The organism is Sandarakinorhabdus limnophila DSM 17366 (assembly GCF_945882885.1).
Classification (GTDB): domain Bacteria; phylum Pseudomonadota; class Alphaproteobacteria; order Sphingomonadales; family Sphingomonadaceae; genus Sandarakinorhabdus; species Sandarakinorhabdus limnophila_A.
This window is the reverse complement of the sequence record NZ_CAMCWT010000014.1, coordinates 1-49,411: the sequence shown is the minus strand read 5'-3', so window position 1 is coordinate 49,411 and position 49,411 is coordinate 1. Positions and strand designations below refer to the sequence as shown.

Sequence of the window (49,411 nt, the reverse complement as noted above, 5' to 3'; positions counted from 1 at the left end):
GGAGCGGCCGAAGCCCGAACGGATGGACAGGTTGGCATCAGACGCCACCACGCCACCAACAACGGTGCCGTTGGTATAGTTGAGCGGGAAATCAACAACCGCCGTGATGTAGATGCCGGTGGTCGAGCCGGCGGCCATGGCGAAATCGGCGAAATCGAAGAAGGTCTGGGTGCCTTCACCGCCGCCGGCAACGCCGTTGATGGTGCTGATCAGAGTCCAGCCCGTCGGCCCGAGGTTGCCCACGACCGTTCCGGAACGGGTGTAAACTTCAACCGAGTGGCTGCCGGCATCAAGGCTGAGGGCGCCGCCGGTGACGGTGAGGGTCTGGCCGCCGGCGACCAGATCGAACATGATGCCGGCCTGGCCGTTGCCGGCCAGCAGCGGCGTCGACAGCGTGACGGCCGCGGCCGGTGCGGCGAAAGTGGCGACAAGGGCGGCAAGTGGCAGCAGGCGCGTGGTGATCATGATTAAATTCCCCAAATTGGCAGCGGCCCACCCCAATAGTAAGGCCGTTCGGGGATAGCGTTAACTGATTAACGTTAACAAATGGTTGAATCGAAAACCAAAAAAAAGGGCGCCCCGGCCGATGCCGGAGCGCCCCTTCCATTTCGGTGCTGTCGCAGGCGCGGGTTAGGCGGCCTTGGCTTCCAGCGCCGCCTTCACCTGGCCGATGATGGCGGTAAAGCTTTCCGGCTGGTTCATGGCCAGATCGGCCATCACCTTGCGATCGATCTGCAGGCCAACGATCTTCACGCCGTTCATGAACTGCGAGTAGGTCAGGCCTTCTTCACGCACGGCGGCGTTGATGCGCTGGATCCACAGGGCGCGGAAATTGCGCTTGTTTACCTTGCGATCGCGATAGGCATACTGGCCAGCCTTTTCCACCGCCTGCCGCGCGATGCGGATGGTGTTCTTGCGGCGGCCGTAAAAGCCCTTGGCGGCGTCGAGAATGCGCTTGTGCTTGGCGCGGGTGGTTACACCACGTTTGATACGCATCGGTGTCCTCCCTTACTTCAGGCCGTACGGCGCCCAGGCATGCACCCGGGCGGTATCGGACTTGGCGAGCACATCGGTGCCGCGATTCTGACGGATATATTTGGCGTTGTGGCTGATCAGGCGGTGGCGCTTGCCGGCCACGCCATGCTTCACCTTGCCGGTGGCGGTGATCTTGAAGCGCTTCTTGACCCCGCTCTTGGTCTTCATCTTGGGCATTTCGGTCTCCTTTTAAAGACGCATCAAAAACGGCCATGGCAGCCCTTCAGCCAGGCCGTTCGGTTCATGCGAAGGGCGCGCCATAGCTTGTTGGCCTGAGGCACGCAACCCTGCGGGCGGAATCTGCTTGCCGACTCGGATCTGTTCTTGTTACGTTCTGAGCGTTCCGCAGCAAAGGGAGCATGAACATGATTGGCTATGTAACCGTGGGCACCAATGATTTGGGTGTTGCTGCCCGATTCTATGATGCGATCGCCGCCGAGATGGGCGTGGGCCGAATGATGGAGTTCGACAATTTCATCGCCTGGGGCACGCCCGGCGGCGCGGCCGGTATCGCCGCGACGAAGCCGTTCGACGGCAATGCGGCCAGCGTCGGCAATGGCGTGATGGTGGCATTTGAAGCGAATGACCAGGCCCAGGTGGACCGGCTGTACGCCATCGCCCTGGCCCATGGCGGCACCGATGAAGGCCCACCCGGTCCGCGCGGCGATTCCGGCTTTTACGCCGGCTATTTCCGCGATCCGGACGGCAACAAGCTGAACGCGTTCGTGATGGGGTGAGCCGCGTTTCGGCGCGGCGCGTGATGGGCTAGGCTCTGCCCGGTGTTGCCGACAGGTTGGCCACCGCCACCCCGGTCAGCGCAAAGGCGCGTTCCCAGCGTTTCTCGATCGGCGTGTCCCACACGATCGTGGCGTCACCGGGGGCAAGGTGCCAGCCGTGCTGGCGCATTTCCATGTCGAGCTGGCCGGCGCCCCAACCGGCATAGCCCATCACCATGTGCCAGCGTTTTGGGCCATCACCGCGCGCGATTGCCTGCAGCACGTCGAGCGTGGAGGTGAAGGCCCAGGCATTGCCAACCCTGATCGTGCCGGCTGCAGAATAGTCCGCCTCGTGCAGCACGAAACCGTGGCCGGGTTCGACCGGGCCGCCTTCCAGCACCGGGGCATCGGGCACCACGCTGGTATCGATGTCGAGCTGGGCCAACAGCGCGTGCAGCCGCAGATCCGGGTGCGGCCGGTTGATCACTAGGCCCAGAGCGCCGCCTTCATCGTGCAGGCACATGGCGATTGCCGTGCGGTCAAACCGGTCATCGCCAATGCCGGGCATCGACAGCAGCAGCTGGCCAGAAAGAAAGGGCGGGGTTTCCACGCCCGCCACCATAGGCCGGCGCCGGACGCCCGACAATGTAGCAAGCACGCGCGCTGGGCTCGCAAGCACATACGCTGGACGTGTGAGGGGGCCAAGGCTAGGACAGCGGAGCAGTTTTGCGCTCCAACGGAGAAACCCCCATGACGATCAAGGTTGGTGATTCGATTCCGGCGATGACCCTTGTGAAGGCCACCGCCGATGGCCCGGCCCCGGTAACGACGGCCGAACTGTTCGGCGGCCGTTCCGTGGCGCTGTTCTCGGTGCCCGGCGCCTTCACCCCCACCTGCTCTGCCCGCCACCTGCCTGGCTATGTCGAACATGCCGAAACCTTTCTGCGCAATGGCGTCGATGAAGTCGTCTGCGTGTCGGTCAACGATGCCTTCGTGATGGCAGCCTGGGGCAAATCGGCCCACGCCGACGGCAAGGTGACGATGATTGCCGATGGCAATGGCGATTTTTCGAAGGCGCTGGGCCTCACCTTCGATGGCAGTGCCTATGGCATGGGCATCCGCGGCCAGCGCTTTTCGATGATCGTGCGTGACGGCAAGGTGGCCGAGCTCAACATCGAACCGCCCGGCGCGTTCGGTGTGTCGTCAGCCGAACATCTGCTTGGGCAATTGGCCTGAGCCTGAAGCCCGCCCCGCGCAGGAACGACCTTACCCGTCGCAATCTGCTGATTGCGGCGGTGGCCGGCACTGGCCTGGCCATCGGCTGGGCGGTGTGGCCGCGTGCGGCCCGGCTGAACTGGGCGGCGGGGCCGGACGAAACCCTGATCAATGCCTATCTGAAGATCGGCGCCGATGGCCGCATCACCGTGGCGGTGGCGCAGGCGGAGATGGGCCAGGGCATCTGGTCCGCACTCGCGCAGATCATCGCCGATGAACTGGGCGCCGATTGGCAGACGGTGGGTGTGGAGCCGGCGCCGCTGGGCCCGGATTATGCCAATCCCGGCCTGGCGCTGGGTGCCGCGGCCGGCCAATCGGAACCGATGCGCAGCCTGATCATGGGCGCCGGCCAGCGCGTCGCGCGTTTCCTTGATTTCCAGATCACCGGCGGTTCCAACAGCGTGCGCGCCTGGGAAATGCCGCTGCGCGCCGCCGGGGCGACAGCGCGCGAAATGCTGGTGAAGGCCGCCGCCCGGCGCTGGCAGGTGGATTGGACCGAGGTGGATACCGCCGGTGGGTTCGTGATCTACAAGGCCAACCGCCTGCCGTTCCACGATGTCATCGCCGATCTTGATCCCGACGATGCGCCGGAGGAGCCGACGCTGCGCACCGTTCGCAAGCTTGCCGGGCAGCCTGTGTTGCGGCTCGACATTCCGGCCAAGGTGGATGGATCGGCACGATTCGGCATCGATGTGCGGCTGCCCGGCATGGGCTTTGCCGCCATCGCGCAGGGGCCGCTGGGCGCCACGCCGGCGCCGCTTGGCAAGATTGCTCTGCCGCCGGGTGTGAAGTTGGTGGAAGTGGCCGACTTTGTCGCCTGCGTGGCCGACAATTGGTTTGCCGCGCACAAGGCGGTGACGGCGCTGCCGATCAAATGGCAGAAGGGTGAGGACCCGCCAGGCCCCTGGCAGATCGCGGCGGTGCGCGGTGCGCTGGCCGCGGATGGCAAGCCGTTCGGGCCGCAGGGCACGGTGGGCGAAGTGGTGCGCGACGAAGGCGATGTGGCGGCGGCGCTGCAGCGCGGCGTGCTCACGGCGCAATACAGCCTGCCCTTCCTTGCTCATGCCTGTCTGGAACCGATGACGGCCACCGCGCGCGTGGTGGATGATCGCGCCGAAATCTGGGCGCCCACGCAAAGCGCCAGCCTCGCTGCCCGTGCCGTGGCCCGTGCGCTCGATATCGGCAGCGACGATGTGGTGGTGCACCCAACGCTGATCGGCGGCGGTTTTGGCCGCAAGGTGGAAGGCGATGCCTGCGCCCAGGCTGCGCTGATCGCCCGCGCCGCAGGGCGCCCGGTGCAACTGATCTGGAGCCGCGAAGAGGATTTCGCCCACGACATGTTCCGCCCGGCCGTGGCGGCGCGCTTGCATGGCAAGGCGGCGCCCGGCGGCATCACCGGCTGGAACGCGGCGATTGCCGTGCCGGATGTTGGCGCGGCGTTCTCGGGGCGTAATATTGGCAGCATGATGGGCAGCCCTTCGGCCGGCGCCGGCGCCATCGAAGGCGCGGTGGAACTGCCCTATGCCATCCCCAATATCCGCGTTCAGCATTGCCTCGCTGATTGCGCCGCGCCGCTGGGGTTCTGGCGCAGCGTGGGCCACAGTTTCACCGGCTTCATTGTCGAATCGTTCGTGGATGAACTGGCGATCGCGGCTGCCGTTGATCCCGCCGCCTTCCGCCTTGCCATGCTGAAGGACAAGCCGCGCCACGCTGCCGTGTTGCAGGCGGTGCTGGAAATGGGCGGTCCGCTCGGCCGCGACGGCGGTGATGGCCCGACCGATCCGGCAGTGGGCCGCGGCATCGCGCTGGTGGAAAGTTTCGGCAGCATCGTCGCGCAGATTGCCGAGGTGGAAGCCATTCCCGGTCAGCGTCCGCGGGTGACACGCGTGTGGGCGGCGGTGGATTGCGGGCGGGTGATCAATCCCGATACGGTGGTGGCGCAGATCGAAAGCGGCATCATCTATGGCCTGTCTGCCGCGCTTTTTGGCCGCATCGATTTTGACGCCGGCAAGGTGGTGCAGACCAACTTTCACGACTATCCGCTTGTCACCATGGCTGTTTGTCCTGAAATCGAAACGCGCATCATCGCGTCTGATGCTGATCCCGGCGGCATTGGCGAGCCCGGCACGCCGCCGATCGCGCCGGCTGTCGCCAATGCGCTGTTTGCAGCGACAGCCAAGCGCTGGCGCAATCTGCCCTTCTTCGCCGCATGAGGAATTTTCTGTGACCGCGCCTCACGGCTTGCCGCCGCTGATCCTGCCGCCGGTCGCGCTGCCGGCCGATCACAAGCCGGTGAAAGCCGGACGGATCGGCGTGCTGCTGGTCAACCTCGGCTCGCCCGATGCACCTGATGTGCCGGCGGTGAAGCGCTTCCTGCGCGAGTTCCTGTCGGACAGCCGTGTGATCGAGATCCCGCAGATCCTGTGGCGGCCGATCCTCAACCTGCTGATATTGAACATCCGCCCGCGCACCACCGCGGCCAATTATGCCAAGGTGTGGATGGACGAAGGCTCCCCCATCACGGTGTATACCAAGCGCCAGGCCGCCGCGCTGCAGGTGCGGCTGGGAGCAGCCGTGCAGGTGGATTGGGCCATGCGTTACGGCACGCGCAGCATCGCCGAGCGGCTGGCGGCGCTGATGCAGTCCGGCTGCGATCGCATTCTGCTGGCGCCGATGTATCCGCAATATTCGGCGGCCACCAATGCCACGGTGGTGGATGATGCCGCCCGCGCGCTGATGGCCGTGCGCTGGCAGCCAACGCTGCGCACCATGGCGCCCTATTTCGACAATCCCGATCATATCGCCGCGCTGGCGCAATCGATCCGCGATGGTGTTGCCAAGCTGGATTTCGTGCCTGATCTGATCCTCACCAGTTTCCACGGCATGCCGCTGCGCACGTTGGAAGCGGGCGACCCCTATCATTGCCAGTGCATGAAAACCGGCCGTCTGCTGGGTGAAGCGCTGGGCATGAAGGTCAAGGTGACCTTCCAGTCGCGCTTTGGCCGTGCCGAATGGTTGAAGCCCTATACCGACGATACGCTGCTGAACTTGCCGAAGGATGGCGTGCAGAAAATCGCTGTCGTGTCCCCCGGCTTTGCCGCCGATTGCCTTGAAACGCTGGAAGAAGTGGCAATGGAAGGCCGCGACGAGTTCATCGAGGCCGGCGGCACGCATTTCGCCTATATCCCCTGCCTGAACGACAGCGACACCGGCATGGCCATGCTGGAAAACATTGTGCGCCGCGAACTGGCCGGGTGGCTGTAAAGCCCCATTGAACCGGCCGCCAATCCAGCCCAAGATGCTGGCCAAGCCTGCAAATTGAACAGGCGTCGGTTGGTGTCTTGGGAACGAAGGGATGGGCGGGATATGGCAAGGGTAGCAGTGGTTACGGGCGGCACGCGCGGCATTGGCGCGGCGATCAGCATTGCGCTGCGCGACCAGGGCTTCACGGTGGGGGCCAATTATGGCGGCAGCGACGACAAGGCGCGCGCTTTCACCGAAAAGACCGGCATCAAGAGCTACAAATGGAATGTTGCCGATCACGAGGCCTGCCTTCAGGGTTGCGCTGCCGTGGCGGCCGAGCTGGGCCCCATCGATGTGGTGGTGAACAATGCCGGCATCACCCGCGACGGCACGCTGATGAAGATGAGCTGGGACGCGTGGGACGAGGTGATCCGCGTCAATCTGGGCGGCTGTTTCAACATGGCCAAGGCAACGTTTGCCGGCATGAAGGAGCGCGGTTTCGGCCGGTTCGTGCAGATCGGTTCGATCAACGGCCAGGCCGGGCAATATGGCCAGGTCAATTATGCCGCGGCAAAATCCGGCATCCACGGCTTTACCAAGGCGCTGGCGCAGGAAGGTGCCAAGTTCGGCATCACCGCCAACGCGATTGCGCCGGGCTATATCGATACCGACATGGTCTCCGCGGTGCCGCCGGAGGCGCTGGCCAAGATCGTTGCCAAGATCCCGGTCGGCCGGTTGGGCCAGGCCAGCGAGATCGCGCGGGCCGTGGCGTTTCTGGTGAGCGAGGAGGCGGGGTTCATCACCGGCTCCACCATGTCGGTCAACGGCGGGCAGCACATGTATTGAGGCGCGGCGCCCACGTTTGCCTGTTTCTGGCACGTGGGCCGCGCACAGACGGGTGCAAGTGCGGCCGGGCGGGCGGCTGGCGCTCAGGCCAGCCGAACCGCTTTGACGTCAGTCGCGGGCTTTGCCTGCGGCGCCTGCCGTGAGTAGCCATGAGCCCGAAGAAATACAGCCTCACCATCCAGGGCCATTCGACCAGCCTGACGCTGGAGCCGGTCTTCTGGCAGGCGTTGAACGAGGCGGCAGCATTGGACGGCAAATCGCTGGCCGCACTCGTTGCCGAAATCGACGAAGCGCGCACCACCAATCTGTCGAGCGCGGTACGGGTCTGGCTGTTCGAACGGGCGATCGGTCGGCCCTGAGCTTCAGTCCTTCTTCGGCGGCAGCGGGAAGAAGCCCGACGTGCGGCGGATATAGTCTTCATAGCCCGGCCGGCGCTTTTTCAGGCTGTGTTCCAGCAACGGCGCGCCCGACCAGCGGGTGAGGGTGAAGCTGAGGAACAGCGGGCCCAATATGGTCCACCACGGCGCACCGGCGGCGAGGCCGACGATGAAGATGCCCCACCAGGCGGTGAAATCGCCGAAATAATTGGGGTGGCGGGTATAGCGCCACAGGCCTTTGTCCATCACCTGGCCCTTGCTGGCCGGATCGGCGCGGAAGGCTTCCAGCTGGGCGTCGCCGATGCTTTCAAAGGCGATGCCGAACAGCGCGATAGCAGCGCCGGCCACGCCCCACAGCGGCAGCGGCGCGCCGCCATCGGCCAGCACGCCGGCCTGGGCGGGCAGGGACACGCCCCACAGCAGTGGCCCCTGCATCCCGAATGCGCGGAACCAGGCCGCCTTGGCAAAGCTCATGCCCTGTTTCTCGATGGCGTGGCCCAGGATCTTCTCATAACGCGGATCGCGGCCCAGCCGGCGCCAGCGGGTGATGAGATGGGTGCCCAGCCGCAGCCCCCACAAGCCGACCAGCACGATCAGCGCCCAGCCAGCCGGCCCAGCCGGGCCGCCGTTCAGGATTGCCGCAACCGTCACGGCAAACACCATGCCATAGGCCCAGATGGCATCGATGAAGGACACATCGCGGATGGAAACGCTGTAGCGCCAGCAAAGGACCATCAGGCCAACGACAGCGGCGAGGGTAATACCAAGATTGATCAGCATGGGAGTTACTCAGGCAGCCTTGTCGATGGTGGAAGGTTCGGCGGATTGCACACTGGCGGCCATGATCGATTTCATTGCCTTGCCAGGATGCTTGGGGGTGGTGGAGCGGCAGAATTCCTCCACGCGCGCCATGTCGGCGGCATAATCGCCGGTCGGCATGAAGGCCAGAGCCAACCCGCCGGTTTTCTTGGCATAATCCATCATGCCCACGATCAGCGGCACCTGCGCGCCCACCGCGATATGATAGAAGCCGGTTTTCCACTGGCCCACCGATTTGCGCGTGCCTTCGGGCGCGATGGTGAGCAGAAAATCATCCCGCCGGTTGAATTCGTCGATCATCGACTGGACATAATTTCCGCCCTTTTCGCGGTTCACTTCCACCCCGCCCACTTCCCGCATGAAGCGGCCCAGCGGCCAGCGGAACAGCTGGCGTTTGGCCATGAAGCTGGTTTCAATGCCCAGATCGCGGGTGAGGCCGATATAATAGATGAAATCCCAGTTGGACGTGTGCGGCGCTGCGATGATCACCGCCTTGCGCGGGATTGGCCGGATGGCGACGGATTTCCAGCCCATGGCGAGATAGAAGCGCACGATCAGCCATTCCAGCACCCGCGACAGTCCGCTCTTCGTCTCGCCGTGCATGTTGCTCCCCCGGATTGGACAGCCGTTGACCCGGCTTGCCGCTCTTTTGCTGCATTGGCAGCGACACAGCATCGCGGATGGGGGGGGATGCTGTCAAATGGGGTGTCAATTTGGCGCCGCGCGGCTATGGCGGGCCCCATGATCAAGATGGTTGCCGCATATGGCCTTACACTTGTTGCCTTTGCCGCCATTGATGCGGTGTGGCTGATCAACATGGCGCCGCGCCTGTACAAGCCGGAAATCGGCGAAGTGATGATGGAGAATGGCTTCCGCCTCACACCGGCGATGATCTTTTATGCCATCTATATTGGCGGCATCGTCTATTTCGCCGTGTGGCCGGGACTGACCGAAGGCGTGGCCAAGGCGGCGCTGCAGGGCGCGGTGCTGGGGTTCATCTGCTATGCCACTTATGATCTCACCAACTATGCCACGCTGAAAGTGTGGAGCCTGAAGGTGACCGTGCTTGATCTGATGTGGGGCACGGTGCTGACCGGCGGCACGGCAGCGGCCGGCACGTGGCTCACTTCAAAGCTCTTCCCGGCCTAATCCACCCATTCGGCGCGGCGATAGCCCTGCGCCCGCAGCAGCACGGTGAGATCGCCGTGACGGACATGGGCCTGGGCAGCGGCAGCGGCCTTCGGCTTGGCCTGATAGGCGATGCCCAGCCCGCCGCCGGCCATCGCCGCCTGGATCATCGGAATGTCGTTGGCGCCGTCGCCCACCGCCAGCGCGGCGCTCATCGGCGTGCCGTCGGCTTCCAGCAGCGCCTTCTTGGCGGCGGCGTCGACGATGGGTTCAGGCACGGTGCCGGCCAGCACGTCGACATCACCATCCTTGGCGACATCCAGCCGGTTGGCCAGCACGCGGGCAAAGCCGATTTCCCGCGCCACCGGCACGGCAAACGGCATGAAGCCGCCCGACACCAGCAGCGAACGCGCGCCGTTGGCTGTCATTGTCTGCACCAACTGTCGCGCACCGGGGTTGAGGCGCACGCGCTCCTCGCGGCACTGGTCGAGCGTGGCGACAGGCAGGCCCTTCAGCAGCGCCACGCGGGCCTTCAGGGCGCCGGCAAAATCCAGCTCGCCGCGCATCGCGGCTTCGGTGATGGCGGCGACTTCGGCCTTGAGGCCGGCATAATCGGCCAGTTCATCGATGCATTCGCAGGCGATCATGGTTGAATCCATGTCAGCCACGATCAGCTTCTTGCGGCGCGGCGTGGCACCGGATTGCACCACCACGTCCACGGCAGGCAGGGCGTCTTCCAGCGCAGCGCGGATGTTGGGGGCATCGCCGCGAGCCAGGATGTCGTAGGCGTCGCCCGCCTCCAGCCAGCTTTGCGCCACGATTTCGGCGCCAATGCCGCGCACGACATCGCTTGCCGCAGAAGCGTCGCCGGGCGACAAGGCGCCTTCGGCAACCAGGGTGATGATGAGCGCGTCTGCCATTTCTCTCGATCCTGAACGGGTCACCGTCCTGACAGGGCCAACGGCCGGGGGCAAGTCTGGGCTGGCGCTTGAACTGGCGGCCCATGGTTGTGGTGCTGTGGGCGGCGTGATCATCAATGCCGATGCCAGCCAGCTGTATCGCGATCTGGCCATCGTTTCGGCACGGCCGACGGCGGCGGAGGAATCCGCCGTGCCCCATCGTCTCTATGGCGTTCTCGCCGGCGCTGATGTGTGCAGCGTGGCGCGCTGGGTGGAACTGGCCAAGGCCGAGATCGCCGCGGCGCGGGCCTCAGGCCGGGAGCCGATCATCGTCGGCGGCACTGGCATGTATCTCACAGCGCTGGTGCACGGCCTAGCACCGGTACCAGCGATTGACGAACAGGTGCGCGCCGCGGTGCGGGCGCTCGATACCGCCAGCGCGCGCGCCGCGCTGGAACGGGAAGACCCCGGTGCCGCCGCCCGGCTGATGCCTGCCGATCGGCAGCGCACCCTGCGCGCGCTGGAGGTGGTGCGGTCGAGTGGGCGCACACTGGCCGATTGGCAGCAGCGCCGTGACGGCGGCCTGGGGGTGGCAGCGGTGCAGGGCTTCATCGTCGATCGCCCGCGCGCCGAACTGAATGCACGGGCTGAGCGCCGGCTGGCAGCCATGTTGGCGGCGGGTGCGCGCGAAGAGGTGGCGGCGCTGCTGGCATTGGGGCTGCCCGCCGAGGTGCCTGTGGTGAAGGCATTGGCGGTGCCGCAACTGGCCGCGCATCTGGCCGGGCGCTGCAGCATCGACGAGGCGATGGCGCAGGCGCTCATCGTCACCCGCCAATATCAGAAGCGGCAGCAGACCTGGGCCCGCAACCAGTTCCCGGACTGGAGCCGCGTCTGCCCCGATTGAACGCGCTGCAACCACCGCCGGGCGCGCGCCGTAACTGGCTGCAACCAATAGTGGACATTTCGCCGCTATCAGGGTTCGCCATGTCATGTGACGGACATGTTGCGGTGCGATGAAGTGATTGCGCGTTGTTTTTGCGGTGGGGACAGTGTTGCTGAAGCGTGGGTTTTTCCTGGTGATGCTGATGATGCTGGCGCAGCCGGCGGCCGCAACCCAGATGGTGAACCTGGCAAACAGCGAGCGCGTGGCAGCGCCAGCAAGTTGCCCGGCCGAGGATCCCGCCTGTAAGACGGATGGTATCGCGGGGGCCCAAGCCGCCAGCGCCATGGAAAGCGGCGACACCGGGCCGATCATCGCCGGGCTGCTGGGCCTTGTGGTGCTGGGCGCCGTGTTTGGCCGCCGCAAGAACGGGTTGCCGGAAGTCGTCTCCTGATTGTCGGTTGCGTCTGGGACTGTCGGTAGACTTTACAGTTAACTAAACGTTTACCATTTAACTCCTTGATATTGAATGATTGAAGCTCTTGGCACGGTCGTTGCACTCGACTGGATCAACGTCGTCTTTCAGTGTGTGGCTGCACGCATTGATGGTCGCCGGATCATGATTTCCAGGAGCTTTTTTCAGATGCACTTCAAGGATCTTGCCATCACTGCGGTGGTACTGGCTGCGGCCTCGTTCGCTGCTCCCGCTGCAGCGGTGACCAACCTCATCAAGAACGGCAGTTTCGAAGCGGGTGCGGTTGGCACGGGCGGCTTTCTGCAGTGGACCAAGTCCAATGTGCCAAGCAACGCGCCGGCCAGCGTCATCAACTACAACAGCCTGGCGAGCTACCCCAATGGCGCGTTCGGCGAGAGCGTGTTTGCTGACAATAGTGTTTCGGCCAGCCCCGATGCGGTTGGCGGAAAGGCCGCTTATTTCGTTGGTGATTTGTCGGTCAACGAAACCATCTCGCAGCTCACCTATCTGCGTGTCGGTAACTACCGGCTGGGCTCCAGCTATTTCCTGACCGCCAACGGCCGCGCCAATCCGGGCAATTCCAGTTTCCGCGCCACGATCATTGGCGCCCCGGTTGCTGCCACCGCGATCATTTCGGGCGCGCCCGGCCGTGTCAGGCAGAATGTTTCGGGCGTTGGCCAGATCACGCAGGCCGGCTATTACACCACGGCCTTCGTGTTCAATTCGAACCTTGGCGGCGCATCAAAGGACATCGTGATCGATCGCGCTTTTGCGGTCCAGACCACCGATCCGGCAACCATCATCATTCCGCCGACGCCGACGGTTGTTCCCGAACCGTCGAGCTGGGCCCTGCTGCTGCTCGGCTTTGGCTTCGTCGGTTTGGCCGCGCGCCGTCGCAAGACCGTCGTTGCTGCCTGACTGCTGCCAGCGGACTGGCATTCCGGCACAGAAGATGGGGCATGGCGCACGCCGGGCCCGATTTTTTGTTTCAGAAGGCTCCAGACGCCGTCGATAATTCAAGAATTGCGTCAATTGGCATCCTTTCGTATTTTAATTACGCAAAAAGCGGTTGACCTGCCATTTTCCTTCCCATAACAGCATGCGGTCGCCGATCTGCGGCCGTTCTTACGTGGGATAGAGATCATGGGCACGGAAATGACCGGCGCCGACATTGTTGTGCAGGCCCTCACCGATCTGGGGGTAGAGGTGGTCTTTGGCTATCCCGGCGGCGCCGTGTTGCCGATTTATGATGCGCTGTTCCAGCAGAATCGCATCCGCCATATTCTCGTCCGCCATGAACAGGCCGCCGTGCATGCCGCTGAAGGCTATGCGCGCAGCAGCGGCAAGGTGGGCGTGGTGCTCGTCACCTCCGGCCCCGGCGCCACCAATGCCGTCACCGGCATCACCGATGCGCTGATGGATTCGATCCCGCTGGTGGTGCTCACCGGCCAGGTGCCGACGCATCTCATCGGCACCGATGCCTTCCAGGAATGCGACACGGTGGGCATCACGCGCCACTGTTCCAAGCATAATTATCTGGTGCAGGAGACAGCAAGGCTCGGCCCGGTTCTGCACGAGGCCTTCTATATCGCGCGCTCCGGTCGCCCCGGCCCGGTGGTGATCGATATCCCCAAGGACGTGCAGATCATGAAGGCCCGCTATACCAAGCCCGGCGTGATCAGCCACAAGACCTACAAGCCGCAGGTGAAGGGCGATCTCGCTGCCATCGAAGCCGCTGTGGACATGTTGGCGGCGGCCGAGCGGCCCATTCTTTATACCGGCGGCGGCGTCATCAATTCGGGGCCTGTGGCCAGCCAGTTGCTGCGTGAACTGGCCAAGGCGACCGGTGCGCCGGTCACCTCCACACTGATGGGGTTGGGCAGTGTGCCCGATGATCACCCGCAATTCCTTGGCATGCTGGGCATGCACGGCAGTTACGAAGCCAATATGGCAATGAACAAGTGCGACCTGATGCTGTGCCTGGGTGCGCGTTTTGACGATCGCGTGACGGGCCGGCTGGATGCGTTCAGCCCGACCAGCCGCAAGATCCATGTCGATATTGATCGTTCCAGCTTCAACAAGACGGTGCGGGTTGATCTGGCCATCCAGGGCGACGTTGGCAGCGTGATGGAAGACATGCTGAAAGTGTGGCGTGCGCGCGGGCACCGGGCGGCCGACCAAAAGGCATGGTGGGAACAGATCAAGGGCTGGCGCAGCCGCAACAGCTTTGGCTTTGAGCAGAAGGGCGAGGCCTTGCTGCCGCAGAAGGCGATCCAGCGGCTGTACGAGATGACCAAGGCCAGGAAGCCGATCATCTCCACCGAAGTTGGCCAGCACCAGATGTGGGCGGCGCAGCATTTCGGGTTCCATGAACCCAACAAGTGGCTGACCAGCGGCGGGCTTGGCACCATGGGTTATGGTCTGCCGGCCGCCATCGGTGCGCAACTGGCCTATCCGGGCGCACTGGTGATCGATATTGCCGGCGAAGCCAGCATCCAGATGAACATCCAGGAACTGGGCACGGCGACGCAATATCGCCTGCCGGTGAAGATATTCATCATTAACAATGAATATATGGGCATGGTCCGCCAGTGGCAGGAGTTGAACCACGGCGGCCGCTACAGTGAAAGCTATAGCGACAGCCTGCCGGACTTCGTGAAGCTGGCCGAAGCCTATGGCTGGAAGGGCATCACCATTGAAGGGCCGGATGATCTGGACGCTGGCATCCAGGACATGATCGATCACCCCGGCCCGGTGATGGTCGACTGCAGGGTGGCAAAACTCGCCAACTGCTTCCCGATGATCCCGTCGGGCGCGTCGCATACCGACATGATTCTTTCGGCCGCCGATGAGCGCGGCGAGGCCGATGATGATGCGAAGGCACTGGTCTGATGAAGCATCTTCCTTCCGAACGGCACACGCTGTCGATCATGGTTGATAACGAAGCCGGCGTGCTGGCCCGCATCGTTGGCCTGTTCTCGGCGCGTGGCTATAATATCGAGAGCCTGACGGTAGCCGATGTTTCGGATGATCATGCCGTCAGCCGGATCACTGTTGTCACCAACGGCCCGCCGCCGGTGATCGACCAGATCATGGCGCAACTCGATCGGCTGGTGCCGGTGCACAAGGTGGTGGACCTGACCGATTGGGGCCCGCACGTGGAGCGCGAGATGGCGTTGGTGAAGGTGGCCGGTACCGGTGACAAGCGTGTCGAGGCGCTGCGCCTTTCCGATATTTTCCGCGCCCGCCCGGTGGATACCAGCACGGCCAGCTTCGTGTTCGAAGTGTCGGGCTCATCTGAAAAGGTGAACCAGTTCATCGCCCTGATGCGGGAGGTTGGCCTTGTCGAGGTCGCCCGAACCGGGGTTGTGGCCATCGCCCGCGGGGCGGAGGCGGTTTAACGCCCACTCAATTTTCAAACTCACTTCAGGAAAGTCCTTCCCATGCGCGTTTATTATGATGCCGATGCTGATGTCGGCCTGATCAAGGGCAAGAAGATCGCCATCGTCGGTTATGGCAGCCAGGGCCATGCCCATGCCCAGAATCTGCGGGATTCCGGCGTTACCAATGTCGCCATCGCGCTGCGCGCCGGTTCGGCAACCGCCAAGAAGGCGGAAGGCGCCGGTTTCAAGGTGTTGAGCAACGCCGAAGCCGCGGCCTGGGCCGACGTGATCATGGTGCTGGCGCCCGATGAGCATCAGGCTGGCATCTATGCCGATGATCTGGCTCCCAATATGAAGCCCGGCGCGGCGCTGGCGTTCGCCCACGGCCTTAACGTGCATTTCGGCCTGATCGAGCCGCGCGCCGATATTGATGTGTTCATGATCGCGCCCAAGGGCCCCGGCCACACGGTGCGCAGCGAATATCAGAAGGGCGGCGGCGTGCCGTGCCTGATCGCCATCCACCAGGATGCCAGCGGCAACGCCCACGAAGTGGCGCTGAGCTATGCCTCAGCCATTGGCGGCGGCCGTTCCGGCGTGATCGAGACCACGTTCCGCGAAGAGTGCGAGACCGATCTGTTCGGCGAACAGGCCGTGCTTTGCGGCGGGCTTTCGCACCTGATCCAGGCCGGTTTCGAAACGCTGGTCGAGGCCGGCTATGCGCCGGAAATGGCCTATTTCGAGTGCCTGCACGAAGTCAAACTGATCGTGGACCTGATGTATGAAGGCGGCATCGCCAACATGCGTTATTCGATCAGCAACACCGCCGAATATGGTGACATCACCACCGGCCCGCGTATCATCACCGATGAAACCAAGGCCGAGATGAAGCGCGTGCTGGCCGATATCCAGGGCGGTCGCTTCGTGAAGAACTTCATCCTCGACAACCGCGCCGGCCAGCCGGAACTGAAGGCCGCCCGCAAGGCGGCGGCGGCCCACCCGATCGAGGAAACCGGCGCGCGGCTGCGGGCGATGATGCCGTGGATCGCCAAGAACCAGCTGGTGGACAAGGCGCGCAACTGAGCGACTGCGCAGGACAGAAAAAGGGGCCTGCCGGTGCACACCGGCAGGCCCCTTTTCATGTTGGCCTTGCTGTTCAGGCGGCGACTGTTGCCCGGCGACGGCGCCCGGCGGCACCAACCAGGCCAAAGCCGGCAATCAGCATCGCCCAGCTGGCCGGTTCCGGGATGGCCCCACTCACCGAGACATTGTCCACGCCTTGCGTGAAGAACAGCTGGTTATCGGCTTGGGCGAAACGGATTGCATAGGTGCCAGCGCCCAGATTGACGTTGAAGCTGTAGCTGGTCCACGGATTCGGATTGGCGCCGCCATCGGCCCCGCTGTAGAAGCTCTGGATCTGGCCGGCGGTGCTGAACGCCCCGGTGGCACCGGGGATCAGGTCAACCAACGCAAACTGCACTGGCATGTTGGCAAACGGATCAAGGCCGTTGCCGGAGAACACCTCGCCACCGTAATTGTTGGCGAAGTGATCGAACTTGACGGTTACGGTCTGTGCGCTGGCCAGCGTGAACGATTGGCGAATTTCGTAGGCGCCCGGGCCGCCTTGGCCCGTGAGATAGACGAAATTCCCGCCATTGGCATTCACGGTCGTGCTCTGACCCGAATTCGGCGCGTTCGATCCATTGGCGAAAACGCCGCTGGTGCCGTTGGATGACGGAGCGATGGTTTGCGTCCAGCCGGCAAGGCTGCCGCTTTCGAAGCCGCCATTGGTCAGCAGATTGGCCGCCATGGCCGGCATGGCGCACGCGCCGATGATCCCGGCGATAACAAGTTTGCGCAGCATCTTGCCCTCCTTGATCGACTGGGCGCCCTACATCCCCGCGAGTCGGGCAAAAACCAGCATCACCGAGATGGTGCCACAAACCAGATATGCCGATAGTTAAACTTTAATTATTGTTTTGTTAATATAAGTGGCTTAGATTCGCTCTTCCAGCAGCAACGCAGCCCTGACCCGCACACTGCGCAGCGCCAGTTGCACTGCCCACAGGAACAGCATCAGCCCGCCGGTGAGCAGCATGGTGGCGGCGATGAACATCAAGGCCACCACCACATCGAGCCGGCCGCCGACCAATTGTTCAAGGAACAGCAGCGCCACCACCAGGCACACCAGCAGGGCGGCCATGGTGCACAGCGCGATCGCCCAGTTGGCGGCGGCCATGCGTTTGGCCAGCACCGCCAGATCATCGATGGCGATGCGGCGCTTGTCGGCGGCAAAGCCGGCCGCATTGGCTTCAAGGTGGCGCGCCCGGTCCACCACCCGCGACAGGCGGTGAACCAGCACGTTGAGCAGCCCGGCGATGGCGGTGAGCAGGAACACCGGCGCTAGGGCGCTCTGGATGGCCGAACCGATATCGGCGGCGGAAAAAATCTGGTCCATGATGTCTTCATGCCCGCAATGGCCGCAAGAGCAAGGCGGCATCTTGCGCCCCATCTTGCACAGCGCCCCCGCTTCACGCTATGAACAGATGATGGCTTTTCAATCGGCCCTTCTTCGTCTGCGACTTACACGCCCTCGGGCGTGATGCTGGCTGCTGGGCATGTTCCCTCGGCTACGCGCCTTGAGGGGATGAACCTGAAACTTCAGATCACAGCGTTCAGACAGGCAGAGCCATGACCAATAATCGTATCCGCATCTTCGACACCACCTTGCGCGACGGGGAACAATCCCCCGGCTGCTCGATGAATCTCGAGGAAAAACTGAAAGTCGCAGCGCAATTGGAAGCGCTGGGCGTGGACATCATCGAAGCCGGTTTCGCCATCGCCAGCGAAGGCGATTTCGAAGCCGTGCAGGCCGTCGCCAACATGTGCGACACCGCCATCGTCGCCAGCCTGGCCCGCGCCGCCGCGCCCGATATTGAACGGGCCTGGGCGGCGCTGAAGGGCGCGCGCAACCCGCGCATCCACACCTTCATCGCCACCTCGCCGCTGCACATGAAGGTGAAGCTGAACAAGACGCCGGAAGAGGTACTCGAAGCCATCCGCTTCTCGGTCAGCCATGCCCGCAACCTGTGCGGCGATGTCGAATGGTCGGCCGAAGATGCGACGCGGTCAGATCCGGATTACCTGTGCCGGGCGGTGGAAACCGCGATCAATGCCGGTGCGACGACGATCAACCTGCCCGACACGGTGGGCTATGCGACGCCGGCCACCTATGGCGCCATGTTCCGCGATGTCATCACCCGAGTGCCCAATGCCGATCAGGCGATCTTTTCCACACACTGCCACAATGATCTGGGCCTGGCTGTTGCCAACACGCTGAGCGCCATCATGGCCGGTGCCCGGCAGGTGGAAGCCACGGTGAACGGCATCGGCGAACGAGCCGGTAATGCCGCTGTGGAAGAAATCGCCATGGCGCTGAAGGTGCGGCAGGACGTGATGCCCTATCAGACCGGCATCGTGAGCACCGAGATCACCCGCGCCAGCCGGCTGGTGAGCGGCGTCACCGGCATGCAGGTGCAGGCCAACAAGGCGATCGTAGGCGCCAACGCCTTCGCGCATGAAAGCGGCATCCACCAGGATGGCATGCTGAAGGATTCGTCCACCTACGAGATCATGACGCCGGACAGCGTGGGCCAGGGCGCCACCAACCTGGTGTTGGGCAAGCACAGCGGCCGCGCCGCCTTCCGGTCGAAACTGGCCGAAATGGGCTACGACCTGTCGGACAACGAGTTCGGCGATGCCTTCAAGCGCTTCAAGGATCTGGCCGACGCCAAGAAGCAGGTGTTCGACGAAGATATCGTCGCGCTGGTGGACGATGAAGTGCTGCGCGGGCACGACCGCATCCAGGTGGTCGAGGTCGAGGTTTATTGCGGTTCCAACGGGCCACAAAGGGCGATCCTGACGCTCAGCATCGACGGCGAGGAAGTGACGGCGGCAACGCGCGGCAACGGCCCGGTGGATGCGCTGTTCAACGCCATCCGCAAGCTGGTGCCGCATGATGATGCCGTGCTGAACCTCTATCAGGTGCACGCTGTCACCTCCGGGACCGACGCTCAGGCCGAAGTGAGCGTGGTGCTGGCCGAACATGGCCGCACCGTGCGCGGCACCGGCGCCCACACCGATACGCTGGTGGCAAGCGCCCGCGCCTATGTGAACGCGCTCAACAAGCTGATCGTGAAGCGCGGCAAGTCGGCGCTCAGCGCGGCGGGGTGAGCCGCCTCGTCGTCGTTTACAACGCCAACGCCGGGCTGCTGGCGGGCGCGATGGACAGCCTGCACAAGCTGTTCGCGCCCGCCAGCTATCCCTGCAAGCTGTGCGCGCTTACATATGGGCTGCTTAGCATGCGTGGCGAATGGCGGCGCTTTCTGGACGGGGTGGGGGTGGAAACGATCTTCCACCACCGCCCCGATTTCCGCACGGCATTTCCGGCCGCCGCCGATTGGCCCCTGCCGCTGATCGCGGTGGAACAGGATGGGCAATTGGACGCGCTGATCAGTGCCGAAGAGTTCGACGGAATCGCCGATCTGTCGCAGTTGATGGCAGAGGTCGCCCGGCGGTTGCCGGGCGCCGCCCGTTTGGCCTGAAGGCGGCGTTCAGGCGTCCTCGCGCGCCGGCACACTGGGCGGATGCTTCCATTTTTCCCCCTTGCCTTGGGCGGCAGCATATTGCTGACCGGCGAAGGCCCAGTTGGGCAACGCATCGAACCAGGCTTCCAGAAAGCCCTTCCGGTCTTCCTGATGATCCAGATAATAGGCGTGTTCCCACACATCGCAGACGATCAGTGGGGTGGACGCGGTTTCGCCGCGCCAGTCTTCGGCATCGTGGCTCACCGTGATGGCCAGGCCACCGCTGGCATCAGACACCAGCCACACCCAGCCTGATCCGAACTGTGCCACCCCGGCGGCCACGAACTCCGCTTTCAGTTCGGCCATTCCGCCCATCTGGGCCGTGACTGCCGCCGCCAGATCACCGGTGGGCGGTGCCGGCGTGTCGGTCGTGGCATCCCAGAAGAAACTGTGATTGCGGGCCTGGGCGGCATTGTTCAACAGCACGCGGTTGCGGGATTTGCCGGCCGCCGCGATCACCGCATCCAACGTGTCGGGCACGATTTCCACGTTCTCCAGCAGGGCGTTCAGCGCCTTCACATAGCCGCCGTGATGTTTTTCATGGTGATGGTGCAGCGTGCGCGCCGAGATCACAGGGGCCAGCGCATCATGGGGATAGGGCAGTGGGGGAAGAAGGAACATGGGTTTCAACTCCGGCCCCGCCCGCAAGTTGGGCGGGCGCTAACAAGGGAAACCCAAGGCTACGCGCTGGCCACGGCGTGCAGCAGCGCCGGAATCCACGCAGGGACTAGCTGTTACCGCAGAAACCCCTGCACCGCGGCTACCTGCTGATCTGTGGGCCATTGCGCGTCCACATGCATGGCTGGTTCGTCGGCGCCGGGTTCCTCCAGGATGGCGAACTGGCTCAGCGTCAAGCTGGCGGGCCAGAAATGGCCGGGGCGGGCCTGGGCGCGGGCGGTGGCCAGCTCCGGGGTGATGTGGATCAGCACATAGCGCACGGCAGGGTGAGCGGCGTAGAGCGTGTTGCGATAGGCGCGCTTGAGGGCCGATGCGCTGATCACGCCGCCGGCATCGCCCCATGCCGCCAGTTGCGCCGCGCAGGCGGCCAGCCAGGGCCCGCGGTCGGCATCGGTGAGCGGCTCACCGGCAGCCATCTTGGCCTTGTTGGCCTCGGGGTGCAGATCATCCCCGTCGCGAAAACGGAGGCCCAGCGCCTGGGCCAGTGCGGCGGCCAGCGTGGTCTTGCCGCAACCAGCGACACCACCGACAACAATCAGTGGCGCTGTCATTGCGGCGGCACGTCGGCGACCAGTTCGCGGGCCATGGCGCTGATCAATTGCTGGCGCTGGCGCTGGGCGCTGCGGTTCATCTGCATGGCATAAGGGCCCTTCAGAAAGGCACGATCCCATATGCTCAGCCCGGTTGGCCGTGTGCTGCCGTCAAAAAGGCTCAACACGCTGGGCACGCCCGGCGCATCGGGCGGCAAGCGCATCGGCGCCAGCATCACCAGCGCGATATAATCGGCCAGCGCTTCCAGCGACACGCCGGTGGCCAGGTTCACGTCAACCACCGCCACGCCGGCTTTGGCCCAGACCGACAGATTGGTATCGACAAGGCTGCTGTTCCAGCTGTTGGTGCCGATGGCATCGGGGCCAGCGGGCAGCACATTGCCCAGCGGCATCGCGTTGGAACTGGCACTTGCCAGCGCCCCGGAATCGACAGTCGCGGCACTGCCACCGGGGTCGGCCGGCGTTAGAACATGCCACCAGCGTACTGGCAGGGTCGCGCTATCCAGCTGTGAAAACAGCACGGGATCAAAGCGTGGCCGGGCTGAGCGCCGCTTGGCTTTGACCAAGCCCACCAGGCCGCGCGCATCATCGGTAAACGCCACGGTGAGGTTGGGCTTGCAGCCGGATTCTGCCGTTTTCAGCCCGGTTTCGGCGACTGCCGCCTTGATCCGCGCCAACACCAGCCCCGCCACCGCCGGATCGGGGATGCCGCGCACACTGGCACAGATCGGCCCCTGCCAGCGGGCATATTGGCCGTAATTGGGATTGGGCGGCAGCCCGGCGCGGGCATAGGCCGTGCTGGCAATGCGCGCCTGTTCGGGCGTGATCCGGCTGGCTTCCACGGTGATGCCCGCATCGGATTGCGGTGCAGGCTGGGCTGCGGCCAGCAGCAGGCCAAGCAGGGGAAGAAGGGGCATGAAACCCTTTTCCCACAGGCCAGAATCACTTGCAATCGCTGCCCCCTTCCGCCATAGGCCGCGCTTCGCCGTGCCGGGCCTGCCCTGCGCGACGATAGACGTCAGCCGGAGGGGCGTGGGCATTGGGCCCCGTCAACGATCGGCACGAGGAGAGAGAAATGCCGTTTTACGAGCATGTCTTCCTGGCGCGTCAGGACCTGACCACTGCGCAGGTTGAGACGCTGACGGAAGGCTTCACCAAGGTTCTTGTCGAAGGCAAGGGCCAGGTTGCAGGCAGCGAATATTGGGGCCTGCGCACGCTGGCCTATCGCATCGCCAAGAACCGCAAGGCCCATTATGTGATGCTCAACATCGACGCTCCGGCTTCCGCCGTGGCCGAAATGGAGCGCCAGGTTGGCCTGAACGAAGATATCATCCGTTCCATGACCATCCGTGTCGACGCGCTGTCGGCCGAACCGTCGGCGATGACCCGCCGCGGTGGTGACCGTGAAGGTGGCCGCGAAGGCGGTCGTGAAGGCCGTGGTGACCGTGAAGGTCGCGGCGATCGTGACGGCGGTGCCCCGCGTGGTGACCGCGGCGAACGCCCGCGCCGCGAACCGCGCGCTTAAGGGAGGGATCAGATGGGACGTCCGTTTTTCCGCCGCCGCAAGTCGTGCCCCTTCGCGGGTCCGAATGCCCCCGCCATCGATTACAAGGACGTGCGCCTGTTGCATGGCTTCGTTTCTGAACGTGGCAAGATCGTTCCGGCCCGCATCACTGCGGTTTCGGCCAAGAAGCAGCGCGAGCTGGCCAAGGCCATCAAGCGCGCCCGCCACCTGGGCCTGCTGCCCTACCTGGTGAAGTGAGGAGCCACGCACATGCATGTCATCCTGCTTGAACGCGTGGAAAAGCTCGGCACCATTGGCGATGTCGTCAATGTGAAGCCGGGTTTCGCCCGCAACTTCCTCCTGCCGCGCGGCAAGGCGCTGCGCGCCACGGAAGCCAACAAGGCCCGGTTTGAACAAGACCGCGCCCGCATCGAAGCCGACAACGCCAAGCGCCGCGATATCGCCCGCTCGGAATCGCGCGAGATCGAAGGCGCCAGCGTGGTGATGATCCGCGCTGCGTCGGGCACCGGCCAGCTTTACGGTTCGGTCGCTGCCCGCGATCTGGCCGAAGCGCTGACCAACGGTGGCCACAAGGCCAACAAGAACCAGATCGTGCTGGACAAGCCGATCAAGACCCTGGGCGTGCACGACGTGAAGGTCGCGCTGCACCCGGAAGTCGTGGTGCTGGTCAAGGTGAACATCGCTCGTTCGGCCGAAGAAGCCGAACTGCAGGCCAAGGGTGTGGACATTGCCGCCACTGCCGAGCGCGAGGAAGCGGGCTTCACCGAAGCCTTCGATCCGAACGCCGAACCCGGCACCCTGCCGATGGACGAAGAGCCGGCTGAAGAAGCCTGATCGTCCTGATGCACTGAAAAATGGGGTCGCAACTGCAAGGTTGCGGCCCCTTTTTCTTGCCCGCCAGCCCGCTTCCGCCTATGGAATCCGCCCATGACTGACACGCCTGAAACCGCCCCGGAAACGCCGGCTGAAGCGCCCATCACCGACAGCCCGCCGGACCGCCTGAGCGTGAACCCGCGCAGCGAGTTTCATGATTGGGATCTGCTGCGCCGCGGCGTTGGCATCCGCTACAATGGTGTCGAGCGCACCAATGTCGAGGAATATTGCATCTCCGAAGGCTGGATCCGCGTTGCCGCTGGCAAGAGCCTGGATCGCAAGGGCAACCCGCTCACCATCAAGCTGTCGGGCACGATCGAGGCCTGGTACAAGAGCTGAGCGCTTGCATGACCGGCCACTTCGGCGCGACAAGCAGCCATGGCCGATCTGTTCCCCGCCGCTGAAAACGCCGTGACGTCGGCCGGCGCGCCGCTGGCCGAGCAGCTGCGTCCGCGCACCCTTGCCGAAGTGGTGGGGCAGGATCATCTCACCGGCCCCGATGGCGCCATCACCCGCATGGTGGCCGCCGGCAGCCTTTCGAGCCTGATCTTCTGGGGCCCGCCCGGCTCCGGCAAGACCACCATCGCCCGCCTGCTCGCCGCGGCTTGCGGGATGCGCTTTGTCGCCATTTCTGCCGTGTTTGCGGGTGTGGCCGATCTGAAGAAATTGTTTGCCGAGGCGCGCGAGGCGGCGCGGGCGGGCCAGCGCACCCTGTTGTTTGTGGACGAAATCCACCGCTTCAATCGCGCCCAGCAGGATGGTTTCCTGGGACCGATGGAGGATGGCACCATCACGCTGGTCGGCGCCACCACCGAGAATCCCAGTTTCGAGCTGAACGCCGCAATCTTGTCCCGCGCCCGCGTGCTGATCGTGCGGCGGCTGGACGAGGCGGCGCTGGCCGATCTGCTGGCGCGGGCTGAAACCCACACGGGCCACGCGCTGCCGGTGACGGACGACGCCCGCGCTGCACTGATCGCGTCGGCCGATGGTGATGGCCGCTTCCTGATCGGCCAGGCCGAAAGCCTGTTCGCATTGGGTGCTGTGGAGCCGATGGGGCCGGCCGATCTGGCGGCGTTTCTGCACCGCCGCATGCCAGTGTATGACAAGGATCGCGAGGGCCATTACGGGCTGATTTCGGCGCTCCACAAATCGTTGCGCGGGTCTGATCCCGATGCAGCGCTCTACTGGCTGGCGCGGATGCTGGTGGCCGGCGAGGAGCCGCTCTACCTGCTGCGCCGGCTGGTGCGCTTTGCCAGCGAGGATATCGGCCTGACTGACAGCAATGCGCTGCGGGTGTGCCTTGATGCCAAGGACGCCTATGATTTCCTGGGGTCACCTGAAGGCGAACTGGCCATCGTCCACGCCTGCCTCTATCTCGCTACCGCGCCCAAATCGAACGCCGCCTATGTGGCGGAAAAGGCGGCCAAGAAGCTTGCTGCCAGCACCGGTTCGCTCACCCCGCCGGCCCACATCCTCAACGCCCCGACGAAAATGATGAAGGAACTGGGTTACGGTCAGGGCTATGCCTATGACCATGACGCGCCAGATGGCTTTTCGGGGCAGGATTACTGGCCCGACGGCATGGCCGCGCAGACGCTCTACACCCCGTCCCCGCGCGGCACCGAAGCCCGCATCGCCGAGCGTCTGGCCGAATGGGCGCGGCGCCGGGCGGCGGCAAGAGAGCAACGATGACCTGGGATGATGTGCTGGCACTGGCGCTGGCGCTGCCCGGTGCCACACGCGGGACCAGCTATGGCTGCGATGCTGTTCTGGTGCGCGGCAAGATGTTCGTCGTCATCGGGCGCGAGCCTGACCATGTCGTGCTGCGCGCTGGGCTGGACGAGGTGGACATGCTGATCGCCACCGATCCGGCCTGTTTCTACCAGACCCCGCATTATGTCGGCTGGCCTGCCGTGCTGGCGCGGCTGGATGCTGCCGATCCGGAACGCATCGTCGTGCTGGTGGAGCGGGCCTGGGCCGGCCATGCCTCCGCCGTCCAGCGCAAGGCGCGGGGCTTGTGAGATTTTTCCGCTTCGTCGGTATCGACTGGTCCGGCGCGAAGGGGCTGCGGCACCCTTCGGTGCAGGTGGCGCTGTGCGAAGCCGGCGATGCGCCGCCGCAACTTGTGTTGCCGCCATCTGGCGTGTGGTCACGCGCCGGCGTGCTCGATTGGTTGGGCGGCCTGTCTGGTGATGTGCTGGTCGGTATGGATGCCGGCTTCGGCTTTGCTGCCGTGCCGCCGTTTGACCAGCCAGCGCGCGACCTGTGGGCCGAGGTGGAGGCGGTGTGCGCGGCCGAGGCTGATCTGGGCGGACATGGCTTCATCCAGCATCGGCGCGACGCCTTCTGGCTGGGTGCTGCCGATGGCCCGCGCCACCTGCGCGCGCATCTGAGGGTGACGGAACAGGTCTACAAGGCGAGCGGACTGGGCGTGCCGACCTCCAATTTCGTGCTGCTTGGCGCGTCCCAGGTGGGCAAGGCGACGCTCACCGCGATGCGGCTGCTGCATCGGCTGCATTGGCCGGTATGGCCGTTTGATCCGCTGCCTGCCTCAGGCCCGGTCATTCTTGAAATCTACGCGCAGGCCTTTGCGCGGCTGGGCGGCTTTCGCGGCAAGCTGCGTGACCTGGAGAGCCTGAATACCGCGCTGGCCCGCCATGGCAGCGGGCCCTTGCCCGCCGCCTTTCCGGCGACATTTCCCGATCATGTTGGCGATGCGCTGATCACGGCCGCCGGCCTGCGCGCCATTGCCGATCAGCCGCACTGGTGGCAGCCGGCGGGGCTCACGGCGGCCATCGCCACCACGGAAGGCTGGACGTTCGGCGTTGTTTAATGCTGCAGCGGCGGGATGGGAGACATGGGCCCGGCCACGAAGGCCAGCAGCTCCGCTTCGCTGGCGCCGGCTTCGAAGCGGGCCAGCAGCGCATCGGGATCAAATGACACGCCCACAGGATTGGCGGCAAACTCCGGCCCGCTGATGTAGCGTGATGCTTCGCCGTCTGGCAGCGCTTCCACCTGAAATTCCAGGCGGTTGCCATCGGGATCGTCGTAATAGAGCGACAGGGTGAGGCCGTGATGCACCGGCCACACCGGTTCCACTCCGGCCTGTTTCAGCCGGCGATACAGGGTCAGCAGCGATGCGGCGCTGGGCAATGTGTAGGCGATGTGGTTCACGCCCACAGCGCCGCGATGCCCCGGCCCGCCCGGTGCCACCAGTTCGAGATTGAGCACGGCAAAACGGTGATGCTCGTCGTCAAAGCTGAGAAAAGCCATCGCCGGGTTCTGGTGCACTACCTTGGCGCCGAACACCTGATCATACCAAGCCAGCATCGCGTCGAACTGCCGGGTCTGGAACACGACATGAGCCAGTTGCGGTTGCGCGGTCATTGAACAATCCCACCCGATAAGACGGGCGATGCTGCTCTCTTCCACCGTCATTGGCAATATCGGCGCAATCCCGCTAAGGGGATGGCGATGAACCCCACAATGCCCCATTTGCTGCTGGTCGCCCTTGGCGGCGGGCTTGGCACGGCGCTGCGCTATGGCGTTGGCCGCTGGGCGATTGTGGCGCTGGGGCCGGGCTTTCCGTTCGGAACGTTCGCCGTCAACATCATCGGCGGCTTCCTGATGGGGCTCTTGGCCGGCTGGCTGGCGCGGATGAGCACGGGAAACACGGGGGGCGCTGAGGAACTGCGCCTGTTGCTCGGCGTCGGTGTGCTTGGCGGCTTCACCACCTTCTCGGCGTTCAGCCTGGAAATCTACAACATGATCACCCGCGCCGAAGTTACGCTGGCGGCGGCCTATGCGGTGTCCAGTGTGGCCGGCTCTGTGCTGGCCGTGCTGGCCGGCGTGTGGCTGATGCGAGGAATGGCCTGATGCCCACTGCCACCATTGAAGAGGATGACGACGGCATCCGCCTGGACCGCTGGTTCCAGCGCCACACGAAAGACATCAGCTTCAACATCGTCTCGCGCTGGTCCAAATCCGGTGTGGTGCGGCTGGATGGCGCCAAGGCCGGCCCGGGTGACCGGGTGGCGGCCGGGCAGAGCCTGACCTGGCCGGAGGAATTGCCGGTGCCGGCAGCCACCCGCCCCACCGAAAAGCCGCGTGAGCCGCTGAGCGAGGCGCAGATCGACTTTATGCGCGGCATGGTGCTGCATATGGATGTGCATGCCATCATCATTAACAAGCCGCCGGGCCTCGCGACGCAGGGCGGCACCAAGCAGCCGACCAGCGTGGATGACATGCTGGATGCGCTGCAGTTCGATGCGCCGTCGCGCCCGCGGCTGGTGCACCGGCTGGACAAGGACACATCGGGCGTGCTGCTGCTGGCCCGCAGCGCCAAGGCGGCGGCCTTCTTCAGCAAGCAATTCGCCGGCCGCGAGGCGGAGAAATCATACTGGGCGCTAACCGTGGGTGTGCCCAAGATTGCGGCCGGCACCATCGATGCGCCGATCGGCAAGCAGCCTGGCACCGGCGGCGAGAAGATGCAGGTCGATACCGAAGCCGGGCTGAAGGCCAAGACCCGCTATCGCGTGATCGAGCGCGCGGCCGGCCGGGCGGCCTGGGTGGAGTTTCTGCCGCTGACGGGGCGTACCCATCAGATCCGTGTTCATGCCGCCGCCATCGGCCATTCGTTGGTGGGCGACGGCAAATATGGCGGCAAGGAGAGCTATCTCACCGGCGGGATCAGCCGGAAACTGCACCTGCACAGTCGCCGGCTGCAGATCGCGCTGCCCGATGGCGGCACGCTGGATGTGAAGGCCGAACTGCCGCCGCACATGGCCGAAAGCTGGCAGATGCTGGGCTTTGATCTAAAGCTGGGCGATATCGAAATCGTCGAACCGCCGCCGCCGCCACTGAAGAAACGTCGCCTGTCCAGCGCGACGAGCGGCAATCGCCGTGGCGAGCGCCGTTCGCGCGGCGCGACCGAAGCGCCGGCCCGGCCTCCCCGCAAGAAGTGAAGCGGGGCCGGGCGTGCTGCCCGGCCCTGTTCCGTGATCAGCCGCGCCGACCGCGACCGCCGTGTTTTCCACCAGAACGCGGCCCGGTGCGGGTAGCGGTGCGCGTCACCTGGCCATCGGCGCTGGCAACGGCAACATTGCGACTGGCCACGGTGGCGCCGTCGGCGTTGGTGAGGGCGCGATCACGGGTGAAGCCGTTATCGCTGCGCACCAGGCTGCCGTTCAGGCCATAGCTGCGGCCGTTTGGGCGGGTGATGCTGCCGCTTTCGGTATAGCCGCTTGCCGTGCGGGTGCGCTCATAGTCGCGGCTGGCGGTGCGGCCAGCGAAACTGGTGCGGCTGGTGTCGCTGGTGAAGCCGGTTTCGGTGCGGGTGCGATCAGTGCTGCTGGTGGCAACGACACCATCCCGCGCGCGCGTGACGCTGGTGTCGCGGTTGAACGTACCTGCGTCAGGATCGCGGGTGATGGTCGTCGTGCTGGAAACCGGGCCAACACTCTGGGCGAAGGCCGGGGTGGCAAGGTGAAATGCCAAGGCCGAAATGGCAATCGTGATCCGCATGGTCAACGCTCCCTTGGGTTTGGGTGGCGCGGTCCCTGCCGCCCACAAACCCTACAACGTTGCGGGCGCGGTAAATCCTTCGCGCCACGAAAAAGGGCCGCGCTTCGGGTGAAACGCGGCCCCTTTCGTTTGGCCAACGGGCCAGCGGTGTCAGTCGTCGCCGCCGGTCAGAAAGTTCGGCAGGCCGCCGGCGTCACCGCCCTTGTCGCCACCGTCGCGGTCAGCGCGCGGGGCGCGGTCATCGCGGCGCGGGCCACGATCACCACCACCATCGCGACGCGGGCCACGGTCGCCATCGCGGCGCGGGCCGCGATCGCGATCACCGTCACGGCGCGGACCACGGTCACCACGCGGCGGACGGTCATCGCCACCTTCACGCGGCGGGCGCGTATCGGGCAGTTCTTCGCCGCTTTCCTGATCGACCAAGCGCATCGACAGACGCACCTTGCCGCGATCATCGACGCCCAGCACCTTGACCTTGACCTGCTGGCCTTCGCTCAGCACGTCGCGGACATTGGCCACGCGGTCGTTCATGATTTCCGAGATGTGCACCAGGCCATCGCGGGCACCCATGAAGTTCACGAACGCACCGAAATCGGCCATGTTGACGACCTTGCCGGTGTAGATCTTGCCAACTTCCGGTTCGGCAACGATGCCGATGATCCAGTTGCGGGCGGCTTCGATCTGGGCCGGATCGCTCGACGAGATCTTCACGGTGCCATCGTCTTCGATGTCGACCTTGGCGCCGGTGGTGGCGACGATCTCGCGGATCACCTTGCCGCCAGTGCCGATGATGTCGCGGATCTTGTCCTTCGGCACGCTCATCGATTCGATGCGCGGGGCATGGGCCGACAGACCTTCGCGGGTGCTGTCCAGCGCCTTGGCCATTTCGCCGAGGATGTGCGCACGGCCTTCCTTGGCCTGGGCCAGGGCGACACGCATGATTTCCTCGGTGATGCCGGCGACCTTGATGTCCATCTGCAGCGACGTGACGCCATCAGACGTACCGGCCACCTTGAAGTCCATGTCACCCAGGTGATCTTCATCACCCAGGATGTCGCTGATAACGGCGAAGTCTTTGCCTTCGAGGATCAGGCCCATGGCGATGCCGGCGCACGGGCGCTTGAGCGGTACACCGGCATCCATCAGCGCCAGCGAACCACCGCAGACCGTGGCCATCGACGACGAGCCATTGGACTCGGTGATGTCGGACAGCACGCGGATCGTGTAGGGGAACTCTTCCTTCGCCGGCAGCAGCGGGTGCAGAGCGCGCCATGCCAGCTTGCCGTGACCGATTTCGCGGCGGCCCGGCGCGCCGAAGCGGCCGACTTCACCCACCGAATAGGGGGGGAAGTTGTAGTGCAGCATGAAGCGTTCATACCGCAGGCCATCCAGACCATCGATCATCTGTTCCGCATCGGCAGTGCCAAGCGTGGTGGTGACGATGGATTGGGTTTCGCCGCGGGTGAACAGCGCCGAACCATGGGTGCGCGGCAGGAAGCCCACCATCGCTTCGATCGGGCGCACCGTCTTGGTGTCGCGGCCATCGATACGGCGGCCTTCCTTCAGGATCGCGCCGCGCACGATGTTGCCTTCAAGCTTCTTGAACAGCTTGCCGGCCTTCATCTGCTCCTGCGGGGTGCCGTCGGCGAACACGGCCTTGGCCTTGTTCTTGGCTTCGGCCAGCGCCGATTGGCGAGCCGACTTGCCCGACAGGCGATAGGCGGCATCGATGTCCTTGCCGATGGCCTTCTTGAGCGTCGCCAGCATGGCCTTGTCGTCCGTGATGGCCAGATCCCACGGATCCTTGGCGGCCTTCTCGGCGAGGCGGATGATGGCATCGATCACCGGCTGGATGCTGCGGTGCGCGAACATCACGCCGTTCAGCATTTCCTCTTCCGAAAGCTCCTTGGCTTCGGATTCGACCATCATCACGGCGTCGCTGGTACCGGCGACGACGAGATCGAGCGCGCCTTCCTTGACCTGGGTCTTGGTCGGGTTGAGCACATATTCGCCGTCGATGTAGCCAACGCGGGCGCCGGCGATCGGGCCCATGAACGGCACGCCGGACAGGGTGAGGGCGGCAGACGCCGCGATCAGCGCCAGGATATCGCCTTCGGCTTCGCCATCATAGCTCAGCACATGGGCGATCACGTTGATTTCGTTGTAGAAACCTTCCGGAAACAGCGGGCGAATCGGACGATCGATCAGGCGGCTGGTGAGCGTTTCATGCTCAGTGGCGCCGCGCTCGCGCTTGAAGAAGCCGCCGGGGATGCGGCCGGCAGCGGAATATTTTTCCTGATAGTGGACGGTGAGCGGGAAGAAATCCTGGCCCTCCTTCACACTCTTGGCGGCGGTGACGGCGCACAGGACAACGGTTTCGCCCAGCGTGGCGACCACGGCGGCATCGGCCTGACGGGCAATGCGGCCGGTTTCCAGGGTCAGCGTGCGGCCGCCCCAGTTCAGTTCTTCTTTGTGGATGGTAAACATGGTCTTCTTTCCTGAGCGCTGCGGCCCTATTGCCGAACGCCCCTTGCGGTGTGCCGCCCTTCGTGGCGACGGCTGCACCCGGCGCGCTCATTCGCGGCGGGGCAGATAAACGAACGGCCCCGCTTTGGGGGCCGTTCGAAAACTGGCTGGGCTTACTTGCGAAGGCCCAGTTTGGTGATCAGCGCGGTATAACGCGCTGCATCCTTCTTCTTCAGATAATCCAGCAGCGAACGGCGCGTGTTCACCAGAACGAGCAGACCACGGCGCGAGTGATTATCCTTCGCGTGGGTCTTGAAATGCTCGGTCAGATTGGTGATGCGTTCGGTCAAAATCGCCACCTGAACTTCCGGCGAACCGGTGTCGTTGGCGGCCCGAGCATTGCTGCTGATAATTTCGGCTTTCTTTTCGGCGGTCACCGACATCGTGTTACTCCTTCAATCAAGGTTGAACCCGCGCAGCACCCGCACCTCGCCCGATTGGGCTTCGACAAGCGCCACGGGAACAGAACCGAGGCTTGCCAAATGGGTGCCGTTGCTGGCTGGGTGCCCGAGAAGCTTGCGCCCTTGTTTGAGCGCCGCCGCCTCCTCTGGCGTGATGGCAAGAGCCGGGATGTCGTCCAGCCCTGTCATCAACGGCAAAACTGCCTGTTCAATCGTGCGCCCCTGCACCAGTTGGGCCAGTTTGTCCAGTGATATCGCCTGTTGAAGGCTGAATGGCCCTGATTGGGTGCGGCGCAGCATGGTGACATGGCCAACGGAGCCGAGTGTGATGGCAATGTCGCGGGCGAGGCTGCGGATATAGGTGCCCTTGGACACGCGGCAGGAGAATGTCGCACTTCCCGGCGTGGTGGCAACCAGATCAAGGCGGTGCACCGTGATGTGGCGGGTGGCGAGAACCACCTCTTCGCCGGCACGGGCGAGGGCATAGGCACGCTTGCCGTTCACCTTCAGCGCTGAATAGGCCGGCGGCACCTGATCGATGGGGCCGGTGAAGGCGGCCAAGATGGCCGTGATCTGTTCCGCCGTGGGGCGCACGTCGCTGGACGCCACCACCTCCCCTTCAGCATCCAACGTGCTGGTCTGGCTGCCGAAGCTGACGGTGAATTCATAGCCCTTGGCGGCATCGAGCATGCGACCGGCCAGCTTGGTGGCCTCGCCGCACGCGATCGGCAGCACGCCGGTGGCAAGCGGATCGAGCGTGCCGCCATGGCCGATGCGTGGGACGGGCAGGCCATGCGCACGCAAGATGCGCTTTACCGCCGCCACACCCTGCGCGCTGGTCAGGCCGAGCGGCTTGTCGAGGATGATCCAGCCGTTGATCGCGGCGGCGTCAATCGTCGCCGACATCATCATCCATGGAATCGGCCAGGCTCTTCCACGGCTGGGCTGTGCCGGCGGGCGGCAGGTCGCGGGCGATTTCGGGACGGCGCAGCACTTCGTCGATACGGGCGCCGGCGTCATAACTGTCGTCGCGACGGAAGCTGAGGTCGGGCGTGTATTTCGTCGCCAGCCGCTTGGCGACTTCGCCGCGCAGCCAGCCGTGATGCTGGCCCAGCGCCTTCACCACGGCTTCGTCATCACCGTTGGAGGCTTTCACGAACACGGTGGCTTGCCGCAGATCGGGCGTGACCCGCACTTCAGACACGGAAATGATGGTGCGGGTGATGATCTCGTCGCGCAGATCCCCGCGCGCGATGATTTCGGCCAGCGCGTGGCGCACCTGCTCGCCGATGCGCTGCAGGCGGATCGGACGGCCTTGCGCGTCGGGTGTGGAACGGACCAAGACGATACTCCTCCCGGTTAAGGGTGGGCCCAATCAAGGGCGGCAGTGGCGGGGGCAGGGCGGGCCTGCCCCCAAGGCGCAACCGTTAAAGATTGCGTTCCTTCAGTTCCACTTCGTAGGTTTCGACGATGTCGCCGGCCTTCACGTCCGACGAATCCGCCAGCGTGATACCGCATTCCAGGCCCACCTTCACTTCGGCTACATCCTCCTTGAAGCGGCGCAGCGAGGCGATGGAACCGGTGTAGATGATGACATCGTCGCGCATGACGCGGGCACGCAGCGCCTTCTTGATATAGCCTTCGGTGACGCGCAGGCCGGCGGCCTTGCCGATCTTGCCGGCCTGGAACACGTCCAGCACCTGGGCGCGGCCCACGACTGTTTCGAACGCCTCGGGGCCGAGCTGACCCGCCATGCCGGCCTTCACATCATCGATCAGATCATAGATCACGTCGTAATATTTCAGCGCCACGCCATCGCGCTGGGCGATTTCGCGGGCCTTGGCATTGGCACGCACGTTGAAACCGATCACCGGCGCGCCGCTGGCCTTGGCCAACGTCACGTCGCTTTCGGTGATGCCGCCAGTGCTGGCCAGCAGCACCTTGGCGCGGATCAGATCATTGCCGACCTTCGACACCGCACCGGCGATGGCTTCGGCCGAGCCTTGCGTATCGGCCTTGATGACCAGCGGGAATTCCTGGACCTTCTTGGCGCGCAGCACCGAGAACATGTCTTCCAGGTTGGCCGGGCCGTTGCCGGCCGTGCGGGCAGCGGTGGCAACGCCGGCACGATATTCGGCCACTTCGCGGGCGCGGGCTTCGTTCTCCACCACGGTCAAGACATCGCCGGCCTGCGGGACGCCGCCAAGGCCGAGCACTTCGACTGCGGTCGACGGACCGGCTTCCTTCACCGTTTCGCCCTTGTCATCGACCATGGCGCGCACGCGGCCCCATTCCTGGCCCATCACGAAGATGTCGCCGCGCTTCAGCGTGCCGCGCCGCACCAGAACGGTGGCGAGCGGACCCTTGCCCTTGTCGAGCTTGGCTTCGATCACGGTGCCTTCGGCCGGACGATCCGGGTTGGCCTTCAGTTCGCTGACTTCGGCGAGCAGCAGGATTTTCTCCAGCAGATCATCAAGGCCGGTCTTCTTGATGGCGGAGATTTCCACGTCCATTACGTCGCCGCCCATTTCTTCCACCTGCACATCCTGTTGTAGCAGGGCAGTGCGGATGCGGGCGGCATCGGCGCCGGGCTTGTCCATCTTGTTGATGGCCACGATCATCGGCACGCCGGCCGCCTTGGTGTGCTGAATGGCTTCGATGGTTTGCGGCATGATGCCGTCGTCCCACGCCACCACGAGCACCACGATATCGGTGATGCTGGCGCCCCGCGCGCGCATCGAGGTAAAGGCCTCGTGACCGGGCGTGTCGAGGAAGGTGATCTTCTGCTTGTCCTTCGTGGTCACCTGATAGGCGCCGATATGCTGGGTGATGCCACCGGCCTCGCCCTTCACCACGTTGGTGCCGCGCAAGGAATCGAGCAGGCTGGTCTTGCCGTGATCGACATGACCCATGATGGTGACGACCGGCGGACGGAACGCCAGATCCTTTTCGATATCGACTTCGCCGACCATGCCCTTTTCGACGTCGCTTTCCGAAACGCGCACGATGTTGTGTCCGAATTCGGTCAGCACCAGTTCGGCGGTGTCCTGATCGATTTCGTCAACGGCGGCTGACGGCACGCCAAGGCGAGCGAGCAAGCGCACCACATTGCCGGTGCGTTCGGCCATGCGGTTGGCCAGTTCCTGCACGGTGATCATGTCAGGCACGGTCACATCGCGCACCTGCTTGGCCTGGCTGCCAAGGCGGCCGCGTTCCTTCTCGCGGGCCCGGCGCAGCGCGGCAAGGCTGCGCACGCGGGTGTTGCCTTCATCATCCAGCGCGCGGGTAACGGTGAGCTTGCCGGCCTTGCGGCGATCATCGCCCAGTTTCGGGCGCGACGGCTTGGCGGCTTCCGGCTTGCGGCCCGGAATGATGCGCACGCGCATACTGTCATCATCGTCATCGCTGACTTCGGTGGGGATGACCATGCCGCCATCGGCATCCGGTTGCGGATCGGGCCGGGTGGCGAGTTCTTCCTCGCGGTGGCGCTTTTCCTCGATCCGGCGGCGCTCTTCCTCTTCGCGGGCGGCGCGTTCCTGATCTTCGCGGATGCGGACTTCTTCCAGCAGGCGCTGGCGATCTTCTTCAGCCTGGCGCGCATAGAGCGCGGCCATTTCGGCCGGCGTCATGCGCGGGCGCTGCGGTGCAGCGGCTTGACCCTGGGCTGGCCGCGCGGGCTGGCCAGGGCGGGCGGCGCCAGCGGCCGGACGGGCAGCCGGGGCGGGCGGTGCAGCCGCCTTGGTTTGCGGTACGGGTGCCGGCTCGACCTTGGTTTCGGGAGCAGGAGCGGTTGGCTCCGGCGCCTTGGCTTCCGGCTTGGGCGGCAGCGGCGCGCGCTCCACCGGACGGAACATCACCGGCGGCGGTGTTGGCGGGCGTGGCGCCGACGGGACAGGGGCCGGTTCAGTAGCAGCAGCAGGCGCAGTGGCAACTGGGGCGGGGGCCGGGGCAGCCGGGCGCGGTGCCGGAGCCGGCGTAACGGTAGCCGGGGCAGGAGCGGGAGCGGGGGCGGGTGCCGGGGTTGGCTCCGGCGCGGCGTCGCCCGGACGGTGCAGCACGCGGGCGCGCTTCACCTCCACCACGACCTGTTTGGAACGGCCGTGGCTGAAGGTCTGCTTGACCTGCCCGACCGCGACGGCCTTGTTCAGACCGAGGGGGGCACGCGTGCCAAGCTTGGGTTTGTTGTCGTCACTCATAGTCCGCCGCCTAATGCCTTTCGCCGGTGTTCAGGGCAACCTCTGTTGCATCTGCCACCACTTCATTTGCCGTTTCACTTGTGGTTTGCGGGCCACAAAATCCCGTCAGTCGATCCAGATCGGCCAGTACGCGGGTGGCAGCGCCCTGATCCAGCAGCGCCATATGTACCACATTGTCCCGCCCCAGCGCAGCCGACAGCGCGTCGCGCGCGATCGGCACCCGGCGGTGCGGAATATCCTCGCCCAAAGATTCACCAACAGCGCGGGCCATGCCATCGATCCGATCGCTGCCGTCGGGCCGGGCATCGCCAGCGTGCAGTACCGCAAATACCTTGCCCTTGGCCAGCGCCTCACGCACCCGGTCGCCGCCCAGGATCAACGTACCGGCGCGCTTTTCCAGCCCCAGCCGGTTCAGCATCCGTTGCTGCAAGGTCGCCGTGATGCGGTCTGCCAGATCGTCGGGCAGAGTGAAGCTGTTGGCCTTGAACGCCCGCGCCAGCGCGCCGCGCAGCCGGCCCTTTGCTGCCACTGAATCAAACAGCGCCTTGTCGGCCGTGATCCACGCGCCGCGGCCGGGCAGCCGTTCCGACCAATCGGCCGCAACCTGGCCGTCCGGCCCCAGCGCCAGCCGGATCAGGCCTGTGCGCGGGGCAGACCCGCCCGACAGGATGCAGCGGCGTTCGGAGCTATCCTTGCCGCTGTCCTGACGCGTGTCCGGAGATGCCGGATTCAGGCGATCATTGGTTTCCATCCGCCGACGCGTCCTCCTCGGCGAACCAGTGGGCGCGGGCGGCCATGATGATGCGATTGCCATCATCATCCGACAGGCTGAATTCCTTGAGCAATCCCGAACGGCCGACCAGTTCGTCGGTGGCCAGATCGCCGAGGTCATCAAGCGTCTTGATGCCCTTCTTGCCGAGCACCACCAGCATGGCTTCGGTCAGGCCTTCGATGGCGGCGACATCGTCTTCCACGCTCAGGCCGCGCCGTTCTTCACGGGCAGCAGCTTCACGGCGCTCCAGCGCCTCGACAGCGCGGTTCTGCAGTTCGGTGGCCAGATCGTCGTCAAAGCCTTCGATGCTGGCGACTTCGGCCAGATCAACATAGGCGACTTCCTCCAGTTCGGAGAAGCCTTCGGCAACCAGCAGCTGGGCCAGCGTTTCATCAACGTCCAGCTCGGTCTGGAACAGTTCGGATTTCTCGACGAATTCCTTCTGCCGGCGCTCACTTTCGTCGGCTTCGGTCATGATGTCGATCTGCTTGCCGGTCAGCGCCGACGCCAGGCGCACGTTCTGGCCGCGGCGGCCGATGGCCAGGCTGAGCTGATCGTCGGGCACAACCACATCGATGCGGCCTTCTTCTTCATCAAGCACGACCTTGGTGACTTCCGCCGGCTGCAGCGCGTTGACCACGAAGGTGGCAGTGTCGGGCGACCAGGGGATGATGTCGATCTTTTCGCCCTGCAGTTCCTGCACGACGGCCTGCACGCGGCTGCCCTTCATGCCGACGCAGGCGCCAACCGGATCGATCGAGCCATCGCGACTGATCACGCCGATCTTGGCGCGGCTGCCCGGATCGCGGGCGACGGCCATGATTTCGATGATGCCGTCATAGATTTCTGGCACTTCCTGGGCGAACAGCTTCTTCATGTAATCGCCGTGGGCGCGGGAAAGGAAGATCTGCGGCCCACGGGGTTCGCGGCGGACGGACAGGATCAGGCTGCGCACGCGGTCACCCGGCTTCAGCACTTCGCGCGGGATCTGCTGGTCGCGGCGGATGACGCCTTCGGCCTTGCCCAGATCGACCACCACGTGGCCGAACTCGGCGCGCTTGACGACGCCGGTGATGATCTCGCCCTGACGGTCCTTGAATTCTTCATACTGGCGTTCACGCTCGGCATCGCGCACCTTCTGCACGATCACCTGCTTGGCACCCTGCGCGGCAATGCGGCCGAATTCGACGGGCGGCAGCGGATCGACGACAAAACTGCCCAGTTCGGCGGTCTTGTCCTTCTTCAGCGCATCCTTCAGGCTGATCTGCTTGAAGAAATCTTCCGGCTCTTCCACCACTTCCAGCACGCGCCACAGGCGGGTTTCACCGGACTTGGGATCGATCTTGGCGCGGATGTCGTTTTCGGCACCATAGCGGGCACGGGCGGCGCGCTGAATGGCGTCTTCCATCGCCTCGATCACGATGGCGCGATCGATTGATTTTTCGCGGGCGACGGCATCGGCAATAGCCAGCAGTTCGGCGCGGTTGGCGGTGAGGGCAGTTGCGGTGGCCATCTCAATCCTCCGTGGAGATTTCATTGTAGTTGACGGCAGCACCATCGGGGCTGCTTTCGATGATTTCGTCGGCCCCGGTGGGGTCCAGCGGTTTGGTTGTAGCAATCAGTCGGTCGGTCAGCACGAGCTTGGCGCCGCTGATGTGGGACAGGGGCAAGCGCAGCACGCTGTCGCCTTCCAGGGTGCTGCCCTTCATTTTCACCAGCGCGTCCTCGCCATCAAGGCCCACGATTTCGCCGTGCAGGCGGGCGCGGCCGTCCACCTTTGGCTCCAGTTTCAGGCGCACTTCATGGCCGGCCCAGTCCTGCCAATCCTTGGCGCGGGTGAGCGGGCGGTCGATCCCGGGCGAGGACACTTCCAGCGCATATTCTCCGGCGATCGGATCCGCTTCATCAAGCGGCTGATCGAGCGCGCGGGACAGGCGAGCGCACTGATCGATGGTCAACTGGCCGGTGGCCGGGTCTTCGGCCATCACCTGCAGGGTGAGGCTGCCCGGCTGGCCCGACAGCATGACGCGCACCAGATCAAGCCCCATCGCCTCCACAACGGGGGCGATGATGGCCGTGAGGCGGGCATCAAGATCGGTCTGGACCAAGGAAAGGCGACTCCGGTGACAAGGGCAAACACACGGACAAGCGGTTTGGGTGCTGCGCAGCGGAGCGGCGCAGCCTGCAAACCAACAGCCATGCAGGAACGGTCGGCGTCATACGCCAGTTGCACAGATGCAGCAAGGGGTGTCGCATCGGGGTTAACAAGAGCGTTCCGGTCGCCTATAAGGTGCCCAACTGCAATTTTTCGGGGCATTCAACCATGGCTGCGATACTAGGCAAACTCTCCAACGCGCTGTTGATCGGACTGCTGGCAATGGTTGCCGTCATTGTCGCGTTCCATGGCGGACTGATCGCGGCAGACGCCGGTTCGTGGGTGGCTGGTTTCCTGCGCGTCATCCACGTCTGGGCCGGCATCCTGTGGATCGGCCTGCTCTATTATTTCAACTTTGTGCAGATCCCGACCATGCCGTCGGTTCCTGCCGAGTTGAAGCCAGGCGTGACCAAATATATCGCCCCCAAGGCGTTGCTCTATTTCCGCCACGGCTCGCTGCTCACCGTGGTGGCCGGTATCGGCCTTTCGGGTGCCAACCTGATTGAGGGCCTCACCTTCCAGGAAGGCCAGCGCGTGATCGGTCTGGGTATGTGGCTGGGCCTGATCATGGCTTTCAACGTGTGGTTCCTGATCTGGCCGAACCAAAAAATTGCGCTGGGCATCGTGGATGGCACGTCGGAGCAGAAGGCCAAGGCTGGAACCACCGCGATGATCTTTTCGCGCACCAACTTCCTGCTGTCGTTCCCCATGCTTTATTGCATGATCGCACAGCACGCCATTGGCGCGGCCTGAACGGGCCGGCCTTTTTCGTTCAGGTCTTGCGCGGATCGGCCGGCAGGCCGGTGACTGGAGCGCAGTCGGGGAACTCGGCATAGCTGGTGCGGCGGCCGTTGCGGCTGATCCACACGCGCAGCGAGGCGAATTCCGGGCACGGACGATAGCGCCAGCGGAATTCCCAACCATCGGCCCATTGCCGGCCCTCGCGGGCGGCAAAGGCGGCGCGCGGGTTGCCGGATTGGCGATGATATTCGGTGGCCAGCCGATCGGCCAGCGCTGCGGCCGCTTGCGGATCAATTGCCGGATCATACAGGCTGAGCATGGCAATGCCGCCGGCTACGAAGGCAGCGACGATCAACAGGAGACGGCGGCGGGTCACTGCCTGCCCTTGTGCATCAAGTTGCAGCGCCGCAAAAGAGGGCACGCGCTGGCAAACGTGCCGAAGCCGGCCGCAACGCATAAGCGGCCCTGCAATGCCGGCGTTGACAAGATTTGGACCATCCTCTAGTGCCGCGCCTTCGTTCGGGGCCGGAATCACCTGATTCTGGCGCCGCGACTTGTTTGAAACTTCTAACCTCAAGGCTCCAACCATGTTCGCAGTGGTGCGCACCGGCGGTAAGCAATACCGGGTCGCCGATGGTGACAAGATCATCGTCGAAAAGATCGAAGGGGAAGCCGGCACTGCCGTCGCCCTCGAAACCCTGATGACCGGCGAAGGCGCCGCGCTCACCATGGGTGGTGCCGTGAAGGCCGAAATCGTGGCTCAGACCAAGAGTGACAAGATCATCATCTTCAAGAAGAAGCGTCGCCACAATTATCGCCGCCGCAATGGCCACCGTCAGCAGCTGACGGTCATCAAGATCACCTCGGTCGCCTGACCGTCGCGTAAAGGGAGCAACCCACCATGGCTCACAAGAAAGCAGGCGGCTCGTCCCGGAACGGCCGCGATTCGGAAAGCAAGCGCCTTGGCGTGAAGCGCTTCGGCGGCCAGGCGGTAAACGCCGGCACCATCATCATCCGTCAGCGTGGCACCCCCACGCATGCCGGCCGCAATGTCGGCATCGGCAAGGATCACACCTTGTATGCGCTGGAAACCGGCACCGTGGAATTCCACACCGGTAAGCTCGGCCGCAAATATGTGTCGGTCAACCCGGTGGCGGAACCGCTCGCGGCTGAATAAGCCCGGCTCTTTTCCGCTTGAAAAAAGGGGAGCTGGGCGACCGGCTCCCTTTTTGTTTGGACCCTAACCATGCACTTTCTCGATCAGGCCAAGATTTTCGTTGCCTCCGGTACCGGGGGCGATGGGGCCGTGTCGTTCCGGCGCGAGAAGTTCGTGGAATATGGCGGCCCCGATGGCGGCGACGGCGGCAAGGGCGGTGACATCATTTTCGAATGTGTCGATGGCCTCAATACGCTGATCGATTTCCGCTACACCCAGCATTTCAAGGCCAAGCGCGGCGCGCACGGCATGGGCCGCAACCGCACCGGTCCGGGCGGCGATGACCTCTTGATCAAGGTGCCAGTGGGCACGCAGATTCTGGCCGATGATGAAGAGCGCACGTTGATCGTCGACATGACCCGCGTTGGCCAGCGCGCCATCCTGATGAAGGGCGGCGACGGCGGCAAGGGCAACGACCACTACAAGACCAGTACCAACCGCGCTCCGCGCCAGTTCCAGGCCGGTTTTCCGGGCAAGGAAATGTGGATCTGGCTGCGGCTGAAGCTGCTGGCCGATGTCGGCCTGGTCGGGCAGCCGAACGCCGGCAAGTCCAGCCTGATCAATGCCATTTCCAACACCAAGGCCAAGGTTGGCAATTATGCCTTCACGACGCTGAAGCCGCAGCTTGGTGTTGTGGCCCACAAGGGCCAGGAACTGGTGATGGCCGATATTCCCGGCCTCATCGCCGGCGCCGCCGATGGTGTGGGCATCGGTGATCGCTTCCTTGGCCATATCGAGCGCTGCCGTGTGCTGCTGCACCTGGTCGATGCCAGCCAGCCTGGCCCGGTCGACCAATGGCGCGTGGTACGCGAAGAACTCGCGGCCTATGGCGGCGGGCTTGAAAGCAAGCCGGAGATTCTCGCTCTGTCCAAGGTCGATCTGGTCACGCCGCAGGCTTTGGCCGCCAAGAAGCGTGCGCTGGAAAATGCGAGCGGTCAGCATGTCTACACCGTCAGCGCCGCCACCACGCAGGGCGTCGAGCCAGTGCTCGACAAGTTGATGGAGATCGCCGGCCGCGCGCAGGCGATGAAGGTGGAATCGGACAAATCGTGGTCGCCGCTCTAGACGCCATCCCGGCTCGCCAGTTCGACCCGGCAAGCTGCCCGCGGCTGGTGGTAAAGATCGGCTCGTCCCTGCTTGTGGACGCAGCGGGCGCGGTGCGCAGCGATTGGCTGGCCGGCATGGTCGCCGATATTGCCGAGCGCCGCCAACAGGGCCAGCAGATCGTCATTGTGTCGTCCGGCGCCATTGCCCTGGGCGCGCGTCGGCTGGGCCTGGAAAAGGGCGGCCGCGCCAGCCTTGAAGACGCGCAGGCCGCTGCCGCCGTCGGGCAGGTGGCACTGGCGGGCGTATGGGAAGCCTTGCTGGCCGCACAGGGCCTGACGGCGGCACAGGTGCTGCTGACGCTGGGCGATCTGGAAGACCGGCGGCGCTATTTGAACGTCGCGGCCACCATTGCCCGCCTGCTCGATCTGGGCGCGGTGCCAGTGCTGAACGAGAATGACACGGTGGCCACCACCGAAATCCGCTTTGGCGACAATGATCGGCTGGCGGCGCGGGCGGCCCAGGCGGCGGGGGCGAGCGGGGTGATCCTGCTGTCCGACGTTGATGGTCTTTACACCGCCAATCCGGCCACCGATCCCACTGCGCAACGCCTGTCGGTGGTGAAGTCGCTCACCCCCGACATCATGGCGATGGCAACCGGCGAAACCCGATCGGGTATGGGTTCGGGCGGCATGGCGGCAAAATTGCTCGCCGCACGCATGGCCGGGGCTGCCGGCATCGCGCTGGCGATCTGCGATGGCCGGGTGGAACGGCCGTTGACCCAGTTTGCAACCCATTGTGGTGGAACGCTTTTCCTGCCGCTGCGCGCGGCCAAGGGCCGCAAGGCCTGGCTGGCCGGGCGAATCACGGTGGCTGGTGCGCTGGTGGTTGATGCCGGCGCTGCTGTGGCGCTGAAGCGCGGCGCTTCGTTGCTCGCCGCTGGTGTGCGCGGTGTGGATGGGCGGTTCAAGCGCGGAGACGTGGTGGCGATCATGGGTTCTGAAGGCGAACTGCTCGGGCGCGGGCTGGCTGGCTATGATGCAGAAGATGCCTGCAAGATCATGGGTTTGCGCAATGAAGCGCAAGGCTTGGTGTTGGGCTATGCGCCGCGTGCGGCTCTTGTCCATGCTGATCACCTGGTGCTGATATGAGCCTGATTGCCGATATGGCCCGCGCGGCGCGGTTGGCCCTGCCGACGCTGGCCGCAGCGCCGACCGCGCAGAAGGCGCTGGCGATTCGCACGGCGGCCGATGCGATCCGGGCCCGCAGTGAAGAGCTGCTCAGCGCCAATGCCGCCGATGTGGCGGCGGCAAAAGCGGCCGGAATGTCGCCGGCACTGGTCGATCGGCTGGCGCTGGATGCCGGCCGTGTCACGGCGGTTGCCGGCGGTGTCGCGGTGGTTGCCGGCCTTGCAGATCCGGTGAGCGCGGTCATCGCGCGCTGGAGCCAACCCAATGGCCTGCAGTTCGAACGCGTGCGGGTGCCGCTGGGCGTCATCGGCATCGTTTATGAAAGCCGGCCGGGCGTGACCGCCGATGCCGCCGCCTTGTGCCTGATGGCCGGCAACGCCTGCCTGTTGCGCGGGGGTTCGGAAGCGGCGCGGTCGAACACCGTGCTGCTCGATTGCATGGCGCACGGGTTGCGCGAAGCCGGCCTGCCGGCCGCGGCGGTCCAGATGGTTCCCGCTGGAGATCGCGCGCTGGTTGGCGAAATGCTCGGCGCGCATGGCCTGATCGACGTGATCATCCCGCGCGGCGGCAAGGGCCTGGTCGCGCGGGTGCAGGCCGAGGCGCGGGTGCCGGTACTGGCGCATCTGGATGGCATCAACCATGTCTATGTCGATGCCAGCGCCGATCCCGAAAAGGCCGTGGCAATCGTGATCAACAGCAAGCTGCGGCGCACGGCGGTGTGCGGATCGATGGAGACGCTGCTGATCGATGCTGCGGCGCTCGCTGCGCTGAAGCAGCGGTTGGTGACGGCGCTGCTGGAGGGGCCCTGCGAAGTGCGCGGCGATGCAGCGGTGCAGGCGCTCGATACCCGCGTATTGCCGGCCTTGGCGCAGGATTGGGACACCGAATATCTCGACGCCATCGCCAGCGTTGCCGAAGTCACCGGCGTCGATGGCGCCATCGCCCATATCGCCGCCCACGGTAGCCAGCACACCGATTCGATCGTGGCCGAAGATGCCGCCGTGGCCGAGCGGTTCCTTGCCCGTGTCGATTCGGCCATCGTGCTGCACAATGCCTCCACCCAGTTTGCCGATGGCGGGGAATTCGGCTTTGGTGCCGAAATCGGCATCGCGACGGGCCGCCTGCACGCCCGCGGCCCGGTGGCGCTGGAGGGCTTGACGATCTTCAAGACCATCGTGCGTGGTTCGGGCCAGGTCAGGCCCTGATGGCCCGCATCGGCCTTCTGGGCGGCAGCTTCAATCCGGCGCACGGCGCACACCGGCATATCAGCCTGGTGGCGTTGCAGCAGTTGCGGCTGGATGAGGTCTGGTGGCTGGTCTCCCCGCTCAACCCGTTGAAATCGGAGGCCGGCATGGCGCCACTGGCAATCCGTGTGGCGCGGGCAAAGTCCGTCGCCCGCCACCCGCGCATCAAGGTCACCGCGCTGGAAGAACAGCTTGGCACGCGCTTTGCCGTCGACACGGTGGCCGCCTTGCAGCGCCGCTTTCCGCAGCACCAGTTCGTCTGGCTGGCCGGCAGTGACATCGTTGGCGAACTGCACCGCTGGCGGCGCTGGCGGCATTTCCTGCGTGCTGTGCCGTTCGCCGTCGTGCCGCGCCCCGGCGTTTCGCTGCTTGGCGCCCCGGCGCTGAGCTGGTCCGGCTGGTCGCCAGCCACGCCTTCACGCTGGACGCAGGCCGCTCTGCCGGCGATAATCAGCTTGCACTCCCGTTTGCGGCCGGAATCGGCTACAGAGATCCGCAGCGCCGATCCCGGCTGGGCCACAGAAGCCCGATTTGATGAAAAGGCACGTTCGTTTGACCAAGACTGACCGCGTGGACGAGCTCCACGCCATGATCATGAAGAGCCTTGACGATGATCAGGCCGTGGATCCCGTTTCCATCCCGCTGGCCGGCAAGACCAGCATTGCCGATTTCATGGTGATCGCCAGCGGCCGCAGTGGCCGGCAGGTGGCATCGATGGCGGTGAAGATCGCCGACAAGATGAAGGCCGATTTCCGCCGCACCGCCCGTGTCCAGGGTTTGCCGGCGGCGGACTGGGTGCTGATCGATTGCGGGGACATCATCGTTCACTTGTTCCGCCCGGATGTGCGCGGCTTCTACAATCTGGAAAAGATGTGGGGCCTGGATGATGCGCCCAACCCGTCGCCGGCTTTCGCGCCGATTGATGGCCCCGTGGTCGCCACCCCGCGCTGAGCGGTGAAGCTGCACATCATCGCGCGCGGCCGCATCGGCCAATCGCCGGAAGCTGAGCTGGTGGAACGTTATGCGCAGCGGCTGCGCGGCCGGCTGGTGGTGACGGAAATTGGCGACACCGCGCCGTGGCCGCTGTTCGGCATTCATCTCGGGCCCGGCCGCACCGTGGCGCTGGATGAACGCGGCCGTGATCTGCCCTCCACCGATCTGGCCGCCCTGCTGGCGCGCTGGCGTGATGATGGGGTGCGGGAAACGCGCTTCCTGATCGGCGCCGCCGATGGCCATGATGCCGCCACGCGGGACAAGGCCGATCTGCTGCTGGGCTTTGGCCGGGCGACCTGGCCGCGCATGCTGGTGCGTGCCATGCTGGCCGAGCAACTGTATCGCGCGCTCTCCATCCTTGATGGCCACCCCTATCACCGCGAGTGAAATTCGGTTCAGCGGCCCGAAAGGCCGCAGGGAGTAGCGCTGTGTGTCACTTCTGTTATCCTCTGATCCTATTCATGCGTGAGTCTGCTGTCCGATGAGCCTGAACAAGAGCTGGAAGATTGCGCTGCCGCTTGCGGCTTTGGCGCTGGTGCCGGCTTATGCCGCCGTGCAGGCCGCCGCCGAAACCGATACCTACAAGGAACTCGACGCGTTGATGGACGTGTTCGAGAGGGTGCGCGTGACCTATGTGGACAAGGTGGACGACAAGACGCTGATCCGCGGTGCCATCAATGGCATGCTGTCCAGCCTTGATCCGCACTCAGGTTATCTGGATGGCCGCGATTACGCCAATCTGAAGCAGACGACTGATGGCGAATATTCGGGCCTTGGCCTCACCGTCACCTCCGAAGACGGTGCGGTGAAGGTGGTGACGCCCACCGACGATACGCCAGCCGCCAAGGCCGGCATCAAGGCCGGGGACTATGTCACCCACCTTGATGATGAACTGATCTATGGCGGCACGCTGAACGAAGCGGTCGACAAGATGCGTGGGCTCGCCGGCACCAAGATCAAGCTGACCATTGTGCGCCAGGGCGAGCCCAAGCCGCTGGAATTCACCCTCACCCGCGAAGTGGTGGTGATCAAGCCGGTGAAGTGGGAAACGCGCGGCAATGTTGGTCTCATCCGCATTTCCACGTTCAACAACAAGACCGGTGAGGCAACGCGTACCGCTGTTGAAGGCATCAAGGCCAAGCTGGGCGCCGGCGTGGTTGGCTATGTCGTCGATCTGCGGTCCAACCCCGGTGGCCTGCTTGATGAAGCCATCAAAGTGTCGGACGTGTTTCTCGATGCCGGCGAAGTGGTTTCGGAACGCCGCCGCGCCAAGAACGATATTGATCGCTATTTCGCCAAGGCCGGTGATCTGACCGACGGCAAGCCGGTGGTGGTGCTGGTGGATGAAGGCAGTGCCTCGGCCGCCGAGATCGTGGCCGGCGCGCTGCAGGATCACCGCCGCGCCATCGTGCTGGGCCAGCGCAGCTTCGGCAAGGGCAGCGTGCAGACCGTCTATCCGCTTTCTGCCGAAACCGCGTTGCGGCTGACGACCGCCCGCTATTTCACGCCATCGGGCCGCAGCGTCCAGGAAAACGGCATCGAACCCGATATCCAGGTGCCGCAGCTTTCCGACGCGCGCGTTTCCGAACGCAAGCCGCTGCGCGAAGCCGATTTGAAGAAGCATCTGATCAACGAGATCAAGGACGCCACCGCCAAGCTGGTCGAGCAGGACGGCCAGGCCGATCCGCGCTTCCTGGCCAAGGCCGAGGATCTGAAGGCCAAGGGCGTGCTGGATTATCAGCAGGATTATGCCATCCGGCTTTTGGGCCGGTTGGCACCGCCCGCGCTGCCAGCGGTGCAGGTGGCTGGCCAAGCCCCGGGGCAAGCCGCTGGGGCAGCGCCGCGCACCGCCTCGCGGTGATTGCACCTGTCACACACGCCGGCTAAGCCCTGAGGCAGATTTCATCCGCGAAGGATTTCGCCGCCCGTGTTGCGCCGCCTTTATGATTGGACCTTGGCCAAGGCTGCCGGCCCCGGAGCCGAACGCTGGCTGGCGGGCATCAGCTTTGCAGACAGCAGCTTCTTTCCGGTGCCGCCCGATGTCATGCAGATCCCGATGTCGATCGCGCGGCCGGAACGCTCTTTGCGCTATGCGGCGGTGTCCACGGTCGCTTCGGTGGCGGGCGCGCTGTTGGGCTATGTGATCGGCGCCGTACTCTATCAGACGATCGGCGTGCCGCTGCTGTCCTTGTATGGCTATGAAGACAAGTTCGTGGCCTTTGCCGCCGATATCAAGGCCAATGGCTTCCTGTGGATGCTGGCGTTTGCCTTTCTGCCGATCCCCTACAAGGTGGCGACCATTGCCGCCGGTTCAGTATCGCTGTCGATCCCGGTGCTGATCGCGGCGTCGATCCTGGGCCGCGGGGGGCGGTTTTTCCTGGTGGCGCTGGTGTTGAAGCGGTTCGGCGCGCAGGTGCAGGTGCTGATCGATCGCTATTTCAACGCGCTGGCGATCACTGCCACGGCGCTGTTTGTGGGTGGTTTTATCGTTGTCCGCTATGCGTTCTGAAGGGCCGGCATTGGTGCTGACTGGCAGCCTGGCGTTGCTGGCTGGCGCATACGGCTTCGAGATGATCGGCGGGCTGGTGCCGTGCGAGATGTGCTGGTGGCAACGCTGGGCACTGATGGCCACGGCTTTCTTCGCAGCCGATGCGCTGCTGCTGGGCATGGTGGCGCGCCGTCAGCCAGCGATGGCCCCGGCGGTGACGGCAACGGCCTGGGTGGCCATCCTCGGCCTTGCCAGCAACGCCGGCATCGCCCTGTTTCATGCCGGGGTGGAGCAGAAATGGTGGCAGGGCCTCACCCGCTGCACGGCACCACCGTTGGCCGGCGACGCCAAATCGATGATGGCCGATATCCTGGCCCAGCCGCTGGTGCGCTGCGACGCCATACCATGGCAAATGTTCGGAATTTCCATGGCAGGGTGGAATTTCATCGTCTCCCTGATCCTGGTTGGAGCCGCCACATGGCTGATGCTGAAACCCCGTTAAAGCCTCGCCGTCACCTGCCCGGTGACCGCCGCCCCGATACGCGCGCCATGATCCGTGTCGATCAGGCCGGCGAAACCGGCGCCGCCCGCATCTATGCCGGGCAACTGGCGGTGATGGGCGGCCGCCATGCCATGGCCGGCGAAATCCGCCACATGGCGCACCAGGAGCAACGGCATCTGGATGGCATGAATACCGTTATGGCGCGGCGCGGCGTGCGGCCCACAGTGTTCGGGCCGTTCTGGCATGTCGCCGGCTTTGCGCTGGGTGCCGGCACCGCGCTGCTGGGGCCGAAGGCGGCGATGGCCTGCACCGAAGCGGTCGAAACCGTGATCGACGAACATTATGGCGAGCAGATCGAGGCGCTGGCTGATGGCAGCGATCCCGAGTTGAAGGCGATGATTGACGATTATCGCGCCGACGAAGTGGAGCACCGCGAGGCGGCGGCCGCCCATACTGGTGGCGGAGCCTTTCCGGTGCTCGAATCCATCATCCGCGCCGGCTGCCGCACCGCCATCGCGGTGGCGAAGCGGATTTAATTGCGGATCTGATCGCGCAATTGGTAGCGGCCGTTCACCCGGCCGATAAACATCTGCGTCACGCCCGGGTGGCCAATCGGATCGCCTTCGCCATCAGGCAGCAGATTTTGCTGGCTGACATAGGCGACATAGGCCGATTCCTCGTTCTCGGCGAACAGATGGTAGAACGGCTGGTTCTTGTGGGGCCGGATTGCCTCGGGGATGGATTGCCACCATTCCTCGGTGTTGTTGAACACCGGATCGACATCGAAGATCACACCGCGGAAGGCGAACACCCGGTGCTGCACCACATCGCCAATGGTGAAGGTCGCCGGGGTTGGCGCTTCAACGGAGGCTTCGGGGGCGTTGCGGGCGATCATCGATTTCCAGTCGGGCATCATGCAACTGCAATATAGGACGTCGCGCGCTGACGTGAAGGGGTAGTGGTGTCGCGCACTCCTGTTCAAAATGCCGCAAAGCCGGGCTTGGCAGGCCCCGTCCCCTCCGCTATACGCCGCCCCTCGACCCGGACAGCGGCCCAGCCACCGTCCGGCGC

The 49,411-nt window shown here is 64.7% G+C and carries 61 protein-coding genes; 37 read left to right on the top strand and 24 right to left on the bottom strand.

Annotation, left to right across the window (positions count from 1 at the left end; translation table 11 throughout):
• The 3 genes from Q7O19_RS04910 to rpmI form a co-directional block, all read right to left on the bottom strand.
• Window positions 1–465, bottom strand: a 465-nt coding sequence (locus Q7O19_RS04910) for a hypothetical protein (protein WP_303809032.1), incomplete at its 3' end; no start/stop codon positions are given.
• Between the two features lie 165 nt (window positions 466–630).
• Entirely contained in the window at window positions 631–996 is a 366-nt protein-coding gene (rplT, locus tag Q7O19_RS04905) for a 50S ribosomal protein L20 (protein ID WP_022679287.1), read from the bottom strand.
• 12 nt (window positions 997–1,008) lie between these two features.
• Window positions 1,009–1,212 (bottom strand): 50S ribosomal protein L35, encoded by a 204-nt coding sequence (gene rpmI, locus Q7O19_RS04900; RefSeq protein WP_017666847.1) that lies wholly within the window; start codon window positions 1,210–1,212, stop codon window positions 1,009–1,011.
• Between the two features lie 188 nt (window positions 1,213–1,400).
• Between rpmI and Q7O19_RS04895 the strand changes: the two genes are divergently transcribed.
• Window positions 1,401–1,772: a VOC family protein gene (locus Q7O19_RS04895; RefSeq protein ID WP_303809031.1), complete on the top strand. Its 372-nt coding sequence runs from the start codon at window positions 1,401–1,403 to the stop codon at window positions 1,770–1,772.
• Window positions 1,773–1,800: 28 nt separating this feature from the next.
• On the opposite strand, the gene Q7O19_RS04890 is transcribed toward Q7O19_RS04895, so the two are convergent.
• Entirely contained in the window at window positions 1,801–2,361 is a 561-nt protein-coding gene (locus Q7O19_RS04890; protein WP_303809030.1) for a YqgE/AlgH family protein, read from the bottom strand.
• Between the two features lie 140 nt (window positions 2,362–2,501).
• On the opposite strand from Q7O19_RS04890, the gene Q7O19_RS04885 reads away from it, so the two are divergent.
• The 5 genes from Q7O19_RS04885 to Q7O19_RS04865 all read left to right on the top strand — a co-directional run bounded on the left by Q7O19_RS04885 (window position 2,502) and on the right by Q7O19_RS04865 (window position 7,474).
• A complete protein-coding gene (locus Q7O19_RS04885) occupies window positions 2,502–2,987 on the top strand; it encodes a peroxiredoxin (RefSeq protein WP_303809029.1) in 486 nt (161 codons plus the stop codon).
• 59 nt (window positions 2,988–3,046) lie between these two features.
• Window positions 3,047–5,239 (top strand): xanthine dehydrogenase family protein molybdopterin-binding subunit, encoded by a 2,193-nt coding sequence (locus tag Q7O19_RS04880; protein ID WP_303809028.1) that lies wholly within the window; start codon window positions 3,047–3,049, stop codon window positions 5,237–5,239.
• Window positions 5,240–5,249: 10 nt separating this feature from the next.
• Window positions 5,250–6,290, top strand: a complete 1,041-nt coding sequence (gene hemH / locus Q7O19_RS04875) for a ferrochelatase (protein ID WP_303809027.1) — start codon at window positions 5,250–5,252, stop codon at window positions 6,288–6,290.
• A gap of 102 nt (window positions 6,291–6,392) precedes the next feature.
• Entirely contained in the window at window positions 6,393–7,115 is a 723-nt protein-coding gene (phbB, locus tag Q7O19_RS04870; RefSeq protein WP_303809026.1) for an acetoacetyl-CoA reductase, read from the top strand.
• 149 nt (window positions 7,116–7,264) lie between these two features.
• Window positions 7,265–7,474 (top strand): ribbon-helix-helix domain-containing protein, encoded by a 210-nt coding sequence (locus Q7O19_RS04865; protein WP_273435356.1) that lies wholly within the window; start codon window positions 7,265–7,267, stop codon window positions 7,472–7,474.
• Window positions 7,475–7,477: 3 nt separating this feature from the next.
• Here Q7O19_RS04865 and Q7O19_RS04860 read toward each other — a convergent pair whose 3' ends face one another.
• Together Q7O19_RS04860 and Q7O19_RS04855 are read right to left on the bottom strand one after the other, a co-directional pair.
• Window positions 7,478–8,272, bottom strand: coding sequence for a DUF1295 domain-containing protein (locus tag Q7O19_RS04860; RefSeq protein WP_303809024.1), 795 nt, complete (start codon window positions 8,270–8,272; stop codon window positions 7,478–7,480).
• Window positions 8,273–8,281: 9 nt separating this feature from the next.
• Window positions 8,282–8,914 carry a lysophospholipid acyltransferase family protein gene (locus Q7O19_RS04855; protein WP_303809023.1) on the bottom strand — a complete coding sequence of 211 codons (633 nt, stop codon included), beginning with the start codon at window positions 8,912–8,914 and terminating at the stop codon, window positions 8,282–8,284.
• Window positions 8,915–9,052: 138 nt separating this feature from the next.
• Here Q7O19_RS04855 and Q7O19_RS04850 point away from each other — a divergent pair, with 138 nt between their 5' ends.
• Window positions 9,053–9,460: a DUF2177 family protein gene (locus Q7O19_RS04850; protein WP_303809021.1), complete on the top strand. Its 408-nt coding sequence runs from the start codon at window positions 9,053–9,055 to the stop codon at window positions 9,458–9,460.
• Here the strand turns inward: Q7O19_RS04850 and serB are convergent.
• Window positions 9,457–10,359: a phosphoserine phosphatase SerB gene (gene serB, locus Q7O19_RS04845; protein ID WP_303785144.1), complete on the bottom strand. Its 903-nt coding sequence runs from the start codon at window positions 10,357–10,359 to the stop codon at window positions 9,457–9,459. The genes Q7O19_RS04850 and serB overlap by 4 nt on opposite strands.
• Between serB and miaA the strand changes: the two genes are divergently transcribed.
• The 6 genes from miaA (at window position 10,343) to ilvC (ending at window position 16,156) form a co-directional block, all read left to right on the top strand.
• Window positions 10,343–11,242 carry a tRNA (adenosine(37)-N6)-dimethylallyltransferase MiaA gene (gene miaA / locus Q7O19_RS04840; RefSeq protein WP_303809037.1) on the top strand — a complete coding sequence of 300 codons (900 nt, stop codon included), beginning with the start codon at window positions 10,343–10,345 and terminating at the stop codon, window positions 11,240–11,242. The two genes, serB and miaA, sit on opposite strands and share 17 nt — an antisense overlap.
• 145 nt (window positions 11,243–11,387) lie before the next feature.
• Window positions 11,388–11,672, top strand: a complete 285-nt coding sequence (locus Q7O19_RS04835) for a hypothetical protein (RefSeq protein ID WP_303809020.1) — start codon at window positions 11,388–11,390, stop codon at window positions 11,670–11,672.
• 75 nt (window positions 11,673–11,747) lie between these two features.
• Window positions 11,748–12,611: a PEPxxWA-CTERM sorting domain-containing protein gene (locus tag Q7O19_RS04830; protein WP_303809019.1), complete on the top strand. Its 864-nt coding sequence runs from the start codon at window positions 11,748–11,750 to the stop codon at window positions 12,609–12,611.
• 225 nt (window positions 12,612–12,836) lie between these two features.
• The gene (locus Q7O19_RS04825) at window positions 12,837–14,585 is read left to right on the top strand and encodes an acetolactate synthase 3 large subunit (protein WP_303809017.1); all 1,749 of its coding nucleotides are present in this window, start codon (window positions 12,837–12,839) and stop codon (window positions 14,583–14,585) included.
• On the top strand, window positions 14,585–15,094 hold the full coding sequence (gene ilvN / locus Q7O19_RS04820; protein WP_303809015.1) for an acetolactate synthase small subunit: 510 nt from the start codon (window positions 14,585–14,587) through the stop codon (window positions 15,092–15,094). Before Q7O19_RS04825 ends, ilvN begins: the two co-directional genes overlap by 1 nt.
• Before the next feature lie 42 nt (window positions 15,095–15,136).
• A complete protein-coding gene (ilvC, locus tag Q7O19_RS04815) occupies window positions 15,137–16,156 on the top strand; it encodes a ketol-acid reductoisomerase (protein ID WP_303809013.1) in 1,020 nt (339 codons plus the stop codon).
• Window positions 16,157–16,229: 73 nt separating this feature from the next.
• On the opposite strand, the gene Q7O19_RS04810 is transcribed toward ilvC, so the two are convergent.
• Entirely contained in the window at window positions 16,230–16,937 is a 708-nt protein-coding gene (locus Q7O19_RS04810; protein WP_303809012.1) for a PEPxxWA-CTERM sorting domain-containing protein, read from the bottom strand.
• A 132-nt stretch (window positions 16,938–17,069) separates the two neighbouring features.
• The gene (locus Q7O19_RS04805; RefSeq protein WP_303809011.1) at window positions 17,070–17,531 is read right to left on the bottom strand and encodes a DUF2721 domain-containing protein; all 462 of its coding nucleotides are present in this window, start codon (window positions 17,529–17,531) and stop codon (window positions 17,070–17,072) included.
• Between the two features lie 233 nt (window positions 17,532–17,764).
• On the opposite strand from Q7O19_RS04805, the gene Q7O19_RS04800 reads away from it, so the two are divergent.
• Together Q7O19_RS04800 and Q7O19_RS04795 are read left to right on the top strand one after the other, a co-directional pair.
• Window positions 17,765–19,306 (top strand): 2-isopropylmalate synthase, encoded by a 1,542-nt coding sequence (locus tag Q7O19_RS04800; protein ID WP_303809009.1) that lies wholly within the window; start codon window positions 17,765–17,767, stop codon window positions 19,304–19,306.
• Complete coding sequence (locus Q7O19_RS04795; protein ID WP_303809007.1) at window positions 19,303–19,677, top strand: hypothetical protein; 375 nt, start codon at window positions 19,303–19,305, stop codon at window positions 19,675–19,677. The genes Q7O19_RS04800 and Q7O19_RS04795 overlap by 4 nt, the downstream gene beginning before the upstream one ends.
• Window positions 19,678–19,686: 9 nt before the next feature.
• On the opposite strand, the gene Q7O19_RS04790 is transcribed toward Q7O19_RS04795, so the two are convergent.
• The 3 genes from Q7O19_RS04790 to Q7O19_RS04780 form a co-directional block, all read right to left on the bottom strand.
• On the bottom strand, window positions 19,687–20,340 hold the full coding sequence (locus Q7O19_RS04790; RefSeq protein ID WP_303809006.1) for a superoxide dismutase: 654 nt from the start codon (window positions 20,338–20,340) through the stop codon (window positions 19,687–19,689).
• A 113-nt stretch (window positions 20,341–20,453) separates the two neighbouring features.
• Window positions 20,454–20,948 carry a gluconokinase gene (locus Q7O19_RS04785; protein WP_303783805.1) on the bottom strand — a complete coding sequence of 165 codons (495 nt, stop codon included), beginning with the start codon at window positions 20,946–20,948 and terminating at the stop codon, window positions 20,454–20,456.
• The gene (locus Q7O19_RS04780; RefSeq protein WP_303809005.1) at window positions 20,945–21,865 is read right to left on the bottom strand and encodes a hypothetical protein; all 921 of its coding nucleotides are present in this window, start codon (window positions 21,863–21,865) and stop codon (window positions 20,945–20,947) included. Before Q7O19_RS04780 ends, Q7O19_RS04785 begins: the two co-directional genes overlap by 4 nt.
• A 158-nt stretch (window positions 21,866–22,023) precedes the next feature.
• On the opposite strand from Q7O19_RS04780, the gene rpsF reads away from it, so the two are divergent.
• From rpsF to Q7O19_RS04745, 7 genes are all read left to right on the top strand, one after another.
• Window positions 22,024–22,473, top strand: a complete 450-nt coding sequence (gene rpsF / locus Q7O19_RS04775; protein WP_273462478.1) for a 30S ribosomal protein S6 — start codon at window positions 22,024–22,026, stop codon at window positions 22,471–22,473.
• Window positions 22,474–22,485: 12 nt separating this feature from the next.
• Window positions 22,486–22,710 carry a 30S ribosomal protein S18 gene (gene rpsR / locus Q7O19_RS04770; RefSeq protein WP_303809003.1) on the top strand — a complete coding sequence of 75 codons (225 nt, stop codon included), beginning with the start codon at window positions 22,486–22,488 and terminating at the stop codon, window positions 22,708–22,710.
• Window positions 22,711–22,722: 12 nt separating this feature from the next.
• A complete protein-coding gene (gene rplI, locus Q7O19_RS04765) occupies window positions 22,723–23,307 on the top strand; it encodes a 50S ribosomal protein L9 (protein WP_022679263.1) in 585 nt (194 codons plus the stop codon).
• Between the two features lie 93 nt (window positions 23,308–23,400).
• Window positions 23,401–23,685: a DUF3297 family protein gene (locus Q7O19_RS04760; protein WP_022679262.1), complete on the top strand. Its 285-nt coding sequence runs from the start codon at window positions 23,401–23,403 to the stop codon at window positions 23,683–23,685.
• Window positions 23,686–23,724: 39 nt separating this feature from the next.
• On the top strand, window positions 23,725–25,038 hold the full coding sequence (locus Q7O19_RS04755; protein ID WP_303809001.1) for a replication-associated recombination protein A: 1,314 nt from the start codon (window positions 23,725–23,727) through the stop codon (window positions 25,036–25,038).
• A complete protein-coding gene (locus Q7O19_RS04750) occupies window positions 25,035–25,367 on the top strand; it encodes an MmcQ/YjbR family DNA-binding protein (protein WP_303808999.1) in 333 nt (110 codons plus the stop codon). The genes Q7O19_RS04755 and Q7O19_RS04750 overlap by 4 nt, the downstream gene beginning before the upstream one ends.
• On the top strand, window positions 25,364–26,179 hold the full coding sequence (locus tag Q7O19_RS04745; RefSeq protein WP_303808997.1) for a hypothetical protein: 816 nt from the start codon (window positions 25,364–25,366) through the stop codon (window positions 26,177–26,179). The genes Q7O19_RS04750 and Q7O19_RS04745 overlap by 4 nt, the downstream gene beginning before the upstream one ends.
• Here the strand turns inward: Q7O19_RS04745 and Q7O19_RS04740 are convergent.
• Window positions 26,176–26,733, bottom strand: a complete 558-nt coding sequence (locus Q7O19_RS04740) for a VOC family protein (RefSeq protein ID WP_303808995.1) — start codon at window positions 26,731–26,733, stop codon at window positions 26,176–26,178. The genes Q7O19_RS04745 and Q7O19_RS04740 overlap by 4 nt on opposite strands.
• Before the next feature lie 99 nt (window positions 26,734–26,832).
• Between Q7O19_RS04740 and crcB the strand changes: the two genes are divergently transcribed.
• Window positions 26,833–27,222 carry a fluoride efflux transporter CrcB gene (gene crcB / locus Q7O19_RS04735; protein ID WP_303809036.1) on the top strand — a complete coding sequence of 130 codons (390 nt, stop codon included), beginning with the start codon at window positions 26,833–26,835 and terminating at the stop codon, window positions 27,220–27,222.
• Window positions 27,222–28,310 (top strand): RluA family pseudouridine synthase, encoded by a 1,089-nt coding sequence (locus tag Q7O19_RS04730; protein ID WP_303808994.1) that lies wholly within the window; start codon window positions 27,222–27,224, stop codon window positions 28,308–28,310. The genes crcB and Q7O19_RS04730 overlap by 1 nt, the downstream gene beginning before the upstream one ends.
• 37 nt (window positions 28,311–28,347) lie before the next feature.
• Here the strand turns inward: Q7O19_RS04730 and Q7O19_RS04725 are convergent, their stop codons facing one another.
• The 9 genes from Q7O19_RS04725 to Q7O19_RS04685 form a co-directional block, all read right to left on the bottom strand.
• Complete coding sequence (locus tag Q7O19_RS04725; RefSeq protein WP_303808992.1) at window positions 28,348–28,869, bottom strand: hypothetical protein; 522 nt, start codon at window positions 28,867–28,869, stop codon at window positions 28,348–28,350.
• A 150-nt stretch (window positions 28,870–29,019) separates the two neighbouring features.
• Window positions 29,020–31,359, bottom strand: a complete 2,340-nt coding sequence (gene pnp / locus Q7O19_RS04720) for a polyribonucleotide nucleotidyltransferase (protein WP_303779254.1) — start codon at window positions 31,357–31,359, stop codon at window positions 29,020–29,022.
• A 152-nt stretch (window positions 31,360–31,511) separates the two neighbouring features.
• On the bottom strand, window positions 31,512–31,781 hold the full coding sequence (gene rpsO, locus Q7O19_RS04715; RefSeq protein ID WP_022679253.1) for a 30S ribosomal protein S15: 270 nt from the start codon (window positions 31,779–31,781) through the stop codon (window positions 31,512–31,514).
• Between the two features lie 12 nt (window positions 31,782–31,793).
• Window positions 31,794–32,705 (bottom strand): tRNA pseudouridine(55) synthase TruB, encoded by a 912-nt coding sequence (gene truB, locus Q7O19_RS04710; RefSeq protein ID WP_303808990.1) that lies wholly within the window; start codon window positions 32,703–32,705, stop codon window positions 31,794–31,796.
• Window positions 32,689–33,141 (bottom strand): 30S ribosome-binding factor RbfA, encoded by a 453-nt coding sequence (rbfA, locus tag Q7O19_RS04705; RefSeq protein WP_303808989.1) that lies wholly within the window; start codon window positions 33,139–33,141, stop codon window positions 32,689–32,691. Before rbfA ends, truB begins: the two co-directional genes overlap by 17 nt.
• A gap of 85 nt (window positions 33,142–33,226) precedes the next feature.
• On the bottom strand, window positions 33,227–35,995 hold the full coding sequence (gene infB, locus Q7O19_RS04700) for a translation initiation factor IF-2 (protein WP_303808988.1): 2,769 nt from the start codon (window positions 35,993–35,995) through the stop codon (window positions 33,227–33,229).
• A gap of 10 nt (window positions 35,996–36,005) precedes the next feature.
• Window positions 36,006–36,746: a DUF448 domain-containing protein gene (locus Q7O19_RS04695; RefSeq protein ID WP_303808986.1), complete on the bottom strand. Its 741-nt coding sequence runs from the start codon at window positions 36,744–36,746 to the stop codon at window positions 36,006–36,008.
• Window positions 36,733–38,280, bottom strand: coding sequence for a transcription termination factor NusA (nusA, locus tag Q7O19_RS04690; protein ID WP_303808985.1), 1,548 nt, complete (start codon window positions 38,278–38,280; stop codon window positions 36,733–36,735). Before nusA ends, Q7O19_RS04695 begins: the two co-directional genes overlap by 14 nt.
• 1 nt (window position 38,281) lies before the next feature.
• Complete coding sequence (locus tag Q7O19_RS04685; RefSeq protein ID WP_303808983.1) at window positions 38,282–38,875, bottom strand: ribosome maturation factor; 594 nt, start codon at window positions 38,873–38,875, stop codon at window positions 38,282–38,284.
• 215 nt (window positions 38,876–39,090) lie between these two features.
• On the opposite strand from Q7O19_RS04685, the gene Q7O19_RS04680 reads away from it, so the two are divergent.
• Window positions 39,091–39,675 carry a urate hydroxylase PuuD gene (locus Q7O19_RS04680; RefSeq protein ID WP_303808981.1) on the top strand — a complete coding sequence of 195 codons (585 nt, stop codon included), beginning with the start codon at window positions 39,091–39,093 and terminating at the stop codon, window positions 39,673–39,675.
• 19 nt (window positions 39,676–39,694) lie between these two features.
• On the opposite strand, the gene Q7O19_RS04675 is transcribed toward Q7O19_RS04680, so the two are convergent.
• A complete protein-coding gene (locus tag Q7O19_RS04675; RefSeq protein ID WP_303808979.1) occupies window positions 39,695–40,039 on the bottom strand; it encodes a hypothetical protein in 345 nt (114 codons plus the stop codon).
• Window positions 40,040–40,250: 211 nt separating this feature from the next.
• On the opposite strand from Q7O19_RS04675, the gene rplU reads away from it, so the two are divergent.
• The 12 genes from rplU (at window position 40,251) to Q7O19_RS04615 (ending at window position 48,876) form a co-directional block, all read left to right on the top strand.
• Window positions 40,251–40,538: a 50S ribosomal protein L21 gene (gene rplU, locus Q7O19_RS04670; protein ID WP_022679244.1), complete on the top strand. Its 288-nt coding sequence runs from the start codon at window positions 40,251–40,253 to the stop codon at window positions 40,536–40,538.
• A gap of 26 nt (window positions 40,539–40,564) precedes the next feature.
• Entirely contained in the window at window positions 40,565–40,840 is a 276-nt protein-coding gene (gene rpmA / locus Q7O19_RS04665) for a 50S ribosomal protein L27 (protein ID WP_022679243.1), read from the top strand.
• A 69-nt stretch (window positions 40,841–40,909) separates the two neighbouring features.
• Window positions 40,910–41,944 carry a GTPase ObgE gene (obgE, locus tag Q7O19_RS04660; protein WP_303808977.1) on the top strand — a complete coding sequence of 345 codons (1,035 nt, stop codon included), beginning with the start codon at window positions 40,910–40,912 and terminating at the stop codon, window positions 41,942–41,944.
• Window positions 41,929–43,074 carry a glutamate 5-kinase gene (proB, locus tag Q7O19_RS04655; protein ID WP_303808976.1) on the top strand — a complete coding sequence of 382 codons (1,146 nt, stop codon included), beginning with the start codon at window positions 41,929–41,931 and terminating at the stop codon, window positions 43,072–43,074. Before obgE ends, proB begins: the two co-directional genes overlap by 16 nt.
• Window positions 43,071–44,318, top strand: a complete 1,248-nt coding sequence (locus Q7O19_RS04650; protein WP_303808974.1) for a glutamate-5-semialdehyde dehydrogenase — start codon at window positions 43,071–43,073, stop codon at window positions 44,316–44,318. The genes proB and Q7O19_RS04650 overlap by 4 nt, the downstream gene beginning before the upstream one ends.
• Window positions 44,318–44,923, top strand: coding sequence for a nicotinate-nucleotide adenylyltransferase (locus tag Q7O19_RS04645; RefSeq protein WP_303808973.1), 606 nt, complete (start codon window positions 44,318–44,320; stop codon window positions 44,921–44,923). Before Q7O19_RS04650 ends, Q7O19_RS04645 begins: the two co-directional genes overlap by 1 nt.
• A 22-nt stretch (window positions 44,924–44,945) precedes the next feature.
• Window positions 44,946–45,308: a ribosome silencing factor gene (rsfS, locus tag Q7O19_RS04640; protein ID WP_303809035.1), complete on the top strand. Its 363-nt coding sequence runs from the start codon at window positions 44,946–44,948 to the stop codon at window positions 45,306–45,308.
• A gap of 3 nt (window positions 45,309–45,311) precedes the next feature.
• On the top strand, window positions 45,312–45,737 hold the full coding sequence (locus tag Q7O19_RS04635) for a 23S rRNA (pseudouridine(1915)-N(3))-methyltransferase RlmH (protein ID WP_303808972.1): 426 nt from the start codon (window positions 45,312–45,314) through the stop codon (window positions 45,735–45,737).
• 94 nt (window positions 45,738–45,831) lie between these two features.
• Window positions 45,832–47,211: a S41 family peptidase gene (locus tag Q7O19_RS04630; protein WP_303808971.1), complete on the top strand. Its 1,380-nt coding sequence runs from the start codon at window positions 45,832–45,834 to the stop codon at window positions 47,209–47,211.
• A gap of 66 nt (window positions 47,212–47,277) precedes the next feature.
• Window positions 47,278–47,859 (top strand): YqaA family protein, encoded by a 582-nt coding sequence (locus Q7O19_RS04625; RefSeq protein WP_303808970.1) that lies wholly within the window; start codon window positions 47,278–47,280, stop codon window positions 47,857–47,859.
• Entirely contained in the window at window positions 47,849–48,340 is a 492-nt protein-coding gene (locus Q7O19_RS04620) for a disulfide bond formation protein B (protein ID WP_303808968.1), read from the top strand. Before Q7O19_RS04625 ends, Q7O19_RS04620 begins: the two co-directional genes overlap by 11 nt.
• The gene (locus Q7O19_RS04615; protein ID WP_303783313.1) at window positions 48,316–48,876 is read left to right on the top strand and encodes a demethoxyubiquinone hydroxylase family protein; all 561 of its coding nucleotides are present in this window, start codon (window positions 48,316–48,318) and stop codon (window positions 48,874–48,876) included. The genes Q7O19_RS04620 and Q7O19_RS04615 overlap by 25 nt, the downstream gene beginning before the upstream one ends.
• Here Q7O19_RS04615 and hspQ read toward each other — a convergent pair.
• Window positions 48,873–49,235 (bottom strand): heat shock protein HspQ, encoded by a 363-nt coding sequence (gene hspQ, locus Q7O19_RS04610; RefSeq protein WP_303809034.1) that lies wholly within the window; start codon window positions 49,233–49,235, stop codon window positions 48,873–48,875. The genes Q7O19_RS04615 and hspQ overlap by 4 nt on opposite strands.
• Window positions 49,236–49,411 lie beyond the last annotated feature (176 nt).

What these genes read in the sequence shown, in the direction of transcription:
- rplT (WP_022679287.1), bottom strand. Translation starts at nt 996, where the DNA reads ATGCGTATCAAACGTGGTGTAACCACCCGCGCCAAGCACAAGCGCATT.
- rpmI (WP_017666847.1), bottom strand. Translation starts at nt 1,212, where the DNA reads ATGCCCAAGATGAAGACCAAGAGCGGGGTCAAGAAGCGCTTCAAGATC.
- Q7O19_RS04895 (WP_303809031.1), top strand. Translation starts at nt 1,401, where the DNA reads ATGATTGGCTATGTAACCGTGGGCACCAATGATTTGGGTGTTGCTGCC.
- Q7O19_RS04885 (WP_303809029.1), top strand. Translation starts at nt 2,502, where the DNA reads ATGACGATCAAGGTTGGTGATTCGATTCCGGCGATGACCCTTGTGAAG.
- phbB (WP_303809026.1), top strand. Translation starts at nt 6,393, where the DNA reads ATGGCAAGGGTAGCAGTGGTTACGGGCGGCACGCGCGGCATTGGCGCG.
- Q7O19_RS04865 (WP_273435356.1), top strand. Translation starts at nt 7,265, where the DNA reads ATGAGCCCGAAGAAATACAGCCTCACCATCCAGGGCCATTCGACCAGC.
- Q7O19_RS04860 (WP_303809024.1), bottom strand. Translation starts at nt 8,272, where the DNA reads ATGCTGATCAATCTTGGTATTACCCTCGCCGCTGTCGTTGGCCTGATG.
- Q7O19_RS04855 (WP_303809023.1), bottom strand. Translation starts at nt 8,914, where the DNA reads ATGCACGGCGAGACGAAGAGCGGACTGTCGCGGGTGCTGGAATGGCTG.
- Q7O19_RS04850 (WP_303809021.1), top strand. Translation starts at nt 9,053, where the DNA reads ATGATCAAGATGGTTGCCGCATATGGCCTTACACTTGTTGCCTTTGCC.
- miaA (WP_303809037.1), top strand. Translation starts at nt 10,343, where the DNA reads ATGAGCGCGTCTGCCATTTCTCTCGATCCTGAACGGGTCACCGTCCTG.
- serB (WP_303785144.1), bottom strand. Translation starts at nt 10,359, where the DNA reads ATGGCAGACGCGCTCATCATCACCCTGGTTGCCGAAGGCGCCTTGTCG.
- Q7O19_RS04830 (WP_303809019.1), top strand. Translation starts at nt 11,748, where the DNA reads ATGATTGAAGCTCTTGGCACGGTCGTTGCACTCGACTGGATCAACGTC.
- Q7O19_RS04825 (WP_303809017.1), top strand. Translation starts at nt 12,837, where the DNA reads ATGGGCACGGAAATGACCGGCGCCGACATTGTTGTGCAGGCCCTCACC.
- ilvN (WP_303809015.1), top strand. Translation starts at nt 14,585, where the DNA reads ATGAAGCATCTTCCTTCCGAACGGCACACGCTGTCGATCATGGTTGAT.
- ilvC (WP_303809013.1), top strand. Translation starts at nt 15,137, where the DNA reads ATGCGCGTTTATTATGATGCCGATGCTGATGTCGGCCTGATCAAGGGC.
- Q7O19_RS04810 (WP_303809012.1), bottom strand. Translation starts at nt 16,937, where the DNA reads ATGCTGCGCAAACTTGTTATCGCCGGGATCATCGGCGCGTGCGCCATG.
- Q7O19_RS04805 (WP_303809011.1), bottom strand. Translation starts at nt 17,531, where the DNA reads ATGGACCAGATTTTTTCCGCCGCCGATATCGGTTCGGCCATCCAGAGC.
- Q7O19_RS04800 (WP_303809009.1), top strand. Translation starts at nt 17,765, where the DNA reads ATGACCAATAATCGTATCCGCATCTTCGACACCACCTTGCGCGACGGG.
- Q7O19_RS04790 (WP_303809006.1), bottom strand. Translation starts at nt 20,340, where the DNA reads ATGTTCCTTCTTCCCCCACTGCCCTATCCCCATGATGCGCTGGCCCCT.
- Q7O19_RS04785 (WP_303783805.1), bottom strand. Translation starts at nt 20,948, where the DNA reads ATGACAGCGCCACTGATTGTTGTCGGTGGTGTCGCTGGTTGCGGCAAG.
- Q7O19_RS04780 (WP_303809005.1), bottom strand. Translation starts at nt 21,865, where the DNA reads ATGCCCCTTCTTCCCCTGCTTGGCCTGCTGCTGGCCGCAGCCCAGCCT.
- rpsF (WP_273462478.1), top strand. Translation starts at nt 22,024, where the DNA reads ATGCCGTTTTACGAGCATGTCTTCCTGGCGCGTCAGGACCTGACCACT.
- rpsR (WP_303809003.1), top strand. Translation starts at nt 22,486, where the DNA reads ATGGGACGTCCGTTTTTCCGCCGCCGCAAGTCGTGCCCCTTCGCGGGT.
- rplI (WP_022679263.1), top strand. Translation starts at nt 22,723, where the DNA reads ATGCATGTCATCCTGCTTGAACGCGTGGAAAAGCTCGGCACCATTGGC.
- Q7O19_RS04760 (WP_022679262.1), top strand. Translation starts at nt 23,401, where the DNA reads ATGACTGACACGCCTGAAACCGCCCCGGAAACGCCGGCTGAAGCGCCC.
- Q7O19_RS04755 (WP_303809001.1), top strand. Translation starts at nt 23,725, where the DNA reads ATGGCCGATCTGTTCCCCGCCGCTGAAAACGCCGTGACGTCGGCCGGC.
- Q7O19_RS04750 (WP_303808999.1), top strand. Translation starts at nt 25,035, where the DNA reads ATGACCTGGGATGATGTGCTGGCACTGGCGCTGGCGCTGCCCGGTGCC.
- Q7O19_RS04740 (WP_303808995.1), bottom strand. Translation starts at nt 26,733, where the DNA reads ATGACCGCGCAACCGCAACTGGCTCATGTCGTGTTCCAGACCCGGCAG.
- crcB (WP_303809036.1), top strand. Translation starts at nt 26,833, where the DNA reads ATGCCCCATTTGCTGCTGGTCGCCCTTGGCGGCGGGCTTGGCACGGCG.
- Q7O19_RS04730 (WP_303808994.1), top strand. Translation starts at nt 27,222, where the DNA reads ATGCCCACTGCCACCATTGAAGAGGATGACGACGGCATCCGCCTGGAC.
- Q7O19_RS04725 (WP_303808992.1), bottom strand. Translation starts at nt 28,869, where the DNA reads ATGCGGATCACGATTGCCATTTCGGCCTTGGCATTTCACCTTGCCACC.
- pnp (WP_303779254.1), bottom strand. Translation starts at nt 31,359, where the DNA reads ATGTTTACCATCCACAAAGAAGAACTGAACTGGGGCGGCCGCACGCTG.
- rpsO (WP_022679253.1), bottom strand. Translation starts at nt 31,781, where the DNA reads ATGTCGGTGACCGCCGAAAAGAAAGCCGAAATTATCAGCAGCAATGCT.
- truB (WP_303808990.1), bottom strand. Translation starts at nt 32,705, where the DNA reads ATGTCGGCGACGATTGACGCCGCCGCGATCAACGGCTGGATCATCCTC.
- infB (WP_303808988.1), bottom strand. Translation starts at nt 35,995, where the DNA reads ATGAGTGACGACAACAAACCCAAGCTTGGCACGCGTGCCCCCCTCGGT.
- Q7O19_RS04695 (WP_303808986.1), bottom strand. Translation starts at nt 36,746, where the DNA reads ATGGAAACCAATGATCGCCTGAATCCGGCATCTCCGGACACGCGTCAG.
- nusA (WP_303808985.1), bottom strand. Translation starts at nt 38,280, where the DNA reads ATGGCCACCGCAACTGCCCTCACCGCCAACCGCGCCGAACTGCTGGCT.
- Q7O19_RS04680 (WP_303808981.1), top strand. Translation starts at nt 39,091, where the DNA reads ATGGCTGCGATACTAGGCAAACTCTCCAACGCGCTGTTGATCGGACTG.
- rplU (WP_022679244.1), top strand. Translation starts at nt 40,251, where the DNA reads ATGTTCGCAGTGGTGCGCACCGGCGGTAAGCAATACCGGGTCGCCGAT.
- rpmA (WP_022679243.1), top strand. Translation starts at nt 40,565, where the DNA reads ATGGCTCACAAGAAAGCAGGCGGCTCGTCCCGGAACGGCCGCGATTCG.
- obgE (WP_303808977.1), top strand. Translation starts at nt 40,910, where the DNA reads ATGCACTTTCTCGATCAGGCCAAGATTTTCGTTGCCTCCGGTACCGGG.
- Q7O19_RS04650 (WP_303808974.1), top strand. Translation starts at nt 43,071, where the DNA reads ATGAGCCTGATTGCCGATATGGCCCGCGCGGCGCGGTTGGCCCTGCCG.
- Q7O19_RS04645 (WP_303808973.1), top strand. Translation starts at nt 44,318, where the DNA reads ATGGCCCGCATCGGCCTTCTGGGCGGCAGCTTCAATCCGGCGCACGGC.
- rsfS (WP_303809035.1), top strand. Translation starts at nt 44,946, where the DNA reads ATGATCATGAAGAGCCTTGACGATGATCAGGCCGTGGATCCCGTTTCC.
- Q7O19_RS04630 (WP_303808971.1), top strand. Translation starts at nt 45,832, where the DNA reads ATGAGCCTGAACAAGAGCTGGAAGATTGCGCTGCCGCTTGCGGCTTTG.
- Q7O19_RS04620 (WP_303808968.1), top strand. Translation starts at nt 47,849, where the DNA reads ATGCGTTCTGAAGGGCCGGCATTGGTGCTGACTGGCAGCCTGGCGTTG.
- Q7O19_RS04615 (WP_303783313.1), top strand. Translation starts at nt 48,316, where the DNA reads ATGGCTGATGCTGAAACCCCGTTAAAGCCTCGCCGTCACCTGCCCGGT.
- hspQ (WP_303809034.1), bottom strand. Translation starts at nt 49,235, where the DNA reads ATGATCGCCCGCAACGCCCCCGAAGCCTCCGTTGAAGCGCCAACCCCG.